Source organism: Salegentibacter haimaensis (assembly GCF_054121495.1).
Map to the genome: position 1 here is coordinate 1 of NZ_JBSYGH010000017.1, position 52,699 is coordinate 52,699.

A 52,699-nucleotide genomic window follows, 5' to 3' on the forward strand; every position below is an offset into this window, starting at 1 on the left:
TACTGCTATTTGTGGGAGAGTATGTCACCGCCTTGTTTTTGAAAAGCACTTATCGAAAGATAGGTGCTTTTTTTATTCTAGGAGGGTAAATACCCCGAGGCTTGCCTCGCGTGAAAAAAATAGTAATCTTTGAGCGTGAGCTCAAGTAAACACATCCATAAAAGTCATAATGTTTCTTTGTTGCTTTACCATCTGGTGTGTTCAACTAAATATCGTCGACATGTTTTAAGTCCTAAAGTTGATCGAATACTAAAGAAGACATGCATGGGAATAGAAGATCGATATGAAATTCATTTTTTAGAAATAGGTTCAGACAAGAATCATGTTCACTTTCTTTTGCAGAGTGTTCCCACTTATAGTCCCACAAAAATAGCCAGAACAGTAAAAAGTATAACTGCAAGAGAAATTTTTGCTCAAGCACCTGGAGTTAAAAGAGCCTTATGGGGAGGTGCATTTTGGGGAAGTGGATTCTATATCAATACAGTAGGCCGGCATAGTAATGAGAAGGTAATTGCTGCTTATGTGAAGAATCAAGGATCCGAAAAAGAATATCAGGTCATACACAAAAGTGATGATCCAGAGTTAAAATTATTCTAGCTAATGCCTCGGGGCTTGCCCCGAGGATTATTTACTTCTTATTATATGGACTAGGGCCATTTGTTGTATACCAAAAAGAGGGATCAAGAGCCTGTCCCGAGCGGTAGACGAGGGATCACCGCCTTGTTTTTGAAAAAACCTTTACAGCAATGTAAGGGTCTTTTTTTTGGAGTAAAGTGAACAGCAATCGAGCTAATCTTTGAACTAAGATCCCAACGGCAGAAAAGTCCGTACTTATTTTTCACCGCCCGAAAAGATTTGTGCTGAATCGCGTGCAGGATGAATTAGGCTCATCGCTTCAGCCAGCGTATCTTCAGGAGTATTTGTATGCGAAATAAAAATTTAGGAAATATCCTTCCGAAGAATTTAAAATCTCAGGCCCCGCTTAGTCGAAAAGGGCTTTTATTATAGTCAATATTCCTTTAAACATAAGGAATATAGCAGCTGTAAAAGCCAGGAGCCCAAAGATTAGTACAGGAATATAAAGAGGATGCTCCTTGTTGTTGAATGCTGAAAATAACACAATGGGACCCAAAGCCGAAAGAGGAAGCGCCCCTCCCAAAAACTTTAAACCTTTTCCCAGTAATTGCTTATTCGTGTGTTTCATTAGTCTACCAGATATGAAGTACTGTCTACTTCTGAAAGGCGAAAATAACCAAAAGGATAATTTTGACGATTGGTTTCGTTCACAATATTTCCCTTTACGGTGGCTGGTTGCGTTTCAAAAGGGCCCCCGCCATTATTTCCTACCTGTGACCTCAGAATAAACAAATATTCATAAAATGCCCTGGAAATACCTGCCATTTCGATGATTATCTCATCTCCCGGTTTGATGTCTTCATTTGAAAAATATCCAAAAATTTCATTGCCATCTGTAAATTCATCTTCGTAAATCTCAAGGCTTGTTTTTTCGTTGGAGAAAGTAAATAAGTAATAGTTGGCTTCTCCAGGCGGATCCTGATAAAAAGCCTTGATTTCGATTTGATCTTCCCCAAAACCTGTTCTTACCGATTGTTCGATTCTCGTAATTTCAGAAACCGGAATTAATCGTTCCTCTGCCGTATAAATTTCTCCTTCTACCTCTACAAATAGCGTATAACCTAAATTTAATTCGGGTTTAAATGCAGAATTCAAATAGATCCCGTCACCCACATCCTGAAATTCAAATATTTCACCATATTCGTTTTGAATGTTTACCCCGGCACCTTCAACCCCCATTATTTCATCTTCGTAAAATCCAGTGCTCTTGGTGATTTTGATTATCTGATGATTTCCCTCACTTCCTTTATACCACTGTATTGACGCTTCTATTACAAGTCGTGGCTCCGCGGTTTCCAGGTCTAACTGAACCACTTCTTCACAGGAAGTAAGGCTAAACCCGATTAACAGAATAAATATTTTAAAAATTTTCATATCAAAATTTGAAATTATAGGTTACCGAGGGTATAATTCCGAAGAGACTTAATTTTACCGCTTCATTATTCCCTGTATCGGTATTATTTCTGAAACTTATCGAATAGGCATTTTGCCTGTTGTATACATTATATACTCCAAAATTCCAGGACGATTGCCAGTTTTTTTCTTTTTTCTGCCGGGGGGTATAGGTGGCAGAAAGGTCCAGGCGATGATAGTCGGGTAACCTGTTGGAATTTCGCTCTCCATAAACTGGTATAGTAATATTGTTATAAACATATTGCCCGGTTGGAAAAGTTGTTGCCAAACCTGTTTGATAATTAAAGGCTGCATTTAAATCCCACCTGTCGTTTAGTGCATAATTTCCGGTTAGGCTAAGATCGTGAGGTTTGTCGAAATTACTGTTATACCAGTTACCATTATTTATTCCGGTTTCTTCAGGGGTGCGGCCCGGGGTACGTTGTTCAGATTTGGAGAGGGTATAAGCCAGCCATCCGGTGAATTTCCCTTCGGTTTTTCTCAGCAATACTTCCAGGCCATAGGCACGGGCCTGCCCGTTTAGAATTATAGTTTCAATATTATTATTGGCAATCAGGTTGGCGCCATTCACATAATCTATCCTGTTTTGAATGTCTTTATAAAAGCTTTCTAACTCGAGAGTATACTTATTATTGAAATTTCGGTAATATCCTACCGCGATTTGATCCAGCAACTGCGGCTTAATATAAGGGCCGCTGGGAGCCCAAACATCTAAAGGAGTAGGGGAGCTGGTATTTGAAATTAAATGTAGATATTGAGCCATTCGATTATAACTCGCTTTTATCGATTGGTCTTCTCTAAAGCTGTAAGAGATAGAAACTCTGGGTTCGAGATTGATGAAATTTTTCAGAATTTCACCTCTATCGTAATTTCGCGTACCAATTGGGATGGCTTCTTCGTAGATGTCTAGTCGTTCATTATATGTCAATGCCTGCCCATTTTCATATTCTCTGAAATCATTTTGCCCCAATCTCATAAAATTACTAAGTCTAAGCCCGTATTCTGCTGAAAAATTTTCAGAAAATTTATGCCTGGCAGAGAGATAAGCGGCACTTTCTAAAGCAAATTTTTGAGTTAGCTGAAAATAATTAATTCCTGAAGTCTCATCAATTGGACTTATTTGCCCGGGATTGAAATGAAAATAGGTGTTTTGCAATCCGTATTTCAACTGAAGCTTATCATTTAAGTAATGGTCAAGATCATATTTGATATTTAAATTTTTGATGCCACTATCCCAGTTAAAACCTACAAAGCCAAGGGTTAATCCGTAATAGTAATCACTATAGATCAAAGAGAGATTGCTGAAGATATCATTCGAGAAAATATGGTTCCATCTCAAATTAAAGAGGGAGTTGCCGTAAACATTGTTGAAATTTTCAGCTATATTAAATACGTCGCGTCCAAAATATCCTGAGAAAAATAACTTATTTTCATTATCGAGCTGATAGTTAAGCTTGGTATTTAAATCATAAAAATAGGCTGAATTTTCATTGTCGGTTAACTTCAGGAATAGATGCGCATAGGAGCTTCTACCTGCAATCAGGAATGAACTTTTATCTTTTACAATGGGACCTTCAGCAAGCAGTCTACTGGAGATTGCTCCAATGCCGCCCTGCATTTTAAAGTTTTTGCTGTTACCTTCCCGCTGATAAATGTCCAGAACCGAAGAAACCCTTCCTCCATATTTCGACGGAATTCCTCCTTTGTACAATTTCAAATCTTTTACCGCATCGGGGTTGAACACAGAAAAAAGACCAAACAGATGAGATCCATTAAAGATGGTGGCCTCATCGAGCAAAATAAGGTTTTGGTCTACGGCCCCGCCCCGAACATTAAAGCCCGACGAACCTTCCCCCGCATTCGAGATGCCGGGGAGCAGAAGTAGAGACTTTATGACGTCTACCTCTCCAAAAATCACCGGCAATTTCTGAATAGTTTGTATGGATAACTGACTCTGACTCATTTCAGGACTCCTAATATTGATGGCTTCTACATCGCTGGTTAGAACAACTTCGTCTAAAGCTTCAGAAGAAGGTTCCAGGCCAATATTTAAAGTTTGATGAGCCGTTAATTCTATTTGCAGCTTTTGCGAACGATAGCCCAGATAACTTATTTCGATATTATGTATTCCTTCGGGGAGTTTGATCGTAAAATGTCCGTATTCATTGGTAACCACACCGGTTTGTTGAGCGGGTACTATAATATTAACACCAATTAAGCTTTCATTGGTTTCAGCATCGGTGATTTTCCCATTTAGAGTATAAGTTTGCTGCCCGAATACATTATAGGAGCAGAACAGGATAAGCAGTAATATTGAAGTTCTGATAGTAGTAATTTTTTATAAAGATACCAGTACCTTTTTATCTGTTAAAGATCTATACTTTTTTTTATAATTCGTTTAAGCTAAAAATTAAAAAAGCCGGGGGCTACCCGGCTTTACTCACATTAAGTTATGCTATAATTTATCCCAGGATACTGTTTAATGTATTACTAGGGCGCATTGCTTTACTGGTTTTATCCTCATCGGGTTTATAATAGCCGCCAATATCTACAGGCTCACCCTGAGCTCCAATTAATTCTTCATTAATCTTTTCTTCATTTTCCTGAAGTTTTTTCGACAGGCTGCTAAAGTGCTCTTTGAGATCTTTGTCCTTTGTTTGTTCAGCCAAAGCTTCAGCCCAGTACAGGGCCAGGTAGAAATGACTTCCGCGGTTGTCTATTTCATTCACCTTTCTAGATGGTGATTTTCGGTTATCCAGGAATTTGTCGGTGGCTGTATCAAGGGTTTCAGAAAGAACCAAAGCTTTTTTGTTATCAAAGGAGTTTCCTAAATGTTCCAGGGAAGCGGCCAGAGCTAAAAATTCGCCCAGAGAATCCCATCGTAAATGTCCTTCCTTAACAAATTGCTGCACGTGCTTGGGAGCAGAACCTCCGGCACCTGTTTCAAATAACCCACCTCCATTCATCAGCGGAACTATAGAAAGCATTTTTGCGCTGGTTCCCAGTTCGAGAATAGGGAAGAGGTCGGTTAAATAGTCTCTTAAAACATTTCCGGTTACCGAAATTGTATCTTTTCCGGCTCTAACGCGCTCCAGGGTGAAACGGGTCGCTTCTACCGGAGAAAGAATTTGAATTTCCAAACCATCTGTATCGTGCTCAGGCAGATATTTGTTTACTTTTTTAATCAACTCTGCATCGTGAGCTCTGTCTTTATCCAACCAGAAAACTGCAGGGGTCTTGCTGGCGCGGGCGCGGTTTACAGCGAGCTTTACCCAGTCCTGGACTGGAGCATCCTTAACCTGGCACATTCTCCAGATGTCGCCTTCTTCAACCTCATGTGATAAAAGCACATTTCCATCCTGATCTGAAACTTCTACTCTTCCGTTACCCGAAATTTCAAAGGTTTTGTCGTGAGAACCATATTCTTCAGCTTTTTGAGCCATTAGTCCTACATTGGGAACAGTACCCATAGTAGTGGGATCAAAAGCACCGTGTTTTTTGCAATTTTCGATGGTTTCCTGGTAAACTCCCGCATAACTGCTATCGGGAATCACCGCTTTGGTATCCTGTGTTTTACCTTCAGCATTCCACATTTGACCCGAAGTACGAATCATTGCAGGCATTGAAGCATCGATAATCACATCGCTGGGCACGTGAAGGTTGGTAATTCCTTTATCAGAATCTACCATGGCCAGGTCTGGCCCCTGACTTAAACGCTGTTTAAATTCGGCTTCAACCTGAGATTTTTTATCGGCCGGTAAATTATCGACAGCAGCCAACACGTCGCCAAGTCCGCTGTTGGGATCGGCGCCGGCTTGTTTTAATTCGGCAGCATATTTATCGAATATATCCTTAAAAAATACTTTAACCGCGTGTCCAAAAATAATGGGGTCTGACACCTTCATCATCGTGGCCTTCATATGAAGCGAGAATAAAACTCCCTTATCTTTCGCATCTTTAATTTGCTCTTCAAGGAAGGAGATAAGTGCTTTTTTATTCATCACGCTGGCATCGATCACTTCAGCTTCCAGAAGTTGAATGCCTTCCTTAAGGTTTTTCTTCTGGCCATCTTCAGAAATAAAATCAATATTTACTCTGGTCTCTTTTTCCAAAGTGATAGACTTTTCATTAGACCTAAAATCTCCCTCATCCATTGTGGCCACGTGAGATTTAGAATCGCTGCTCCATTCACCCATAGAATGAGGATTCTTTTTGGCGAAATTCTTTACCGCCTTAGGGGCACGTCTATCTGAATTTCCTTCTCGTAGAACAGGGTTTACCGCACTTCCTTTAACCTTGTCGTACTTAGCTTTAATTTCTTTTTCCTTTTCTGAAGCAGGATCGTCTGGATAATCGGGCAGGTTATAGCCATTTTCCTGTAGCTCCTTAATGGCCGCTTTCATTTGCGGAATACTCGCACTAATATTAGGAAGTTTTATAATATTGGCTTCAGGCTGTTTCGCCAATTCTCCCAGGTATTCCAAATCATCATCAATACGCTGGTCGGCGGTTAAGACTTCTGGGAATTTTGCTAAAATTCTACCTGCAAGAGAAATATCCCGGGTTTCAAGGCTTACGCCCGCGGCTTTTGTATAAGCTTCTACTATTGGAAGGAAAGAATAAGTGGCTAAGGCTGGGGCTTCATCGGTTTTGGTATAAACAATTTTTTCTTTTTGTGACATGGTCTGGTATCGTATTGTAATTATAAAATTTTGACTTAAAAAATTCCCCGGGAATGGCCGGGGAACTTTGCTTTAGCGCAAGATAACATTTTTAAGGCTTTTTTCATAAGCCGGGGGCGCTAAGAGCTTGTTAATTATAGGCATAAAAAAAAGCCATTTCATCTTAATATCTAAAATGAAATGGCTCCTACTGAAATAACACTTACTCACCAAACGTTTTAAGTTCATTTTTCGGACTTTGCCGGGTGTGTGTTATTTCAATTGATTCGTTTAAAATCATATACAGATAATAAATGAATCAATAAAGACTTTTAGCTTTCAAACTATTTTTGACACTGCAAAAAATGAACGTTATATAGAAACTAAAAATCATATGTAAAGTTCAACGCTCTACACAAATTTCAGAATAATGTTGAAAATCCTTTTTTCATTTCTTAAGTCTGAAATTCAAAACTAAAGATACAATCAAGGAACTTATTTTCCCAGATATTTAACTTTTTGAAAAGTTAAAATTGGGCATAAAAAAAGCCCTGTAACACAGAGCTTTTTAATTTCTTGGAAATTGCGAAACTTACCTTTTTGCCTCTTTGATTCGGGCTTTTTTACCGGTAAGACCTCTAAAGTAGTAGATTCTTGCTCTTCTTACTTTACCTCGCTTGTTCACCTCTATTTTCTGGATAGCAGGTAGATTAAGAGGGAAGATACGCTCTACACCTACAGTACCACTCATCTTACGAATGGTGAAGGTTTGTGAAGTTCCGCTTCCTCTTTTTTGTATAACCACTCCTTTGAAAAACTGAGTACGGGTCTTTTGACCTTCCTTAATTTCATAGTAAACGGTTAGAGTATCTCCTGCAGAAAATTCAGGAAATTCTTTCTTGTCAACGAATTCGTCTTGTACGAATTTAATTAAAGATTCCATGATGATAATTTTATAAGTTCTCTAAACAACATTTACGGTTTTCGCCAGAGGTTGTCTTAGAATGGCTGCAAAATTACAAATATTAAGCTTAATTACAAGGCTTTGAAAAATTATTTTTCGGTCTCGTCAAGTAAATCGGGTCTTAATTTTTTGGTGCGCTCGTAGGCCTTATCTTCTCTCCAGCTTTCAATCTTCGGAAAGTTACCCGACGTTAAAACTTCAGGGACTTTCCAGCCCTTGTAATCGGCCGGACGGGTATAGACCGGGGGCGCCAGTAAATTATCCTGGAAAGAATCGGTTAAGGCTGAAGTTTCATTGCCCAAAACACCCGGAATTAACCTTATAACAGCATCGCATAAAACTGCTGCGCCTAATTCGCCGCCGGAAAGTACGTAATCCCCGATACTTATTTCGCGGGTGATAAAATGATCTCTTACCCGCTGGTCTACTCCTTTATAATGCCCGCAAAGAATAATGATGTTCTCCTGAAGCGAAAGATAGTTGGCCGTGCCCTGCTTCAGGGTTTCTCCATCGGGGGTCATATAGATTACTTCATCATAATCCCGTTCAGACTTAAGCTGGCTTATACATTTATCGATAGGCTCTATCATCATGACCATCCCGGCTCCCCCACCAAATTGATAATCATCTACCTGCTTGTAATTATCGGTTACATAATCCCTGAGATTATGAAGATGAATCTCTACCAGGCCTTTATCAATTGCTCGTTTTAAGATAGAAGCTTCAAACGGACTTTTTAAAAGATCAGGAACAACAGTGATAATATCAATTCGCATAATGACAAGTTGGGTTAAGCTGAAGAATACTCTTAAGTATTAGATTTATTGCGCTCGTCCTGCAGCATTCTACCTAATTTTTGTTCTTTTTCGAGGGCTTTTGTGCGATAGGCATCAAATTCTTTTTCTGTCTCGTCCAATCGCTTTCTGGCTTCCCGCGTAGTGGCATTGGAGTTTTTATACCTGTAAATGAAAAACAAAAGAGCCAGTACCAGTAGCGCCACAATTCCCCACATCAACATCATATAGCCTCCCTTGCTAAAAGGCATTCCGAGGAAATTGATCGAATCCTTTTCGGCATTTACATTATCAAGGTTTTCCTGAGTGCTTTGAAGATTGCTTTTTAATTCTTCAATTTCAGAGCCTTGCTCATCGATGGTTTTTTGCTGCGCATTAATTTCGCTTTCAAGATTAGCGATATGGCGATTTGTGCTTTCTTTTAATCTTACCAGAGCTTCATAATCTACCACTTTATATCCCTGGTAATTATTAGAGCTTTCTATAAGATTGGTAAATTCCTGGTCTACAGGATTTTGGTCAGATTCCTGAGCGAGTATTCCCTGTGTAAAAAAAATAGCCAATACGGCAGTGTAAATAAATTTGATCATTTGGTTTGGGGTTTGGTATTTTGAATTTACAGAAACAACGCCTCTAATTTCAACTTATTGTAACACATCTGCTTAATTTCAAAAAGCGGTATAATTCCCTATGTTTTAAAAATTTAAGGCTGCAAAAGTAATTCATTTAAATTAGAAAACCCACCTGATTAAGGGTGGGTTTTCAAGTCTAAATAATCAACATACTTATTTAATAATAAGTAAATCTTCGCACCTTGGCAATGTATTTGGCTAGACGTATTACCTGGTGGCTATAGCCGTATTCGTTATCGTACCATATATAAAGAATAAGGTTTTTTCCGTTTTCGGTAAGGATGGTGGCTTTGCTGTCGTAGATGGCAGGAGCCGAAGAGCCCACAATATCAGATGACACCAACTCATTATCTACCGAATATTTAATTTGCTCTACCAGATCCCCTTCCAGCGCATACTTCTTTAATACCTGATTGACCTCCTCCAAACTGGTTTTCTTTTTCAGCTGAAGGTTTAAAATGGCCAACGATCCATTAGGTACAGGAACCCGAATTGCATTAGAGGTTAATTTGCCTTCAAAAACCGGAAGCGCCTTAGCCACAGCTTTTCCTGCCCCGGTTTCGGTAATTACCATATTAAGCCCGGCCGCTCTTCCTCTGCGGTATTTGCTATGCATATTATCTACCAGGTTCTGGTCGTTGGTATATGCGTGTATGGTCTCTAAATGCCCGTGCGCCACTCCAAACGAATCTTCAACCGCTTTTAAAACCGGAGTAATGGCATTGGTTGTACAGGAGGCAGCCGAGAATATTGAAATTTCATCGGGGTTATGTTCTTTATGATTCACCCCGTGAACAATATTGGGGATGCCTTTTCCCGGAGCTGTAAGTAACACCCGTGCGGCACCTTTAGATTTTAAGTGTCGCTCCAAAGCTTCTTTGTCTCTAAAAGCACCGGTGTTATCGATAATAAGAGCATCTTCAATACCGTATTTCGTATAATCTATTTCTTCAGGATTGTTTGCCGAAATGATGTGAACGGTGGTGCCGTTAATAATTAAAGCTTTATTTTTCTCGTCTATGGTTACAGTACCCGAAAAATCTCCGTGTACCGAATCACTTTTTAATAATGAGGCCCTTTTCTCCAATACATCGGCATCTACCTTGCCACGGGTTACTATGGCCCGAAGTCGCAACTGATTTCCCTTTCCGGTTCTGGTCATCAATTCCCTGGCAACAAGACGGCCAATTCTTCCGAAGCCATATAAAACCACATCCTTGGGAGTGATATTGCCAAAATTTCTGGCATCTTTTAATTTCTGAGATACAAAAGCCATTGCGTTGCTGTGCTTTTGATCTTCCAAATGAAATTCGTAAGTGAGTTTCCCGATATCCAGTTTTGCAGGAGGTAGGTTTGAATCTTTGATCGCTTTGGCGATCTCTACCGAATCGAATATAGAAATCGGTTTTTGAACCACTTCGCCGGCATACTCGTGAAGATTTAAAATATCACTTACGTTGCGGTTAAGCAATTGATTTCTGAAAAGCACAAGTTCTATAGACCTGTCATACCATAAATCACTTACGATATTGATAAATTCAACAGTAGCTTTTCTTCTGTTTGCCTGAAAAGCCAACTCTTTTTCATAAACTTTATTAAAGTCCATTCTGGGTTGTGTGTTTGATTGAATGCCGCAAAAGTATAGATTTCAAACGTTTTCGTAAAGGAAATTTGAATAAAAAAATCCTCCCTGGAAAAAGGAGGATTTAGGGCATTTTATTTTTCGGGGCTTAGCGCCAAACCAGGCGTTGCTTTTCCCCGTTTTTGTCCATTATTGTAAGTACAATCCCTTCGGAAGTCGATTTTCTTTTAAAAATTCGTTCCACATCTTTTACGTCACCAATGCTTTTATTGTCAATTTCAGTAATAATGGTTCCTACCAATTCATCGGCCGGTAAATTAGGAGCCAAAACCCTGAAGATCTTCACCCCCTGGGTTGCATTAAGAGCCTTTAATTCTGAAGCCGAAGCGTTAGTAACTTCAATCTTAATAGGTTCTATTGTGTAGGTGTCAAATTTCGTGAGGATTACTTTTACCTCCCTGGTTTTACCATCTCTTATTAAACTTACATTCACCTGGTCGTTTGGTCGTTTTGAATTGATGTACCCGCTCAGGTCAGAAAATTTGTCGATACTTACATTGTCGATTTTTCGAATTATATCTCCTTCTTTAATTCCTGCTTTCTGGGCGCCGCTGCCCTCGGTCACTTCAGCAACCAGCACGCCCTGGGTGGTACTTAATTTAAATTGATCTACGGCCTGAGGGGTAATGCTGCCTCCGCGAATACCCAGAATTCCGCGTTGTACATCCCCATATTCTAAAATATCCTCTACAATTTTCCGGGCGTTATTTGAGGGTACAGCAAAGGCGTAGCCTACATAGCTTCCAGTTTGGGAGGTGATTGCAGTGTTAATTCCCACAAGTTCACCATTGATATTTACCAGGGCGCCCCCGCTGTTCCCGGGATTGATAGCTGCATCGGTTTGGATAAAAGATTGAGGGGTGGCATCGTAAGTATTGAGATCGCGGGCCGTAGCACTTATAATCCCTGCGGTAACCGTAGATTTTAAGTTAAACGGATTTCCAACCGCTAGAACCCATTCTCCTAACCTTACATTATTAGAATCCCCAAAAGGGATGTAGTCTAAATCCTGAGCCTCGATTTTTAGAAGGGCAATGTCCATAGTCTCATCGGCTCCTATGATCTCTGCTTTGTAAGTTTCATTATTATTTAAAGTAACCTCAACCTCGCTGGCATCTTTAATTACGTGATTATTGGTTACTATATATCCGTCGGGTGAAATGATCACTCCAGAACCGGCACCTCTAAGCGCTTTGCTGCTGCTTTGGGTACCCTGCATATATTCCCACAAATTTCGCGGACCTTTAAACACAGCCACATTTTTCACGTGAACCACCCCGTTTACGGTATTTTCGGCGGCTTCTGTGAAATCGGCATTTGTGCCATAAATATTGGTATAATTAGCCGGAATATAGTTTGGTGAATTCTGCGATTGAGAATTAGCAACCGGTGGAAGCCCCGCATTTTTTTCCTCTTCGAAGAGCAATTTATAACTTCCAAGACTTATAATTCCTCCAAGAATAGCTACGAAAAGTAATTTTACCAGATTTTTCATTTTTCAATCTAAGTTTATATAGTTTAACTTAATAAAGACCTATAATAATATACCTGTGTTGCAGGTTTAACGCTCCTTTAACACCGGGCAAAATCGTTGGTTTTGTCTTATATTTGTACCTCTTAATTCAGCTTCATGAAGATTAGCTTTTATAAATATCAGGGCACCGGCAACGATTTTGTGATAATAGATAATCGTCAGGATAAATTTCCCAAAAATGATACCAAATTGGTCAAATTTTTATGTGACCGAAAATTTGGCATTGGAGCCGATGGCCTCATTCTCCTGGAGAAGCCTGAAAGAGATGGAGATGATTTTAAAATGGTGTATTTCAATTCTGACGGAAATCAAAGCAGTATGTGTGGTAATGGAGGGCGCTGCCTGGTAGCCTTTGCCGCTTTTCTCGGGATCATCGAAAAATCTGCAGTTTTTACAGCGATTGATGGCCCTCATAAGGCTAAAATCGAAGATGGCCTGGTAAGCCTGCAAATGCAGGATGTAGAGGAAATTTTTGAGAACGAATCGGGCTTTTACCTGGATACCGGTTCTCCGCATCATATTATCTTTTCTGAAGAAATTGAGACTCTCGACGTGAAAACCCGGGGTGCCGAAATTCGCTATAATGATATCTATAAGCCGCGGGGAGGCACCAATGTAAATTTCGTAAAAAATGCCGGTGAGAACCGACTAAAAGTTAGAACTTACGAAAGGGGAGTGGAAGATGAAACCCTTTCTTGTGGTACTGGGGTTACCGCTGTGGCTCTTGCCGCACATAAAGCCGGAATGGCATCAGGCAATGAAGTAATTCTAGAAGTTCCCGGAGGAGAATTAAAAGTTTCGTTTTCCCGGAATAATTCTTCTTATTTTGATATATGGTTAACCGGGCCTGCGCTTCAGGTTTTTAAAGGTGAAATAGAATGCTAACATTAAAAGGAGATAAGGTTTTTTTACGTGCCCTCGAGCCCGAAGATCTGGATTTTGTACATACCGTAGAAAACACCGAAGATTTTTGGGAGGTAAGCGCGACCCAAACGCCTTACTCCAGGTTTACCATCAAAAAATACCTCGAAAACGCTCACCGGGATATTTACGAGGTAAAACAATACCGGCTTATGGTATGTGATCTCGATGAAACCCAGGTGGGGCTCGTCGATATTTTCGACCTGGAGCCCAAAGACCGCCGTGCAGCCCTGGGGATTGTTATTGCCAATGAAGCCGAGAGAGGTAAGGGCTATGGTGGTGAAGCCCTTTCTCTGGTATGCAATTATTGTTTCAAGCACCTGGCTTTGCATCAGGTTTATGCAAATATAACTGCCAATAATGAAGCCAGCCGAAGACTTTTCGAAAGACAGGGCTTTGTAAAGGTGGGCGTAAAAAAAGACTGGAATTTTATAAACGGAAAATTTCAGGACGAAATTCTCTATCAACTAATCAATTCGAATGTACATTAAAAAAATCCTGATTGCTGTAGCCATTATTGGTTTAATCGCCCTGGCTGCTTTTAGTTATTTTATTTACGATAGTATTTTCTCCAGCAATACAAAATTTGATGATAAAGAAGTGGCTGTTTTGGTACCTACAAATGGGAGTTATCAAAACGTGATCGATAGCCTTAGGCCTTTGGTAAAAGACATTGAGACCTTCGATGCCGTGGCCCGTAGAAAAGGCTATGCCTCGAATGTAAAACCCGGTAGGTTTATCATTAAGAAAAATATGAACAGCAATGAACTGGTGAACGCCTTGCGGGGTAAAAATCACCCCCTAATGCTTCGTTTCAACAATCAGGAAAGACTGGAGGATCTGGCCGGTAGAATTTCTAAACAAATTGAAGCCGATAGTCTAAGCCTGCTCGAAGCTTTTACCGATGATAATTTCCTGGCCGAAAATGAATTCTCCCGGCGGCAGGCGCTTTCAATGTATATCCCTAATTCATACGAGTTTTACTGGAATACTTCAGCTGAAAGTTTTCGCGACCGAATGAAGAATGAATATAATCGTTTCTGGAACGAAAACAGGCTGTCAAAAGCCGAAGCTATAGGTCTTAGTCCCATTGAAGTGAGCACTTTAGCTTCGATAGTTCAAAAGGAAACCGCCCGTGTTGACGAGCGCCCCAGGGTTGCCGGGGTATATATGAACAGGCTTAACAATGGCTGGAAGCTCGATGCCGATCCCACCGTGATATATGCGATTAAAGATGAAACCGGCAATTTTGATACGGTGATCAAAAGAGTGCTTTATAAAGATCTCGACCTGGCTTCGCCTTATAACACCTATCGCAATGCCGGCCTGCCTCCCGGACCAATTCATATGCCCGACATTTCTTCTATAGATGCAGTTCTAAATTTCGAAAAACACGATTATTTCTTTTTCGTGGCCGATGTGCAAAACCCCGGTTATCACAAATTCGCCAAAACCCTGGCCCAACATAACCGAAATAAGCAGGAGTATGTTCGCTGGATTAATAAACAGGGAATAAATCGTTAAGGAAATCCCTAAGTTTTTACTCTTCAGATTTCTCTAACCTCGAAAACCCTAATTTCATAGGGTTCTGTTAATGTTCCGGAAAGCTTTGTGAATTGATTAATAGTCTGTAAATCAGATTTTTAAAAAATAGTGTACCTTTGCCCGGCAAATTTGAAGGGGAAAGCCTGTTTTAGCTCATGTTAATTCGCTTTCAATAACTCTTCAGAAACAAAAACTTATGAGAAAGAAAATTGCAAAATTTTCAATCTTGCCTGTAATTGCAGGCTGCATGTTTTTTAGCTTCTCTACCAAAGAAGCTGCTTACTACAACGAATTATATTCTACCAGCGATCTGGACCTGGAATATACCGTTTCCCTCGAAGAAAATATTGAAGAAACTGCTGTAGAACTACCCGAGGTTTTTCCTCCCCTGGTGGGCAAATCTTATTTGGGCTTCAGGGAAGCAGTAGGCTTTAAAGAGTCGGGAGGGCGATATGATATCGTGAATGAATTCGGCTATATGGGCAAATACCAGTTTGGTAAAGGCACGTTGAAACTAATTGGAATTTACGATGCTCAGGAGTTTCTAAATTCACCCCAATTGCAGGAAGCGGCTTTTTACGCCAACGCTTCCCGAAACAAATGGATTCTAATTCGTGATATCGCCCGTTTTGAAGGAAAGGTGATCAATGGAGTAGAGGTGACCGAATCTGGCATTTTGGCCGCTGCGCATCTTGCAGGACCCGGTTCTGTGAAAAAGTATTTGCGTAGCTGGGGTGCCCACGCTTTTAGTGATGCCTTTGGTACTACTATAAAAACCTATATGAAACGCTTTGGGGGATACGATACTTCATTTGTAGAGCCAAATAAAAAGGCGAAAGCAAAGATTCCTCAGGTGGTAAAAGCCTAGAATTCTTTCTGAATAATAAATATAGCCGGTCTTTTATGAAGATCGGCTTTTATTTTTTTCCATTCTGAAGCCGTTTGGGTAAGAATAAATTCAGAAGAAAGGGTGATGTCACAGGCCACGCAAATTCTGGTGGTGGGGTGAAGCAGCTGAATAAGGTCCTGCAGCATCTGATTATTGCGATAGGGAGTTTCAATAAAAATCTGCGCCTGCTGCCGCTCTCCCGAAATTCGTTCCAGTTGTTTGAGTTCCTGCTTTCGCTCTTTTTTATCTATAGGAAGATAGCCGTGAAAGCAAAAGCTTTGCCCGTTCATTCCGCTGGCCATAAGCGCCAGCAGAATCGAAGAGGGTCCTACCAGAGGTATTACCTGTATGCCTTCCCTGTGTGCTATTTTTACGATTTCGGCGCCGGGATCGGCTACGCCCGGACAACCAGCCTCGCTGATCAAGCCCATGTTTTTCCCAGCTTTACAGGCGTCTAAAAAATTTGGAATTTCGAGCGGGTCTGTGAATTTGTTGAGGCCTTTTAGCTTCAGGCTTTTTTGATCTTTTTCAGGAACAAAAAGCTTGATATGCCTTCTGGCGGTCTTTTCATTCTCAACAATAAAATCCTCGATTTCTGATACGATTTGAAAAACCTTTTCCGGAAGTACATTCAGGGCGTTATCCCCGCCTAGTATGGTTGGAATTAAATATAGTTTCCCGGAGTATTTAAATTGGATATCGGCCATTAAATTTCCTGCTCCAGTTTTCTGGCAATATTTTCGCAGGCTTCTTCGAGCATTTGAAAAACATTTTCAAAACCGTGATCACCCCCAAAGTAGGGATCGGGAACATCTACATTTTCACCTGGGAAAATCTCGTTTAGAATTAATTTCACCTTATTCCTGTCTTCCTCATTTCGGGCAAGTGATACTACATCTTTGTAATTGGAGTTGTCCATCACATAGATATAATCGTAGCGGTCAAAGTCATTTCGGTTAAATTGCCGGCCCCGCTGGTCTGTGATGTCCAGGTCGTATTTTTGGGCTACCGCGATGCTGCGTTTGTCGGGTTTTTGATCAATATGATAATCGCCGGTTCCGGCCGAATCTACTTCAACTTTTTCAGGATCTACCTTGCTTTTAAGAAGGCCTTCGGCCAGGGGTGACCTGCAGATATTTCCCAGACACACCATAAGAACCCTGATTTTCATAATTTCTGAATTTTAAAGCGTAAGCTTCTTGTTGAGGTCTTCTACAAACTTTTTGAACTGCTTGTCGGTAGTTGCCAGGTTGTCTACGGTTTTACAGGCGTGCAAAACGGTAGCGTGGTCGCGTTTGCCAATTTGAGAACCAATACTGGCCAGGGAGGCCTTGGTGAACTTTTTGGCAAAAAACATAGCTAACTGCCGGGCCTGTACGATGTGACGTTTTCTGGTTTTGCTTTGCAGGGTTTCTACATCCATCTGGAAATAATCGCTTACTACTTTTTGAATGTAATCTATAGAAACCTCGCGCTTGGTGTTTTTTACGTAGTTATCTACGATTCGTTTGGCCAGCTCGAGCGTGATATCTTTCCTGTTGAAAGAGGAGTGGGCGATAAGAGAGATAATAGCGCCTTCCAGTTCCCTGATATTGGTTTTGATGTTATTGGCCAAAAACTCTACAATATCTTCAGGCATTTCAACTCCGTCTCTATAAAGTTTATTCTTTATGATAGAAATACGGGTTTCGAAATCGGGATGTTGTAATTCGGCAGAAAGTCCCCATTTAAATCGGGAGAGCAGGCGTTGCTCGATATCCTGCATATCTACCGGTGCCTTGTCGCTGGTTAGAATTACCTGTTTTCCGTTTTGATGCAGGTGGTTAAAGATGTGGAAAAACACATCCTGGGTTCCTGCCTTCCCCGAAAGCAATTGAATATCATCTACGATAAGCACATCTATAATTTGATAGAAATGAATAAAATCGTTTCTGTTATTCTTTTTCACCGACTCGATATACTGCTGGGTAAATTTTTCAGCAGAAATATATAAAACCGTTTTCTCGGGATATTTGTCTTTGATCTCAACGCCTATAGCGTGGGCCAGGTGGGTTTTTCCCAATCCTACTCCTCCAAAAACCAAAAGCGGATTAAACGAAGTGCCTCCTGGTTTGTTGGCTACTGCCAATCCTGCCGACCGCGCCAGGCGGTTTGAATCCCCTTCCAGGAAATTCTCAAAATTATAGCTCGGATTTAGTTGCGACTCGATTTTCACATTACGAATCCCGGGAATCACAAAAGGATTTTTCAACTCGGGGTTGCGTTCCTTTACAGGTACGTCTACTTCCTGGGAAGCCATATGACTTCGCTGTGTACTTGGGATTTTTTCGGTAAAAGGCAATTTGTTCCCGTAGGTGTTTTCCATCTTGATCACATAGACCAATTTGGCTTTTTCACCAAGTTCCCGCGTAAGCGACACCTTAAGCAATTTCACATAATGCTCTTCCAGCCATTCGTAAAAGAATTTAGAAGGCACTTGAATGCTTAACGCATTATCGGTAAGTTTTACTGCTTGGATAGGTTCAAACCAGGTTTTGTATGCCTGTGGAGTGATGTTATCTTTAATAAAAGCCAGACAGTTATTCCAAACTGATTGCGCAGTTCCCGACATGCGTTTTTTAGGTTATTAATAGGTTAGTAGTAAGACGAAAAATTGATTCTCAGGGAAGTACCCTTTCGAACATCAGTGGAACAAATATGTGAACAAAAAATGTAAAAAAAAAACACTTTTAGGGTTGAATTTTAAGAAAATTTTATGCATACTTAATTCCGCGAATGAAGGTACAAATCCTTCATCGTTAATCCTATTTTTATTCTATGAAATCCCATACCAGTTTTGTTAAAGTACGTTATGCAGAAACCGATCAAATGGGCGTGGTGCATCACGGGAATTACGCGCAATACCTTGAAATAGCGCGTATTGAGTGGCTTTCTGAACTAGGTGTCTCCTATAAGTCTATGGAGGCCAGCGGGTTGATGCTTCCTGTTTACGAGATGCAATTTAAGTTCCTGAAACCCGCTGTTTTCGGGGATGAACTGGAGATAATTACCAGACTTAAACAGCTCCCAAATGTTAAAATTGAGTTCACCTACGAGGTGCGGAATAAAAAGGCCGAATTGCTCACTACAGCGAGTACGATTTTGGTCTTTATGGATGCAAATTCCCGACGGCCTGTAAGGTGCCCCGACTATATTTTAGAGAAACTAAAAAACTAATCTTCCAGCTTCTTTATTTCAACTTTATAGACACTGTTGAATTTTTCAAAAATTTGACCTGCCTCTTTTTTGCGAACCGAAATATAAATCCTGCAGTCCAATTCCAGTTTTTGCTCAATTACATTTAAATCGTTTTCCTTAATAATACGCATCACCGTATTCATTTCGGGATAATCGAATTTTATTTCAAATTGCTCATCTATAGTGCGGGTGATGATTTTGCTTTCTTCAAGGCTCATTTGAGCCGCGGTTTTATAAGCATTGATAAGCCCGCCCACTCCCAGTTTCGTTCCGCCAAAATACCGCACCACCACAATTAGAATATTTGTCACCTCGAACGACTGAATTTGCCCGTAAATAGGCATCCCGGCCGAATTTGAGGGCTCCCCGTCATCATTTGCTCTATACTGAAATTCAGCCTTACCCAACTGCCAGGCATAACACCAATGTCTTGCTTTGTGATGCCTGCTTTTTAGTTCGTCCAGATGCATATTGATCTCTTCCTCTGTTTTCACAGGAAAGGCATAACCAAAGAATTTCGAGTTCCGGTCTTTAAATAGCACTTCGGGGGAAGCCCTGGTAATGGTTTTGTAGGTGTCTTTCATTATTGTGAATTTGCCACCAGTAAAATACTAATTATGGCCAAAACCAGCCCAATCCAGTTCTTGCGGATAAGTTGTTCCTTAAAAAGCAGGATGCCCACAAGGGTAGAAGCTAACACGATGCCTACGTGATTCAGTGTAAATAAGACCGAATTTTCAAAGCCGGGGCTTCTTAAAGCCATTACCAGGAAATAAATCGAAAAATAATTGGGAATGCCCAGGGCAATTCCGCCGGCCAGGTTTTTCCAGCTAAGTTTCAGTTTTCCTAAAATGGCCTGTCCGATAATTATTGCCGTACCTATGAGGCCCGCAATAGCAAAAATGCTGGTAGAGAAGAGGCCAACGTCGGTTTCAGAAACATAGAAATTTTCGAGGAAATTGATCGTGGTATCTATAATCCCGCTTCCGAAGAAAACCAGCAAGGGAAAAATGAGGTTCTTTTTTTTGATCTTCAGGCCTTCCTCGCTTTTAATCGAACTAAGATAAACCGCCACCAAAGCCAGGGCGATACCCAGTAATTTCAGAAATCCGGTGCTTTCGTTGTAGATAAAAATTCCGAAGAAAACCGGAAGCGCCACGCTCATCTTTGTTGCCACCGAAACCACCGACATCCCGCTGCGCTGAGTCGTGATGGCCGCAAGATTGAAAACCGTAATGAACAAAGCGCCCAGGAACAAACTGCCTGGGAACCATTTTTCAGAAGGGATTCGCAAAAGATCGTCGGTGCTGTCTATATAGCCAAAAAAGCCCACGGCGCAAGCGATAAAATAATTTACGATAATAGCCTGCAGGGTGTTTACTCCAAATTTTTTGTAGAGTTTAAAAACCACGAAAATGATTGTGGAGGAGAGGATGCTCAGCAATAAGTAGATCAAAACAGTTCTTTTTTAGCAGTGAAAAGATCGATCACATCCTCACGTGTAGGCTCCAGGTTCCAGGTATGAATGCCCAGAGCTTCGGCGGCCTCGGTATTTTCAGTAGTGTCATCTATAAACAGGCATTCTTCGGGATTTAGTTGATGTTCCCTCAAAACAAACTCATAGATGTTTGCATCGGGTTTTCTAAAATTGATCTCGTGAGACAGGTAAAAAGCGTCAAAACAGGCCTTGAAATCTTCGAAAAAGCTCACGTTTTCCTTGATCCAGTCGATATGAATTTCGTTGGTATTGCTAAGCAAAATAAGCCGGTAATTTTTTTCTTCGGAAAGCTTTTTCAAAAATCTGTAGCGGTATTCGGGAAAATCGATTAAAATGGCATTCCAGGAATTTTTAAAATCGGCCTCCTGCAACTGCGGAAATTTCTGTCGATAAAACCCAATGAATTCATCTGAAGTAATCAACCCCTTTTCATAGGCTTTGTTGTGAAGATCGATCTCTTCTGAAATTTCCTCAACCCGGTGTTTTTTTAACTCCCGCAGTGTGGCCGCCTTGTCGAGGTTTACAAATACATCTCCGAAATCGAAAATTAGTGTGCTTATCATTGGTTTTTCCTTAAATCTATGCTTTCTCTTCCTTGCTGAAAATCTTTAATTGATCGCCGGCAATTTCTTTTTCTTCTATAAGTTCCCCCGAAATTCGAGGCGCAGAAACTCCTCTCTTAAACTGAACTTTCCCCGTAAAAATCCTGGCTTCGTCCCAAAGCCCTGCATCTATAAAAGACTGAAGCGTTTTCGCTCCTCCTTCTACAATGAGCGATTGCAAGCCACGCTTATAAGCGATTTCACAAATTTGTTGAGCTACATCCCTGTTGAATTCTAAAACTTCAAATTTCAGATTCTTTAAATTTTGCTTTTGAGCGGATGAAAAAACAATTGTGGGAACAGATTGATCAAACAAAGCCGAATCTTTCGGAATTCTTCCCTGTCTGTCCAGCACCAGCCTTACGGGATGATTTCCGGCCCACAAACGGGTGTTCAATTGCGGGTTGTCGGCAATGGCGGTATTGGTCCCTACCAGGATCGCCTTTTCCTCGCTGCGCCATTTATGCACCAGTTGCTTTGAATACGAATTGGTGATCCATACGGGCTCCCTTTTTCCCTGAAATTCAGGCGCAAGAAAGCCATCGCTGCTTTGGGCCCATTTCAATATAATATAAGGTCGTTTTTTTTGATGAAAGCAGAAGAAGCGTTTGTTCAAATCCTGGCACTGCTTTTCCAAAATTCCCACCTGTACCTCGCAGCCGGCATCGAGCAGCTTTTTTATCCCCCGACCCTGAACTTCAGCAAAGGGATCTACAGTACCTATCACCACTTTTTTGATGCCCTTTGCGATAATAAGGTCGCTGCAAGGCGGAGTTTTGCCGTAATGGCTGCAGGGTTCCAGGCTTACATAGATCGTGGCCTGTGTAAGTAAGGCCTTGTTTTTTACCGAATTTATCGCATTTACCTCGGCGTGAGGCAGGCCGGCCTGTTGATGCCAGCCCTCACCAATAATTTGGTTATTGTGAACAATAACGCTGCCTACCATCGGGTTTGGGTAGGTGTGACCAAGCCCGTTTTGGGCCAGCTCAATACATCTCTTTATATATTTTTCGTGTATCTTCACGCCGTAAAAATAGGATTTAAAACAGGAATGAGTAGTCTAAAAATAAGGGAAATTCAACCGGAAGATAACCCACAGGTAGCCGAAGTGATTCGCGCCGTACTGGTAGAAATGGGCGTGCCCAAAGTAGGAACCGCTTACGAAGACAAGGCCCTGGACGATATGTATGCTACCTATCAAAATGAACGGATGGAATATTTTGTGGTAGAAGATGAAGGCCGAATTCTTGGTGGAGCCGGGATTGCACCCCTCACCGGACTCGAGGAAACCATCTGTGAACTGCAAAAAATGTATTTTTTACCCGAAGTTAGAGGAAAAGGGATAGGCGCTCAAATGATGAAAACCTGCCTGGATTATGCCAGGTCCCAGGCCTTCGAAAAATGTTATATCGAAACCCTGCCTTATATGGAGAACGCCCGAAAGTTATATGGTCGTAGCGGGTTTACCTCTTTAGATGCCCCGATGGGTAACACCGGCCACTATAATTGCACCATGTGGATGATTCGGGATTTATAAACCTAAGCCAATTTCTTTCTTGAAACTCTTTGAACTAAAAGCACATTTTCTACAACAAATCTCGGGGGAGTATCCCTGTGAAGAGGCTAACTCCTTTTTTAGTTTATTCGCAGAGGCTTATCTAAAAATGAATCGCCTGGAAGTGAGTTTGGAAAGAGAGATGGAGGTTAGTGAAGAAATTCAAAATCAATTTGAAGCCGCCAGTTACCGGTTGTTACAGCACGAACCCATTCAGCATATTATTGGTTTTACTGAATTTTTCGGGCTTGATTTTAAGGTGAATCCTTCGGTTTTGATTCCACGGCCAGAAACAGAGGAGCTGGTGCAGTGGGTGCTCGATGAAGTAGCCGAAAAGCAAAACCTGAAAATCCTCGATATTGGTACCGGTAGCGGATGCATCGCTGTAAGCCTGGCCAAAAATCTACAAGAAGCACAGGTTTCAGCCATCGATATTTCTGAAAAAGCGCTGGAGACTGCAAAGTTGAATGCTCTGGCCAATGGGGTTGAAATTAATTTTCTTCAGACGGATATTTTGGCAGCTGAAAGCCTTCCGCAGCAATATGATATCATAATTTCAAATCCGCCTTACGTGCGGAATCTCGAAAAAGCAGAGATGCAGGCCAATGTGCTTAATTACGATCCCGCTACGGCGCTTTTTGTGGAAGATGAAGCGCCCCTGGTTTTCTATGATAAAATCACTCAAATCGCTAAAGAGCATTTGCTCCCCGGTGGAAAATTATTTTTCGAGATCAACCAGTATTTAGGCCCTCAAACTGAAAAATTGTTGCAGGATTTTGGGTATAAAACCGAACTTAGAAAGGATATTTTCGGGAATTTTAGAATGCTGAAGGGAGAACTTTAAAAATTTATAAGCTTGATGAAAACCTACAAAATGAAAAGCATTGCTGTTTTTTGCGCAAGCAGCGATGGGAATGACCCCGTTATTTACGAGCAAGCTTACAGTTTGGGAAAATTCCTGGCGCAAAAACACATCGACCTTGTTTTTGGGGGCAGTAAGTTAGGCCTTATGGGGCAGGTTGCCGCAGGTGCCCTGGACCACAAGGGGAAAGTAATTGGGGTAATTCCCGATTTTTTAAAAACCAAAGAAGTGGTACATACCGGCTTAAGTGAGCTTATCACTACTGAAGATATGCACGGGCGCAAGTTGAAAATGCACGAATTAAGCGATGGGTTTATTGCGCTTCCGGGCGGGTTTGGCACTTTTGAAGAGCTCTTCGAGATCGTAACCTGGGGGCAGTTAGGTTTACATAGAAATCCCATAGGCCTTTTAAATGTAAACGGATTCTACGACGATCTTATCGCTATGCTGCAAAAGATGGTGGATAAAGAGCTGTTGAAAAAAGATAATTTTGAAATGCTGTTAATCGACGAAGAGATTGAGGTGCTTTTGGAGAAAATGCATAATTTTAAACCAAAACCCGTCCCTAAGTGGATGAATAAGCATCAAAGTTAATGCAGATCAATCGACTTCAGATTTTTACTTCACGACCCAAAGAGCAGCTCGAATTTTATTCAAAAACTCTGGGGCTTCCGGTAGAGGTGATTTCCGAAGAAAATTTTGAAGTCATCCTGGGCTTTAGCAGACTGGAATTTGTGGCAAAAAATGAGACCACGCCCTATCACCTGGCTTTTCATATTCCAGATAAGCAGGAAGACCTGGCCCTGGAATGGCTTGAAGGCAAAACAGAAATTTTGCGGAATAATACCGAAGAAATTATCGATTTTCCTGCCTGGAATGCCAAATCGGTTTATTTCTATGATAAAGATTCAAATATTCTGGAATTTATTTCCAGACGGGATTTGAATGCAGCTTCCTCAGGGATATTTTCAGAAGAAAGCATTTTGGGGATTAGCGAAGTGGGAATTGGCACTATAGACGTAAGGGAAAAATTTAACTACCTGAATTCCCGCTGCGGATTGGAAAAATATGACGGGGATTTTGAGCGATTCTGTGCCATTGGGAATGATCGTGGGTTGCTAATTACCATAAACAGGGAAGAGAAAGACTGGTTTCCTTCGATGGATAAAGCCTACGCTTCAGAATTCAGCCTTCAGTTTAGTTACAACGACAAAGATTTTTCATTAGAATATAAAGATGACCGGCTTAAGCTGGTTTCAAAATAACGCCTCTCAAAACTTATGGAGATCAAACAAAAGATCACAAAATTAAGAGAAGAACTCGAACATCATAACTACCTGTATTATGTGCTGGATAAGCCCGAAATAAGCGATTATGAATTCGATATGATGTTAAAAGAGCTGCAGGAGCTGGAAGAAAAACATCCTGAATTTGATGATCCCAATTCACCTACCCGAAGGGTTGGAGGGGCTGTTACCAAAAATTTTGAAACTGTAGTACACGATTACCGAATGTATTCGCTGTCTAATTCCTACTCCAAAGAAGAACTGGAAGATTGGGAAAAACGGGTTAAAAAACTGGTAGACGGCAAGCTGCAATATGTTTGTGAATTAAAGTATGACGGGGCCTCCATTAGTTTGACTTATGAAAATGGAGAACTAAAGAGGGCAGTGACCCGGGGCGACGGATTTCAGGGAGATGATGTGACCAATAATGTTAAAACCATTCGTTCGGTGCCATTGAAATTGAAAGGTGATTTTCCTGAAAAATTTGATATTCGCGGAGAAATTATCCTGCCTTATGAGGGTTTTGCCAAAATGAATGCCGAAAGAGTTGAAAATGGAGAGGAACCTTATGCGAATCCGCGGAATACGGCGTCGGGAAGTTTGAAACTGCAGGATAGCGCTGAGGTGGCAAGGCGACCTTTGGATTGTTTGCTGTATTCGATCATCACCAATCCTATGCCGGTAAAATCACATTTTGATAGTTTGGAAAAAGCCAGGGAATGGGGTTTTAAAGTGCCGGCAGAAGCCGAATTAAGGAATTCGATTGAAGAGGTGCTGGATTATATCAATTACTGGGATTTGCATAGGCACGACCTGCCTTATGAGACCGATGGGGTGGTGGTGAAAGTCAATGATTTGCACCAGCAGGATGAGTTGGGCTATACGGCAAAATCTCCCCGCTGGGCCATTGCCTATAAATTCAAGGCCGAGCAGGAAAGCACAAAATTGAAGAAAATTACCTACCAGGTAGGCCGAACCGGGGCGATTACTCCGGTAGCCAACCTGGAGCCCGTGCAACTGGCGGGTACGGTGGTGAAAAGAGCTTCTTTGCATAATGCCGACCAGATCGAAAAACTGGATATCAGGGAAGGGGATACGGTTTATGTGGAAAAAGGAGGAGAAATTATTCCAAAAATCGTAGGGGTAGATTTTACAAAAAGAGATCCTGAAACTCCCGAAACCCAGTACGCCACTCACTGCCCCGAATGTGACACCCAACTGGTTCGCAAGGAGGGGGAGGCCCAGCATTACTGCCCGAACTATAATGGTTGCCCGCCGCAAATCGTGGGGAGAATTCAGCATTATATTTCAAGAAAGGCGATGGATATTGAAGGTCTTGGCGCCGAAACCGTGACTTTGCTGGTTAATGCCGGGCTAATTTCAAATTATGCCGATTTATATGATTTGAAGAAGGAAGATATACTTCCGCTAGAAAGAATGGCAGAGAAATCGGCTGAGAATCTGATCTCGGGGATCGAAAAATCCAAAAAAATTCCATTTGAGAGGGTGTTGTTTGCTTTGGGAATTCGTTATGTGGGAGAGACTGTGGCGAAAAAGCTGGCCAAACATTATAAAAGTATAAATGCTTTGATGGCAGCTTCAGAAGAAGATTTGATCGCGATAGATGAAATAGGGGAGAGCATCGCCCGCAGCGTAGGAGAATTTTTTGCTTCCGAAGAAAACAGGGAAATCGTAAACAGGCTGAAGAATTATGGCGTGCAACTGGAAATAACTGCGGAAGAGCTGCAAAATCAAACCGATAAATTGGGGGGTAACAGCTTTGTGATTTCGGGGGTTTTTGAGAAAGTTTCCAGAAATGAACTGAAAAAGCTTATCGAAGTTAACGGCGGTAAGGTGGCAGGCTCGATTTCAGGAAAAACCGATTACCTGCTTGCCGGTGAAAATATGGGGCCCAGTAAACTGGCCAAAGCCGAAAAGCTGGGAACGAAAATCATTTCGGAAGATGAATTTTTGAAGATGCTGGAGTGACCCCTCGACTGCGCTCGGGGTGACATTCCCTTCGACTGGGCTCGGGGTGACGGTTTAGTTGAAATAAAAAAAATCCCGCCAAATTCGTTTAGCGGGATTTTTGTTTGGGTTAAAAACCAGAATTACTCTGCTTTATCAACTACCAGTCGGGTATCGCGATTTACGATTTCCCAGGCGGTAAGGAAAATAAGTTGAGCGCGTTTTTTCAGGGCTTCATACTCAATTTTCTCGGCAGTATCGGTGGGTTTGTGATAATCGGCGTGAACCCCATTAAAGTAGAAAATCACCGGGATATTATTCTTGGCGAACATATAGTGGTCGCTTCGGTAATAAAAACGGTTGGGATCATTTTCGTCGTTATAGGTATAATCAAGATCCATATTCAGGGTTTCTGCATTTACTCTTTCGCTCAATTCGTGAAGCTCGGTACTTAATTTGTCGCTACCAATAAGGTAGATGTAGTTGTCGTTTCCGGCGTGAGCATCATCTATACGGCCAATCATATCGGCATTGAGGTTAGCTACAGTATTGGCAAGTGGGAATACAGGATTTTCAGTATAATATTTAGCGCCTAAAAGACCTTTTTCTTCCCCGGTTAGCAACATAAAAAGCACAGAGCGCTTTGGAGTATAACCGTCTTTTTTGGCTTCAGCAAAAGCCTCGGCGATTTCCAGGATTCCCATAGGACCTGAACCTCCGTCGTCGGCTCCATTGTAGATATTTCCTTCATCATCTACCCCTACGTGGTCGTAGTGTGAGGTGATGATCAACACCTCGTCTGGAAACTCGCTTCCTTCGATATAACCCAGTACATTTTCTGAAGCTTTTAGCTTATTGTTGAAATACTCGGTAGGGATAATCTGGTAGTAATTGTTAACGCCCTGTGGCGAAGGGATATTTAGCTGAATAAATTCGTTGCGTATGTATTCGGCTGCCTTTTTCTGGCCCGGCTCGCCGGTGTTTCGACCTTCAAATTCATCGTCGGCAAAAGTGTATAGGTGATCTTTAAGTTCCTGAGAAGTGATGGTGTTGGCATACTTCATAGGATCGGCATTCTCTGGATTCTTTTGATGAACCCCACAACTAACCAATGTGGCGGTTAGGGCAAGCAATACTATTTTTTTCATAATTATAAATAAAGTTTAAAGCAGCAAGATAGGGGTTTCCCCTAAAATTAGAAACCTCTTTTTTAAAATTGAATTATTTCTGAAGCGCATTTTTAATCGCGGCCAGGGCCAGAGGTTCCATTACCGTGTAAGCTTTTTTATTGGGATGCACTCCATCGTGAGAATATTCATCTTTAAGCCCGCGTTTTTCATCGGCCAGGGCGGGGAAATAATCCAGGTAGATATGATTATTTTCTTCAGCATACTTCTTTAAGGCGGAATTTATGGCGGCAATTTTCTCAACCGGTTTTCGCCCAGGGGCCCAGGGATATTCGTAAGCCGGAAGAATGGAACTCAAAACCACCTTAATATCATTAGCCGAAGCCAATTGGGCCATAGCTTTAATATTGTCGAGAATCATTTTTTCTGAAGTCGGGCCGGTATTGCCGGCGATATCGTTGGTCCCGGCAAGGATTACGACCACTTTGGGCATGAGGTCTAACACATCCTGGGTAAAGCGCAGCAGCATTTGCGGTGTTGTTTGCCCGGAAATACCCCGACCCGCGAAATTATTTTCTTTAAAAAATTCAGGCCTTTGTTGCGCCCAGCCTTCGGTAATGGAATTTCCCATAAACACCACCCCCGGAAAATTCGCTTCGGAAAGCAGTTTTATGTTTTCCTGCTGATATTTTTGAAGATTAGGCCAGTCCTGTTCCATAGATTGTGCGTTGATGAGGCTTATACCGAAGAGCAAGATAAAAAAGCTAAGTTGGTTTTTCATAAAAATAAGTTTTGAGTTCAAGGTACATTTTTAATCCTGTTCTTTATGCTCTGAGTTTGAAAGCAGTACAAAAAACTTGAAAAATCACTCAAAAATAATTGTGGGGAATTGAAAAAGCTTATTATATTTGCACCCGCTAAAGCAAACAGCGCTTTAGAGACATATTGGAGGAATGGCAGAGTGGTCGATTGCGGCAGTCTTGAAAACTGTTGACTGTAACAGGTCCGGGGGTTCGAATCCCTCTTCCTCCGCTGGAACGCTTCTAAAGCAAACCAAAAAGCCCGAAAACCTAGTGTTTTCGGGCTTTTTCATTTTTAACAATTTCATTTAATACCATCTAAAACCAGGATTTATGACGCAAATTTGGCTACACTAAAATTTCTGAATTTAGTGTAACCAAATGAAAGTAAATTCCTACAAAAAATAACTTAACGTGTTTGTTCAGAGTATTTTAAGTTGTTTTAATTTCTATCTTTAACACAATTCAAAAACTCAAAAATTGGCGTTATGGATAATTCTTTTGGTTACACTTTCTTCATTAGACCTATTAAAACAAAACCTGGCTATGGAACAATTTATCTCCGGGTTAACTCGAATGGGAAACGGGCAGCTTGTAGTTTGCATAAGAAAATTCTCATAGAAGACTGGGATGTCCATTTAAGTCAATTAAATAAAGAAGATTCAGAATCTCAAATTATCAATAACAGTCTTACAAAAACCAAATCTGACATCCTTAAAATCCATCAAAAATTTATTTTTAGCGAAAAGCCATTTTCAGCTCAGGATATTATTGATGCTTATTTAGGAAAGGATAAATTAAGGAAAGCGGAAAACCATAAGATGATTTTGGAGATATTTCAAGAGCACAATGATAAAGTAGATAGGTTGGTGGGAAGAGATTTTGCCGCAGGTACCGCCGAAAGATATAGGACCGCCAAAAAGCATTTGTCTGCTTACATTCAAAAGGAATATAAATCCAAAGATTTTCCGGTAAAAGATATTGATTTTAAGTTTATTTCAGGGTTTGAGTATTACTTGAAAACAGAGAGGAAATGCGCCCATAATTCGGCCATCAAATATGTAGTGAATTTTAAAAAGATAGTTCGCATTGCATATAACAATCGATGGATCAAACGCGATCCGTTTCTGAATTGGAAAGGCAATTTAAAAATAGTAGATAGGGAATTTTTAAATCAAGAGGAGATTCAAACTATTTTAAGTAAAAAAATAAAGAACGAGCGACTTATTCTGGTACGGGATATTTTCATTTTTGCCTGCTATACCGGCCTGGCCTATGCTGATGTAAAAAAATTAACTGATGAGCATTTAGTTGTAGGAGAGGATGGAGGTAAGTGGATTAAATCTAATCGTACTAAAACAAAAAGTAGAACCAATATTCCTCTGCTACCCACAGCTGAGTTAATCCTGGAGAAATATAAAGATGATGAAGCCCATTATCTATTGCCAATACTATCCAATCAAAAAATGAATGCATATTTAAAAGAAATCGCAGATTTGTGTTCAATAAATAAGAACTTAACCTTTCACCTGGCCAGACATACCTTTGCTACCACTATTACGCTATCCAATGGTGTCCCAATTGAAAGTGTAAGTAAGATGTTAGGACATAAAAATTTGAGAGCTACTCAGCATTATGCTAAAATTTTAGATAGGAAGGTTAGTGAGGATATGGCAGTCTTAAAAGAGAAATTGTTTGGGAAAAACTAATTTGGACGATACCTATAATTTGCTAGCGGTTATATAATCCAATTATGAAAGAACAAACCAAATTAAACGAAAGCTCCCGGGTAGATCTGCAAGATGAGGAAGCTAAAGTTGATGAACTTTCAGGTTTTCAATTTGGTTATTTTTTCTCCGGAAGAAGGGTGAAGCCCGGCTCGAAGGTGGTAGAGTTGGCTGTGGTGACCTGGATAAGAGATGTGATGGAGAATCAGTTTCTGCGCAAATGTAATTACTATATGGGCCCGGGAAAGCTTTGGAAGATTACAGTTGAGCGCCAGCTACGCCGGCATATGAAAGATGTGGAGATAAGTGACGGATTTATCCAGTCGGAATTGCGCTTTTTCGAAGCTGAAAAAGATTGGTACCTGGAACCTGAAGCTTTTGAAAAGAAGTTTTTGGAGTTGAAACGCAGGATGAAGAATCGGAAATTGTAATCCATGCTGCTATTAGGGAGGGGAAGGTAAACCCAAATCGACTGTATTAAACACTCCCTGGTTTTACCTGGCATCTTTTTGTTTTAATATCTGACGGCCCACAGCTACGTATCACGCTGGCTGGCGCATTTTTTGTCCCTCTCTACTCCGCTCGAGATGACAGGGCCTGACATTAAAACTCAATTTTCTGTGATTAGTAAAATTTAGGCGTGTGAGGGAAAGCGGAGGCACGGAGCTCTGCCGCACAGGCCGGTGTGGGACAAATAAGGGCTTTGGGTTGATAGCCTTTTAATCATTGGGATTGATCATTTAGATCAAGGGTTGTTGGGGGGTGCTACTCAAAGCGCTTATGCCCCGAAACCTTTGCTGTTTTTTCCAGGAAAATTGTTTTTGAAAATCACCTACAAAAAATGTGACAGGCAATTAGCCGTTGTGACCTCGCAGGCACACACATTATATGTTGCGATATAGCCAATAAGCTTTGATGTTTCAAGGGTGGGTCGAAATAATTTTGTTTGTAACCTCAATACTCCGGTTTAAGGTACCGGAGCAGACCTTTTAAAATCAATGAGCCATTTCGGCTATGGTATCAAAGATTTTTCGATCCAGCTTTTTTTGTTGAGAAAAGCTCTTTTTTAGGTGTCGGTGTAATACATTATTAAATGCATTGTATCCCAGCCACAGGTTGGAACTTTCTGAAAGCGTATTCGATTCATTTTCCAGAATTTCCAGTACCAACCTTGCTTTTTTAGAAGGTTCAGGATTTTTGTCGCTACATTCAAACTTAAATATGCCGGTTTTTTCAGTGATTTCCTGAACAAACTTTTTGTTATCCAGAATTCTGAAATTCCTAAGACTTTCAAATTTGGTTTTGATGGAATAATATTCATTATCCAGAAATTTTAGAAACAAATCCTGTAGTTTAGGCATACAAAGCTTTGCTCCATTGGTAGTATGTCTAATGGAGAAATGAATGTTAGCATTAGTTATATGAAGGCCGTTGGAACAAACTTCTCTATAGAACCCGAAATGTCCGGATGTTTTCTCACTACCATCATATGAATTTGTAAATCGTAGCATAGGGAGAATTTTGTCTGTGGAATCCTTTATATGAAATTGATTTTCATCTTCTATAATGATATCCATTATAAAACTTCGGTCATCTCTATTTATGGTTTGTAGACGATACTTAAGATTAGCTTCATTAATCATAGAGAGTGCCTTATTGAAAAACACCTCATTTGGGATGTGTCCATATCTGGAGGACACTACATTAACGATCTTACCATTGCTGATGATGGCATTCTCCAAACCTTTTCGGGTTGGAAGTTCACATAAGCTGCTAAGTGGTTTCAATTCTGAAGTCACAAAGATCTGATCCTGCTGTAAATTAGATAAATACATAGCATTTGAATTTAGATTAAACAATATTTTAATCGGCCTTCAAACGCAAGAGTAAAATTCATCTCAAAAGGAAACGGAATAAAAAGTAGGCTGCAAGACACGGTTTATGCCGTAGTCTTTTGAAGGGAATTTTACCGGGTTTATCTTGATTGGAATATTGAGTATTAAATTAATGATGAGTGGTGCAGAATGAATATGATAGACAATTAGCCTAAAAATCAATTCAGAAAATCATTTTTGATCTGATTCAATAGGATAAACCGACTAGCGTGAATTTCTTCGTTTATAAAAGTATAGGGGCCTGCAGAGAGGTGCAACAGAATTTAATTGAACCAAATAGTTCTTAACTTTTCAATGCCATCTAATCTGATAAGGATAAATCTCATAAATCACATTATCTTCATTTATAGTAAATCCGTTATCAGCATTTTCTTTGGCGCTTTTAAAGAGTTTGGAAGCTTCCTCAATCTTGCCCAATTTAAAAAGCGTCCTGGCCTGATAATATTGTGCATCTGAAAATTGTGGGTACAGGTTTAGAGCTTTTTCTAAAAGTATAAAAGCTTCCTGATATTTCTTAAGTTCATATTTACTTATTCCATAGTAAAACAAGTCGAGATGATGCAACCAAGCTTCCCCGTCTTCTTCAATGGTTCTCTCATAATCCCTGGCAAAAATCAATTCAGCCGTTTCAAATTCATTGAGCTGTAAATAACTTAATGCTATATAAAATTCATAGGAATGGTCCATTACATAGCCATTTCCGAATTCTTTTTGGTAATCTTTAAAATCTACAATCGCAGATCTATATTCTTTAGAAAAAATACATTTAATAAAGGCTCTGTAATTCTGATATCGCTTTCTGTCAAATTTCACCGCTTTATCAATGTATTCCATACCCAGTTCATATTTCCTCTGCTTAAAAAGCGGCATAGCTTTTTGTTGCCAGAAATAAGCGATAGTGGAATCTACAGATAGACCCTCATCTAAGGTAGCCTGCCGCTCCTGAGAATAGAGGTGGAACTGATTAGCCTTTCGCATATATACAACAATTAATGAGTCCTGCTCTTCCTTGCTGAATTCGGAAACAATTTCCCGGGACCTTTTTGGGACCTCTTCTTTATTTGGCTGGCAACTAAATATAAAACCAAGGCCAAACACCATAATAAGTAGCTTTAAAAGCTCTTTCTTACCCAGGGAGAACAATAAATTTTTAATGATTTTTTTCGGGCTATGGTTCTGCTGAAGTTTCAAGTGCTATGGTTGTTTTAGGAAGTTTGTTTAAGTTCTTTCGCGCTAAGCCTAATAATTCCCGCGCGATTGCATCGCGCTCCATTCTGTAAGATTTATTTTAAAATTACTTCCACCGCTTTTTCTAAAAATTCGTCTTTTCCTGCAGTAATTCCTTCAATAGTCTTGCTCACATAAATATCCGGAGTAATTCCTATGGCGTGAAGCTGGGAACCATCGTGCTTTACTACTTTCATTCCGGTCCAGTTAATGATGTAATCTCCCAGAAGGCCGAAGGGGTTTATATTACCATTAGTACCTGCAGTAGGTTGTCCCACTATAGTTGCCAATTCATAGCCTTCTATAAAACTCATAAAGCTCTCGGCATAACTAATAGCTCTTCCATCGGTAATAAAAACAACCTTTTTGTCTCCCAGGTAGGGTTTGTTGGGTTTTAATTCCCATCCGTGATTTTCATATCCGATAATTTTTTCCTGGTCAGGGTATATTATTTTTGGAACCCGCATCCAGGCTTTCGAAGTGTCCTTTTCTTTTAAAAGGTGAGAGATAAAACCATGATTTCCGTTAGGGTAACCCCTTAAATCACAAATAATACCTTTTGCCTGCTCTAACTTAGGCATTAAAGCATTTATCGTATCCATTTCAATTTTGTCCAGGTTGAGGTAGTATATATTGCCATCCAATACTTTATAATCATTTTCCTGAACGGCAATACCTCTATCATTATAATCAAATTGCCTATCCCTGGTTAGCACTATCTCTCTGGAGTCGATCTCCAATATCAACTCTTCATTCTGCTCCCCAAGACGACTTAGTCTTTGCGCTCTATATTTTAACCAACCCTCAGTGCCTGCCGAAATTCTGGAGTTGATTTCTTCAAAATAATCCTTTGGCGATTGATTATTTATACGGGTAACTATATCCCCAAGTTTAATGTCTGCAGTTTGGTCTTCAACCTGGGTAATGACTAGCTGCCCCTCAATCCATTCCCAGTTAATACCGGGAATATATTTATCATCATTAGGACCGCGCACCGAAATATGTCCATCCTTTAGAGGAGCGGTAAATTTCTGAAGACTTACCAAGTGTTCTTCTTCGGTTTGGTCTTGCAGGCTTCTTTCCAGCGCGGTAGTTAATTCATTATCCCAGTCTACCTCTACTTCATCAAAGTAGGGGTAAAAATGCTGAAAAACATTATAGGTGTTGATTACATTTCCAATAAATAAAGAAGTACTATTTGAGCTTAGGTCCAATACATCAAGTTGTTTTTGTAAAATTTGTAAGGATGAACTTTCAGGAAAAGTATGTTCGGTACTGGTATAAAGGTTTAGTGGTATTTGACAATAAATACCCTCTCCAATTTCTTTTTCAATAAGCTCCCCAAATTCTGGATGGGAATCAAAAAAAGCCCTTCCTTTAATTCGTTTAACTTTACCTTCATACCCAATAATTGCAGCTTGTTTACCCTCTTTGCTATCGGTAGATGAAATCGTGTAGTAATAGCCCTGGCTATTTCCTGCCCAGTCTGAATCCTTATTCTTTTTTCCAATAGTTTCAGCTTCAAAATCATTATTTTTTATAGGGATTTCTATCCATTCTTCGTTTTCCTTATAATAAAGGTGCACATCATCTATAAGCAAAGTCCCTTTTCCTTTTAAAAAACTTCCCAGAACAATCCCTGATGCTAACTCATCTACTTCTCCAACTATTTCATACTGTTCCCAGTTGTTACTTTCAATGGGATTTGCATCCATATTTTCAAAAAAGCCGGGTGTGTTATCAGACTTATCTACCCTCAACCATAAGTGGCCAGTGCCCTCAGATCTTTCCTTCAGTTTTACCCAGGCGGTATATTTAATCTCCTTTCCTTTGTATTTTTCTGAATCCAGAGATAACACCAGATTACCAAACCCACTGGCCTCGTCGATTTCTGTATATCGATTTGGTCTAACACTTCTATAAATCCCGCTTTGATAATTCATATCCCTGGAAACCCCATTATGTTGCCAGTAAGTCGATTTATATTTTTTAGTGTTCCCGGGAGTGATCAGGGACAAATCGTAGGGTTGCTGCTCACCGGAAAAGACAATCCCGGGTGCGATGGGTTTAAAAAGTTCATTTAATTTCGCGATTGCTTCATCGGTATTCTTACAATTCACAATCTCCTTTGCGCCAAAGGCCGAAAACCTCTTCCAGTCTATAGCCGAGGCTTCATCGCTGGGATGAAAATACTTTACATATCCATAAGCTTTAGCGAAGGCCTTTAAATGGATTATTTGTTGTTGAGGTGAGATTTGTACTTGCTGAAATTCTTTTTCACATTTAAATCCCGTGAATAGGAGTGCTAATATCAATACGGCGAAAATTTGCTTCATTATTGTTTTGTTAGATAGTTAAAGTCTCATTTATTGCTATAGTAATTACTTTAGCATTAATATTAATAAGACTTAAGATTTGATTCTTTATTTTCAATGACCCCCTCAATAATCTCTTCAACGGCTGCTTTTAATTTTCCTGCCGTATCTTTTCCGCTTTGGTTAGTAATTATGAATATTCCCAGCTGGTGCTCGGGAAGAACGAAAAGGTAAGACTGTGCCCTGGGTACCCCGCCGTGATGTAAATAATGGGTGCCCCATTTCTCATCATCTGAAAATACTTGCCAAAAGTAAGCCACGCCTACCTCTTCGCTATAGTTTTTCAATATTCTGCGAGAATCCCTGGCCAGCTTATTATTCTCCAGCTGAAATTTCAAAAACTTAATCATATCGGGAACTGTAGTTTTTATGCCCCCGCCTGCACCCCAGGGTAATTCCCCCATCGGGGAAGTTATTGCAGGATGCTCGGCGTGATAACCCACGGCCAGGTTTTCTTTCTCTTTCTCGTGCAAACTAATTAGGGTTTTCTGCATCCCTGTCTTATCAGATAAAACATTTTTTAGCAGAGTTTCGAAGTTGGTCTCATAAACTTGTTCCAGGATATGGGCGCTAAGTTCGGTGCCGGCGGTAGAATAGGAATAAGTGCTGCCGGGAAGGGTATCGATATTCACCTCCTGTAAATCCTTGAGAAACGATTTCTTATTGTAGGCCTTAAGGATGCTATCGATCTTAGCCGGACTTTCCTCTTTCAGAAATTCGGTCGTCATCAGGGGATTAAGACTAAGGGGAAGCACATTTGGCAAGCCGCTTGAATGCGTGAGCAAATGTTTTATCCTTACAGGTTCACCATTGTATGAAAGGCCGGGATAATCTCCCTCCAGGTATTTAGTTACTTCCTCCTCCAGACTTAACTTTTTCTCCAATACCGCATTGGCCAAAAGTGTCCCCGTTAATACTTTACTCAGAGAACCTATCTCATAAATGGTTTTGTTGGATGGCGAATTGCCTTTGCTCTTTTCCAATTCCCCGTAATGCCCTGTAAATTTCTGATCCCCATACACCACTCCTATGGAAGTAGAATTGATCAGCGGTTTGTCAATCAATTGAACTGCCGCGCTGTCGATTATTTGTTGAAGAGCTTCATTTTCCTTCTCTGCGAGCTTTTCTTTTTCTGAAGTTTGATTACAGGCGGTGAGTAGGAAGAGAAGGAGGTAGAGGAGAGGTTTGTTCATAGTTTGGGTTTGGGGGAAAGCTGAAATTTTATTTTCTGGTTTCTGAACTTGAATTTTTTTAAAAATATCCTTTGTTTGTGATCTGCCAATCTTAGGAACAGTTATCTCTTCCTCCAATGATTTACTCTTAAGCCCATAATTGTATTGGAAAAGCTAGAAATGTATTTTTGCTTTACTAAAGTTTGAAGTAAAAGCTCATTGTAGCTATTTTTTTGAATTTTAGCTCTCTTATCTCTTAATGTAATGTTTTCATACTCCTTTCCTAAACTTATCAAGAATTTATCAATAAACTCCTTACTCTGCTTTTCTAAACGAGCGTTGTAAATTTTTATCCTGTTTGAAATGGAAACAGTTTTGCTTAATAAAATTATTATAATAAGAGGCTTATTTACTTCAAAATTACCATGTTGCACCAGAAGTGAACTTATTATTTCTAAATTATCTAAATTTGATGTAATAACTTCATTACTACAACTATTCAACAAAGTGTTTTTTTCAAGATGATTAAATTCATTCGATTTTAATATATCCTCTACATCATTTCCATCAAAATCTAATTCATCTAATTTTTTGAAATACCTATTTTTAAATTTTTCTAGTAACCTTATATTTAAAGGCCTATGTTCTTTTTTTAAGGATTTAAAGTTCTCTGGTTCAGGCTGAAGAACAGAGTTATTAACCAAATGAGCAACTTTTTCATTATCTAAATCATCCATTTCTAAATCTTTATACCACCACGGAACTGATTTTGTCAAGTATTCATATGAATCATTTTCAATTCTATTGTCCTTTAATAATGCTCTAGTAAATGGGCCGAAATCTTTTTTTTTGTCTCCTTCATTTGGAATTTTTGTTTCAGATAATAATTGGGCATTTTTCGAATGATTAATGAACTCCAACATAGAATTTGATATTTTATCCTCAGAAAATTTATATGCTATCAGCAGATTGTACCAGGTTGGATTTAATTTATCATTAATTAATAATTCTTCTTTTACCTCCTTGTCAATAATCGAATCTAAATCCTCAATTTTAGTAGTAATTTGTTTTATTAATTTTTGCTTATTAGATAAGATTACCTCATTATTATTTAACAAATCGATTAAAAATTTTTGATCTTCATTAATATTACTGCCGATTTGGAAATAGATATTTTCCAAATAGAAATTAATGTCATTTTCAATTTTACTTATTAGTTTATCCGCTTTCGATTCTTTAATTGATTTGTAATTAGAGTTGTCAAAAGTAATTTGATCAAAGTGGCCATACCTTTTCAATAGGGAAATAATATTTCTAATATTTAATTCATACCAATCATTTTCATAAACATAATTGAGTAATTCGTCTGGAGAATCTTTAAAATTTATATTTTGAAATTTTAATCCTAAAGCCTGTATAACATTTATTGTTTTTTGGGTATCTTCTGCAAGAAGTAAAAAATTTTGATCCGATAATATATTCTTTTTTAAAGTTGAGTTTTTAGCTTGAATTTTTAAATCATCTAATTCAGAATAGAGAATTAAATATTTAAGAATCAACCTTATTTGATCGTCAGCGTATTTTATGTCATTTACGTAATAATTCCATAGACCAATCCAATATTTAGATAAATATTTGGTGAATAAACTTATATGTTCATTTCTTTCAAAAAAGCCGTCTATGAATTCTAGAGATCTTTGGGATTCATCTTTTAGCTTTGTGAAAATAAAATCGATTTGATTTGAATATCTAGTTGTATTTTCTAAAATAAAATTAATTAAATCGAAATTTAATATGTAATCACTGTTAAAATCTACTACATTAAGTTTCGATACAATTTTTTCAATTCTAGTTAATTTATAATCGAACTCTAAAATTTGCTTGTTTCTTATACTTATGAGAAATTGGTGATCAGATCTAGTTATACTCTCTCCGTGGAAAAGAGATATGTAATCTAGGTAATCTTCTGCTATATATCCATTTCTTACAAGTATCGTTACGAAATCTGTATCTATCTTAGGATCTATTTGAAAATTTAAGTCAAAATTTAGGCTTATCAAGTCCGCAATCTTTAGATTTCGTTTCCTAATCTTTTCTTTTTCTAATTCTTGAATTTTCTTTCTTAATGAAATCATCTTATCAGAAATAAATCCGCTTATTTCCTTTTCTCTTTCATGGTATACTTTAGTTGAGTCAACTTTATTTTCTACATCGCTAAATTGAATTGGCAAGGTTTTTATTGGATAGGTTATTCTACCATAAACATCTTTATCCTGGCGTTTATATTTTATCTCGTTATTTTTTATATATTCAAAATTTTCATCTTTTAATAAATCATTTATCGAAACTTCTTTATCATTAATCACGTAAGATTGAAAACCTTGAACACCTTGCATTTCTTCTAATATTCTTGCTATATAAATAAGTCTAAGCTCTTTGATATTTTTAATTGAAAGTCGTTCCAAAGTATTAAGCTCTTCTTTTATCTGATCAATATTCAAGTATATTTTTCTCAATTCTTCATTGATAAAAGAATTTTTAGAGTTCAAAATTTTATATAATGATCCTTTATTTTTACTTAATTTCACAAAATCATTTGGATAAATATTCTTATAAGCAATTATTGCAAAAAGCTTTTCTTGATTCAAAGGAGTTTCGCCATGTTTTTGTTTATACAAATAAAATTCGTTCGTTACATTATGTAATAAGCGCATATCGTCTATAAAAAATGAGAGATTTTCTATGAAGCCTTCTGAGAGATTATAATCGTACTTTTTCTTTTTTCTTAGTAAAATCTCGCTCGAATTTGATGAATTTATTACCGGTATAACTGGAATGATAAAATCAAAGAATTTAATTCTTTCATTATCCGAGAACATATCATCCCTAACGGCATAAATAAAAACAATACCTTTTTCTTGAGTTTTTTTTGAGTTATTGAGCAGTAGATTGATTTCTCTAAGTTTCGTGAATATTTCTGTTTCCTGGAAGCGATCTAAATCCTCAATTATGACAATGTTATAGGGTGTAACACTGAAGAAATATAATATTTCATCTAAATGATGGTTAAGTATTGATTTATTTGGACTTTCTACAATTTCGATTTCAGCATTCTGAAATTTTAGTTTGTTAATTGTTATTGAGCTAATAATTCTAACAGACTTAAAAATTATAAACAGTATTCCACTTAAGATTATGGCTATACTGGTGTAGTGTAAGATTTTTACTATAATTTCAGGCAACGTTATATCTTCTAAATTGCCGAGGAGCAAATTTGGATATGTGAAATTCAGGATTGATAAAATAAATATTAAAGTGCCAAAAGAGATTAAAAGCAAACCCCTTTTTGAATAACTTTTTATTTTTTTAAATCTGGAATCAGGAATATCTTCATCTTCTTCATGATAGAAAATCTGCTGTAAGATGCTTGTTTCAATGAGTCTTAATCTATCTTCTTTTTCTTTTGGAATGATATTACCGTTTTGATCTCTCTTAATTTTTTCTTCCTTAAAGGTGGCTAGAGATATATTTAAAAACTTTAAGTCATTTCCAGAGTAGTTTTTTTGAAACGTTTTAAGTATTGTACTTTTACCTGAACCATAAGGTCCGGTCAAAGCAATATTTTTTATATCCTTTTTCTTTCTATTTATTAGAGCCCAATTTAAGGCATTAGAGTAATGTCCTTTTTCATCTCCGTCATCGATGGGTGATAAAGAGGAGTAGTCAAAATTTAAAGGCACTTTATCAGATAACTGATTATGTAGTTGTAAAGCTTTATTGGAAATTTTTAAAAGTAGGTTAAGGAATTTTTGTTTCATTTTAAAATTTTCTGATAGTTGCGGCTTACCATTTTATAACCCTTTCTTTATTTATTTATATCCCGACCGAAATAGATGCTATTTCCATCCTCCATATCCCTAGTTTCTTATGTTTTCCACTATAGCGATCTCCTCCTCAGTCAACCCATATAACTCATAAACAAGCCGATCAATTTCAGCTTCCAAAGCAGCGGTGTCGGCGGCGGGATTGTCGTTTTAATTGAACATGATTTCCTGTACAACTTCTGATATTTTCATTTGTTCTGATTGGGAAGCCTTTTTGATATATGTATTTAAAAGGTTTGGCGCAGAATATAAAAGGTATCCACCAGCCATTTTTAAACCATCGAAAAAACATTCAAACATGTATTGAAATAATTTAGAGTTCACCCAACCAGTAATATATTTTGGTTCAAAACCTTCTGAAAATGAATGAATACAATTTGTATTAATTGATGCATACATTCCATCCTTATCATAAAAGGCTTCTGGTGTAATTGCAATCTTGGCAAAAATTATTTTGGGATTAGAATAAAGATTGAATCGGTTTTTTCCTAGTTTTTCTGGTGATTTTGGAAGGTGTGGTTTAAGGTATTTTACTTTTTGATCAGTCATAGTGGATTCACCCCACGTGGTACTATATTTATCGATTGTACCTGTGTTTACTAATTTGAATCCCTTTTCTTCATTTATAAGATCGTGAAACTCATCTGCTTCACGTGCAGTAGAAGTAGCGTTAATAATACCGCATTCATCTAGCTTTACGGATGAACTTATAATTTTTTTAACGATATCATATTTTTCACTTAGAATGAAACCAAGAATATGATCACTTAAAGAGAACAAGTCTTCTGTTCTATAATTTCTAAATACCAATTCTTTATGTTCGCTAGAAAAGGTATATGATTTTAAAGAATGTTTGTTCTTAATCTTCTGAATTAAAGTAGTAATTGGATATGTAGAGGCCTCTTCAAAAACAGAAACATTTGAATAATCACCTACTAGTAAGAGGCTAGTTTCATTTAATAGTAAGTCTCTTAAAGCAGTACCATAACTTGATGACAAAAATCTATTAGGAGTTATAAAATTTAAGAAATAGTTTTTCCGAAGTATGTTAAAGCCTAATTCAAAGAAATATATGTATAAATCTACAGATCCTTTGGCCGTTATGTATAAACTTCTAAGGTGTTTATATGCCGTATCATCTAACACTTTCTTTAACTCCATTGCGTTAACATACGGCGGATTCCCAATCACCACGTCAAAGCCCAAATAATCACCTTTTTCGTCCAGCACCTCGGGAAACTCAAAGCGCCATTCAAAAGCATTCTCGTAGATCTTGTTGTCTTTGATCTCCTGTATTTCGGTTTCCAGCTTCTTGCTTTCCTTAGAAAATTTCTCCAACTTCTTGTTCCAGGCCGCCTTTTCGCGTTTAGACATTTCAAACATCTGGGTTTGTTTGGTGAGCAAAAACAATTCGCCTTTTACTTTTTGCAGGCGTTTTACTTTCGGATCATTGGCAGAGATCTCGCTTCTAAAGTCGTTTTTGATGTCGTGGATAATCTTCTCCATCTCCCGCTTTTGCTCCTTGCTATGGGCATTCCGATAGGTGTCTACCGCATTGCGGTAACTTTCAATGTTCCATTTGCTTTCTTTCAGCGCCTTGCTTAAGTCGGCATCCAGGTCAAAACGGCTAATTAAGGAATTCCCGCATTTGATGTTAATATCGATATTCGGCAGGGTCTCGAGTTCCGTCTCGTTTTTGTAGTAAGCATTTTTTAAAAGTTCTATCCAGAGTCGCAGTCGGCAGATCTTTACTGAGTTGGGGTTGATGTCTACTCCAAATAGACAGTTTTCAATGATCTGTTGTTTTTCATAAAACAGCGCCTCCTGCACCCGCTGGCTTTCTTTTGAGCGGGGATTGTATTCAAAAAGTTCGCCCTCATCATCAGTAACGACTAACTCGTCGTTTACCACTTCAACATTATATTCCTTAAGCCTACGGCCATTGCGATCCTGAAGGATATTCAGGTCGTTTTTTATGGCGATCATCTCATTAAGAGCCGAAACCAAAAAGTGCCCTGAACCCACCGCAGGATCACAGATTTTTAAACTATTGATCAATTCATTAGCCTCCTGCCGGTCTTCTATTTTATCATAAAGTTCATCCAGGTCTTTACAATTCCAGGCTTTGGTCTCATTGAATTTCTGTACTACGGCCTTGCGTATGGTCTCGCGGCACATATACATTGTGATAAAACCTGGAGTAAAGAAAGAGCCGTCTTTGTACCCGTTTATCTTTTCAAAAATAAGCCCAAGCACCGAGGCGTTGATCAGGGTCTTATTATCTTCCTGAATGCTTTCCCCACCCTCACTGCTAAAATCGTAGGCGTTAAGGAATTCAAAGAGATATTCCAGGGCGTTTAGTTCACCGCTGCGTTTTTTGCCTTTTTTGTCTTTAAGCACGGTGGCACTGTAAATAGGCAAGGTTTTATCATCGCGAAGGTTGCTGATGAAAAGTGTGCTGTGCTCAATATCGGTAGGCTCAAAGAGCGAAGAGTTGAGGTAAGGCACCTTTTCAAAAAGCGCCTTTACATCTTCATTTCTTTCGGAATACTGCCTTGCCAATACCTGAAAAAACAGCGAATTGAGATCATCGTAGTTATGGATCCTGTCCAGGTTCAGAAATTCATAAGATTTATCGCCTTTGTGATAGGTGAGGAGCTGGGCTTCCAGAAGTTTCAGAAAAAGTATACGGTTAAGCCAGGTGATGCTGAGTTCCAGACCAACATTAAAAAGTCTTTCCTGATGATTCTCTCCAAACTGCGAAGGATTTTCCAGTCGGCCCACCTTATCCATACTGTCGAGTTGAATAATGGCGTTTTCCAAAAAAGAACCGGTATTGCGATGACCTTCCTTTTGTCGTTCAATGAGCTTTTTCCCGCCTTGCTTAGTTTCGGTTAGGCCTATAATATGAAGCACCTCCCCGTAAAACCGCTTGTCGAGACTATTACTGTCGTTGGTAAACGGCAGCTTCAGCAAATGTTCGGGGGAAAGTAGCTTAAAGAGAGCAATTAATTTATTATCATCTTTCGGATTGTTATTCCGAAGAGGTTTCTCATAATTCCTGATATCAAAATGTGTGAACTCTAAATTTTGCTGAATTTCAGCAATAAAGGGCTCGGCGATCTCTTTGTAGAAGAATTCAGTAGTTTTCCCTGCCAGGCGTCCGGCTTCGAAATCGGTGAAACGGGCTACCAGCTTTTTGTTTTGCGCAAAGGTTTTTTCGAAGGTATTGGCATCAAAAATAAACCACTCATAAATGTTAGTAGCGATCACATACTTCACCTCCAGGTTTTTGTGAGTAATGCGTTCGCGTAAATAATACAGCACCAATTCCTGAAAAGCCTTGGTGTTGATCTTTTCTTTGCTTAGCATCTCGGCCCGATTGGTGGGTTTTTTCGCTTCTATAATCACGCCCACATTGCTTTTGGCCTTGCTTCCGTTGTGAATCACCAAGTCATTACGCCCTTTGGTATTGATAAAATGATTGGGATCGTAATAGGTTTTTTTGAGAAAGTCAATAACCAGATTCTTATGAAACTCTTCGCTCTCTGTATCATTGGTGCGATTAAGTAACTGAATAAGATTGGCTTTAAACTCCTCAATTTGGGAGCGAATGGGTTTAACCTTTAAAAATGCCTTATTAAGCGTTTTGCGAGGCTTTAGTATAGATGGATTGCCAGAATTGATTTCTTGTTCCGTCTGCATGCAGAATATGAGATTGCGATTAAAAAGCGACAATGTAGGGAAAGTCGCCGGTGTAGAATTCATTCATTGAACTCTACTTGTTAAATTTTTAACAAGATAGGAATTAGATTTAAAATTTATAGGAATTCCTGAAAAAACTATCAACAGGATTTTAACCGATATGCAAGGTTGCTCTCCCTGGGATAATGGGATTAATGAGTAGCTCACATTTTAATTAGAAGTACAGGTTTTCCTGTATTGCAGAAAGTTTTAATTAAAGCGTTATTTCAATTTCTGAAATCATTTGAACAAACCCATCGTTGCTCCTAACAGGAAACTTTGGGTTTTTTACTTTGCTGTAAAAAGACATAGGTTACGAAGTATGACAGGGATTGCAACAATAAAAGCAACCGTTACTCTGTGAGTAAGTTCTTTTAGCTTCCCTTACCGCACTATGACAATCAGAATGATATCCGAGGTCTTTCCGATTTTGTGGTGTTGGAGCATTGGAGCAATAAGAGTCTTCGTGTACTTCGTGATCTCCATTAGATTGTGAATTGGTGTTAACATAGTATCTAGGCATAATTCAAATATTTAAAAGTTCATATTGAATATTCTGTGAATATTAATCTCCGGGCTTATGTTTGTGAGGCTTTAATTTTGGATGTTTTGGTTTGGTTTCTGGAGTCACCCGCCTTCTTCTATCGGGTGTTCCATCTGGTTTTTTTGGTTTTGGTCCAGGCTTAATGGCATAAATTGAAGAGGTAGTCATATACGATCGAATTTTATATGCACCAAGATAGATTATTTGGAAAACCCATAATAGGGGAAATTCCCCCTTTTTTCAGAATAAATTATTTGGATAAATTTTTTATTATGACTGTAAGCCATATTGTTACACACTGAAAAAACCAAAAATTAAACCGAAATACCTGGCACAATTTGAACCGAAATCACGATTTAAAATTGCTCAAGGGGGTCAGGATGCTCCGGAATAATTTTACCGGACATTCATTTTTTAATTTTTAAGGGGGTCAGCATCCGCCGGAATGACAGATGCTAAAAGATGGGATTTAGAGGGGTCAGCTTAGTCCGGAATATCCAATAAAGACGCTGTCTTTAAATGCAGCCCATTCTTCCTGGCTTAATTGTTTGTATTCACCTTGAGGAATGTAAGCGGCTATTTGATCAATTTCGGCAATTCTTCTAAGCTCATTTGCTAATTCCTGATTGAAACTAGTCTTCTTAGAAACCGATTCCTTTTCTCGATTATCTTCTTTACAACCAATTATTAAGATTACTAAAATTAGTATTCCGTAAATTTTGTTCATTGTTATAATTTCTACTGGCTTCCGGGAAAATGAATTTGTCACACTGTCGGGATATCGGCTTAGACCTGATTTGTTGGTTAAGTTAATTATTTTCTACACTAACGCTGCTGGCTGCTGGCGATAAAAGGTGATTGAAAAGACGGGTTATGAACCGCCGTATACTAGATCCTTACGTTCGGTGGTATGAGAGGCCTACTCTCTCAATTAGTGGTGGAGTCGTCTACTCCAATGGCAACTGGCCTTGATTAGTCAGTCTGCCAATGGCTCTATTTCTAGTTTGAGTTCCGGTATGTGACGAAATCTGGTGTGTCTGTTATAAATTCCTCTATCAAGTCAATAGCCATTAGTATGTCAGAGAGATACTTCTTGCCTTTTTCCGTCATAGATTAAAATTTTTGTAGCCTCAATATTCTTTCTAAGAATAGGATTTTTTAGGGAAGACTCGGTTAATAAATCAACTTTTCTCTGAAAGAACTCTTCTAATTTATCCCAGATGGCTAAAAGTTTTTCACCTCTTTCTAAAGGATCATTTTCTTCAATTTCGATCAGTAAATCTATGTCGCTTGAAGTCTCGTCAAATCTGTCTGTGGTAGCAGATCCGAAAGCATAAAGATTCTTCACATTATATAATTTGCATAATGTGGTAAAGTCAATCATTTTAGCCTTTATACTTTCCTTTATTTTCATAAAGCTAATATAGTCAATTTCTTCTTGACCTGGATTTATCTCTTTATGAGTTGAAGTCGGTTTGTTACCAATGTTCCCGGTTGTCGCCAGTTAGCGGAGTAAGGGACGCGTCCCCATAGCTATCGGGATGTCGGCTTGGTATTGGTTTGTTGGTCAAGTTAATTATTTTCTTACTAACGCTGCCGGCTGCTGGCGATAAAAGGTGATTGAAAAGATGGATTGTGAGCCACTACGCACAACTATTCCGATTTCAAAAAGACCAGTATTTCGAAAGTTTGCAGGAGTGTAATGAGAGGCGTACTTCGTAGGTTTTTTGCGGAGCCATTCACTCAATTACATACAGTTTTTGATATCCATTCCTCAAATGGAGCTAATCGAGTCCAACGCATTATTTGGCCATAATGTAGAGTTTTTTGAAATTGTCTGTGGTCAAATTGAGTTCCTTTGTTAATAGCTATTAGTTCCATTGTATTGTTTTGGTTTTCTCTAAATAAACCACCTCCACTATCTCCTGCGGCACTTAAATATTCAAGATCTCTAGGCGTGGGGCTGCCAAGTTTGTTTGACTTCGGATCATCAGGAGAATCAAAGTCGGAAAATAAATAAATTTTTAATCCATTTTCCGATAATCCGCCAATCGAATCAACAACATTCTGTCCTGCTAATTTCTCCATTTTCATTTCCATATCTTCTTTGTCTGCCACACCTGACGCTCCGTATCCTACACCAGTGACATTAGAATTTATCTCATCTGTTGAAAAACTTAGGTTGGCAGGTTCAATCTTTTTTACAGGCTTCTTTAATTTTAAAAGAACTAAGTCGTATTCTCCCCTGTCAATATCAGAAAGGTACTTAGGATGCACTATCACTTCATCTACAGAAAGACGTTTATTATCTAATTTTACAAATAAACTATCAGACTTTACCACTCGATGATTAATTGGAACATTAGCGTAAAATATTTGGCCATTATTATTTATTGTATCTATTCGCGTGTCGCTCTCAATAACATTATGCGCTGCCGTTAAGACATATTTATCGGAAATTAACACGGCAGAACCTGAAAAATAGGTGTTAATCCAAATTTCACCAACACTTTGAAATTCCGCGCGTTTAGCAAGCTCGATATATTTTTCTTTATTCACATCGTGTCGGATTATTCCAGAAATTAAAAATGGAAATATTCCTAATATTAATAGTTTTAGAATGTTGTTTTTTGTCATTTTTGTTGTTTTAAAACTGAATGTAACGGCCAGAAAAAATGTTCGTGCCGACGAGTTTAATTGTTCGTCTTACATTCACCGATGCTTGGGGCAAAGGTGAAAGGACAATCCGCTGAGCTAGCGAGCGCAGAGTTTCGATTTGAGACAGGTCCAAGCATTGTATTTATATATTAGTGCCCATAGTTATTTGTCTAAACTTATATCATTATCCAAAGATTCTCCCAAATCTGAATCCCAGAAATCATTGATGTTTTTTAAAATTTCTTCTTCAATCTTTTGCTGCTGAACTTCGTTCGCTTTTGGCATTTTTTCTACTCCGCGGAGTCTATTGCTTACAAAAGAATTGAATGGATAAAATTCCACTTGTTGAGGAACTTCCATTATTCCTCCATTCGGATTTATTTCCACTTCATATAATTCATCGGTATATGGTTCACTCAAAATTGTACTCCAAAAAATAAATCTATTGAATTTACCGTAAATTAAAAGTGATGTCTTTGTTTCATTACTAACAATTGTTGCATCTAATGCTCTTGTAAAATAAAAATCTACGCCTTTAATTCCACTATTATTGTTTAATAATCTGCTTGTCAATAGCATATTTACATTGTGGTGATTTTTGGGAACTGTTTTGTTCTTTAAAAATTCTCTCCATTCCTTTTCCGCCTCCATCATTTTGTCATAATACCACTTTTTAGTAAAGTCTGTTCTACTAGTTTTAAGCTCTAATTGAATAACTCTCCATAAAAAAGATAGTGCGAAATAGTACAAATTTTCATCATATTTTATTGTATACTTCTCATTTAGATAAGGTTTAAAAATGTTTTCCGCAAACCATTTTTCACTCTTAGAAAATTTTTGTTCTGCTTTATACCCTAATAAATAAGGTTTTGGGCCATCTTGGTCTCTTTTATTCGGCGTTTCAAAATTTCTTAAAAATCGAGAACCAGTTTCCTTGGAATGTTTGATTACGAATTTGGGATAAATGTGACTTTGCATTAAGTCAGTTTCTTCCTCATATAAAGCACAGATTCCTTTCATAATTGTGGGCAATGGTCTCCTTTACTTCGCTTAGTGGAGTAGAGGACACGGATTTGTCAGCTTAGTATTGGTTTGTTGGTTAAGATAATTTACTTCCTAACGGTGCTGTTTATTGGCGATGGACTGTCGTTGTGCGTTTGTCCTGATTTCAACTATTCGTTTTGAAATCCCATTTGATCAAATCAAGACGGTCTTTTAATATTATTAATGTCTTAAATAATTCATTTTCTTTAGGAAACTCTCCATATACTAAGTTTTTAAAATCGTTTTCATAAACACTTTTTAATTGTTCCCATAATTGATCTGACTTATCAAATATCATAGCTTTTGAAGGATGGAGTTTCAACCAATCATTATTGTTTTTGTAACTAACAACATCATCATTTGCTACCTTCAATAACATTTCTTCAAATAAAGGTGAATTAAAAAAGTCTAAAAACTCTTTTTTCAATAATAGTTGATGTATATCATAAAGATGTCTGATTTTCTTTTTCAAATCTTCAATAGGTTCGTCTGTATAGGAAAATCGGACTAAACTCATTATTTTTTCACAAATCGTTCTCGTTGGTTCTAATACTAAAACTTCAAATGGTAATAAGCCATTTTCTTCAGCTATTTCCGTTTGGTTATTTTTCACCATCATTTCACCTACAAATGATGAAATTTCTTTTCTAGTATATGGTTCAAAATATCCAAGCCAAGTAGCTTCCACGACAATTGCGTCCCTTACTTGACCATAGTCTCCTTGGAACTCTTTTGTATAGGAATGGGCTGTTTTACGATTCATTCCCATTTTTTTAGTTAGACCTTCAACATTAATTTCGGGTAAAACATTCTTAACTACGCAGCTTATTTTTTTGATTTTATTTGTTAGCCGGTTATTTGATTCTCCTTTATTTTTTAAGACAACTAAATCGATATCTTCTGAAAACCTTTCAATAATGTTGTAACATTTAGATAAAGCCGTCCCTCCCTTAAATACAGTATCTTTTCCTATTTCATCATTATATATTGTAAATAGGGCATAAGTAACCCAATAATCTTTCTCTACATATATTGATGAAATTTGCATTTGGTCAGAAGTAAACCGGATAGCTTGTTTAAATAGTTTTTTATTTTCGTGAAGCTTCATAAAACATTCCAATTATTAGCGCTGGATAATACTTTAGAGGTTCCCGGGAATTTATATTTTGTAATTGGATTTAAAGAATCTTTCAAAGGCCTAGTAATTTGTTCGTCCTTAGTTTCAGTTAATATCGAACCCAAAAGTGCTCTGGTTGATGGAGGGTATTTTAATGATAATCTAACTAAATCTTTTTTGTCATCATTAGAAAGGTTTCCTATTATTTTTAATAGTCGTAAAGATGATTCTTTTATGGTGCTGTCAGGTATTTTTTTTATATATCTAATGCTATCCAATATTTGTAGCAATGGAATATTTTTTTTGGTGATATTATTTTTCTGTTTTATAAAGGATATAGTGTATCGCTCCCTTTTGAACATGGGACGAGTTTGATTTCGGCCTATCTGTATGGTATTGCTTACTTGACTTGTCAAACCTAATTTATTATATATACTATATCCAGTTAGATAGCCTATTAATTTACCATCATCCTCTAGCAAATCTTTCACTATTTGTTCTTGATCAGGTTGTAGTTCACCAAACGGTGTTTTTTCTGGTTTATAAAACTTTCCTTTTGATAATTTGGAAATATTTCCTGATTTAGCCATTCGATTTAACGCTTTTATTACGGCTTCTTTTTTTTTCACCTCTACGTTAAAGTCCTCATAGGTGAAAACATATCCTTTAGGGAATCTGTTTATGGTATTCGTTATGTAATCAGTGACTTTCAAGTGTTTTTTGTTTTTTCAAATATAATATATTGTCCAGTTTATTTAGTAAAAAACTGGACATTTTCAATTAAATTTGGTTTGTTAATGGTCAGTAGCTTAACTTAGCCAACTAATGTTGGCTAAGTTAAGCTACTGACCATCACCTCATTATAATTCTTTTTTAAACGATTTTCTTATCAGGAAGAGGCACCGTCCCGTATTAAAACATTGCGAGCTGGCGCGCGTGATTGTCCGCAGGACAATCCGCTGAGCAAACGAGCAAGGAGTTTTGATTTGACACAGGTTTAAGCATGGTTTTTATATAATGTGCCTGTTGCACAAATTACTGAAATTAGGTAATTTCATGGAATGCAAGGCAAAAAAGACTATCAGGAAAAACTCTTCACCTCGTTCAAGTTGAGTGACCGAATTCCAAAAGAAAATTTTTATCGTCGTTTAAAAGAAGCCCTTAACCTGGATTTCCTATATCCACTTACCCGGAAATTTTATGGCGAGAGCGGGCAAAAAAGTATTGATCCCGTGGTCTTCTTCAAGATCTGCCTGGTGGGTTATCTGGAAAATATCACGACCGATCGCGGGCTGATGGACCACTGTTCAATGCGGTTGGACATTCTCTACTTTTTAGGTTATGATGTGGACGAAGAACTGCCCTGGCACAGTACGATAAGCCGCACCCGACAACTGTTTCCCGAAGATGTTTTTGAAGATGTATTCACTAAAGTCTTAAAGCTGTGCATAGATGCCGGACTGGTAAGCGGCCACACCCAGGCAATTGATTCTGCACCTGTAAAAGCTAATGCTTCTATGGACAGTCTTGAGATTAAAGTTCCGGAAGAAGACCTGGAAGAGCATCTTTCAAAATTGCGGGTGCAAAGTAGCAGAGATCGTAAGGCTAAAGAGAATAAAGCCCCTGAAAAACAGCAGAAGATCACGGCCAGTAAAAAGGAACTTCAGGAAATAAAAAACAGAAACAAGAAGTGGAGCGAGGAACAGGATATGCGTCCGGGTGCTAAGAACAAAGGCAGCAGATATACCAGCAACAAAACCCATTACAGCCCAACGGATCCGGATGCGAGGATTAGTGTGAAACCCGGTAAGGCAAGGAAATTAAATTATTTGTGCAACCTGGCCGTTGATACCGAAGCTCATGTAATTACAGATGTAAAAGCATATCATGCAGATAAAAAAGACACTAAGTATCTTCAGGATACCACTACAAGGCTGAACAGGCGCCTTCGCCGGGAAGGTCTTATCTGGGAGAATATTTTGGCAGATGCAGGTTATAGTAGTGGGGAGAATTATGCCTACCTCGAAAAGAAAGGCCTCACCACTTACATTCCCCCACATGGAACCTACAAAGGTGGGCCTGATGGATTTGAATATATCAAAGAAGGTAATTTCTGGCTGTGCCCACAGGGAAAGAAAGTTACCTTCCGGAAGCAGAAAATGGAGAATGGTAATTTAAAGGACAATTATTTTACCACGCGGGCCGATTGTAAAGATTGCCCCATAAAGCAGACCTGCATTGGCAAGAGCCATGAGAAACGGATTAACATTACCGCTTATCGGGAAGAGTACGACAGGAATATTGAACGGGTAAAGAGCAGGCGTGGCCGCTATATGAAAGGCAAGCGCCAAAGCACTGTAGAACCTGTTTTTGGTACGCTAAAGGAATTTATGGGTCTGCGGAAGGTAAATACCATTGGGATAAGGCAAGCTAACAAGTGCATGCACCTGGCAGCCATTGCTTATAACCTCAAAAAGTACCTGAAATTTCAAACAAAGAAGGTGAAATCCGGAGCGGAGCATCTTGCTCAGTGTCTTTCTCCGCAAAAGCTGTTACAGGAGCTAAAACCCCCACTTTTAAGCAACCCAATATTCACCTTTTCCTAATCGACATTAAAAAATAAAACCGCTTAAAGCGGCTTATTTAGATCCCGATTCTGGAAAATTAGGGGCTTGTGCAACGGTTACTAATGTTGTGTGTAGTTTTAATTAAGAAATTTTAAACCTCAAACCTACTCCTCAACCCG

The 52,699-nt window shown here is 38.8% G+C and carries 46 protein-coding genes and 1 tRNA gene; 15 read left to right on the plus strand and 32 right to left on the minus strand.

Features of this window, described 5'->3' with window-relative positions; translation table 11 throughout:
* Positions 1 to 135: 135 nt before the first annotated feature.
* Positions 136 to 597 (plus strand): IS200/IS605 family transposase, encoded by a 462-nt coding sequence (gene tnpA, locus ACW6QP_RS13700; RefSeq protein ID WP_457911479.1) that lies wholly within the window; start codon positions 136 to 138, stop codon positions 595 to 597.
* 385 nt (positions 598 to 982) lie between these two features.
* Here the strand turns inward: tnpA and ACW6QP_RS13705 are convergent, their stop codons facing one another.
* From ACW6QP_RS13705 to ACW6QP_RS13745, 9 genes are all read right to left on the minus strand, one after another.
* Positions 983 to 1,204 carry a DUF6095 family protein gene (locus ACW6QP_RS13705; RefSeq protein WP_457911435.1) on the minus strand — a complete coding sequence of 74 codons (222 nt, stop codon included), beginning with the start codon at positions 1,202 to 1,204 and terminating at the stop codon, positions 983 to 985.
* Entirely contained in the window at positions 1,204 to 2,010 is an 807-nt protein-coding gene (locus ACW6QP_RS13710; protein WP_457911436.1) for a DUF4249 domain-containing protein, read from the minus strand. The genes ACW6QP_RS13705 and ACW6QP_RS13710 overlap by 1 nt, the downstream gene beginning before the upstream one ends.
* A 1-nt stretch (position 2,011) precedes the next feature.
* Entirely contained in the window at positions 2,012 to 4,384 is a 2,373-nt protein-coding gene (locus ACW6QP_RS13715) for a TonB-dependent receptor (RefSeq protein ID WP_457911480.1), read from the minus strand.
* 127 nt (positions 4,385 to 4,511) lie between these two features.
* On the minus strand, positions 4,512 to 6,731 hold the full coding sequence (locus ACW6QP_RS13720; protein WP_457911437.1) for an NADP-dependent isocitrate dehydrogenase: 2,220 nt from the start codon (positions 6,729 to 6,731) through the stop codon (positions 4,512 to 4,514).
* Between the two features lie 571 nt (positions 6,732 to 7,302).
* Positions 7,303 to 7,653 carry a 50S ribosomal protein L19 gene (gene rplS, locus ACW6QP_RS13725; protein ID WP_457911438.1) on the minus strand — a complete coding sequence of 117 codons (351 nt, stop codon included), beginning with the start codon at positions 7,651 to 7,653 and terminating at the stop codon, positions 7,303 to 7,305.
* 110 nt (positions 7,654 to 7,763) lie between these two features.
* The gene (trmD, locus tag ACW6QP_RS13730; RefSeq protein ID WP_457911439.1) at positions 7,764 to 8,450 is read right to left on the minus strand and encodes a tRNA (guanosine(37)-N1)-methyltransferase TrmD; all 687 of its coding nucleotides are present in this window, start codon (positions 8,448 to 8,450) and stop codon (positions 7,764 to 7,766) included.
* 32 nt (positions 8,451 to 8,482) lie between these two features.
* Positions 8,483 to 9,058, minus strand: coding sequence for a hypothetical protein (locus ACW6QP_RS13735; RefSeq protein WP_457911440.1), 576 nt, complete (start codon positions 9,056 to 9,058; stop codon positions 8,483 to 8,485).
* A gap of 199 nt (positions 9,059 to 9,257) precedes the next feature.
* The gene (locus tag ACW6QP_RS13740) at positions 9,258 to 10,706 is read right to left on the minus strand and encodes a glyceraldehyde-3-phosphate dehydrogenase (protein WP_457911441.1); all 1,449 of its coding nucleotides are present in this window, start codon (positions 10,704 to 10,706) and stop codon (positions 9,258 to 9,260) included.
* Positions 10,707 to 10,830: 124 nt separating this feature from the next.
* Positions 10,831 to 12,237, minus strand: coding sequence for a S1C family serine protease (locus tag ACW6QP_RS13745; RefSeq protein ID WP_457911442.1), 1,407 nt, complete (start codon positions 12,235 to 12,237; stop codon positions 10,831 to 10,833).
* A gap of 135 nt (positions 12,238 to 12,372) precedes the next feature.
* Between ACW6QP_RS13745 and dapF the strand changes: the two genes are divergently transcribed.
* The 4 genes from dapF to ACW6QP_RS13765 all read left to right on the plus strand — a co-directional run bounded on the left by dapF (position 12,373) and on the right by ACW6QP_RS13765 (position 15,610).
* Complete coding sequence (gene dapF / locus ACW6QP_RS13750) at positions 12,373 to 13,161, plus strand: diaminopimelate epimerase (RefSeq protein WP_457911443.1); 789 nt, start codon at positions 12,373 to 12,375, stop codon at positions 13,159 to 13,161.
* Entirely contained in the window at positions 13,155 to 13,688 is a 534-nt protein-coding gene (locus ACW6QP_RS13755) for a GNAT family N-acetyltransferase (RefSeq protein ID WP_457911444.1), read from the plus strand. Before dapF ends, ACW6QP_RS13755 begins: the two co-directional genes overlap by 7 nt.
* Positions 13,678 to 14,721 (plus strand): endolytic transglycosylase MltG, encoded by a 1,044-nt coding sequence (mltG, locus tag ACW6QP_RS13760; RefSeq protein ID WP_457911445.1) that lies wholly within the window; start codon positions 13,678 to 13,680, stop codon positions 14,719 to 14,721. Before ACW6QP_RS13755 ends, mltG begins: the two co-directional genes overlap by 11 nt.
* Before the next feature lie 217 nt (positions 14,722 to 14,938).
* The gene (locus ACW6QP_RS13765; RefSeq protein ID WP_457911446.1) at positions 14,939 to 15,610 is read left to right on the plus strand and encodes a peptidoglycan-binding protein LysM; all 672 of its coding nucleotides are present in this window, start codon (positions 14,939 to 14,941) and stop codon (positions 15,608 to 15,610) included.
* On the opposite strand, the gene ACW6QP_RS13770 is transcribed toward ACW6QP_RS13765, so the two are convergent.
* From ACW6QP_RS13770 to dnaA, 3 genes are read right to left on the minus strand one after another with little or no spacing between them, the layout of a single operon-like run.
* Positions 15,607 to 16,338: an SAM-dependent methyltransferase gene (locus tag ACW6QP_RS13770; protein ID WP_457911447.1), complete on the minus strand. Its 732-nt coding sequence runs from the start codon at positions 16,336 to 16,338 to the stop codon at positions 15,607 to 15,609. The genes ACW6QP_RS13765 and ACW6QP_RS13770 overlap by 4 nt on opposite strands.
* Positions 16,338 to 16,802 (minus strand): low molecular weight protein-tyrosine-phosphatase, encoded by a 465-nt coding sequence (locus ACW6QP_RS13775; RefSeq protein ID WP_457911448.1) that lies wholly within the window; start codon positions 16,800 to 16,802, stop codon positions 16,338 to 16,340. Before ACW6QP_RS13775 ends, ACW6QP_RS13770 begins: the two co-directional genes overlap by 1 nt.
* A gap of 12 nt (positions 16,803 to 16,814) precedes the next feature.
* Complete coding sequence (gene dnaA, locus ACW6QP_RS13780; protein ID WP_457911449.1) at positions 16,815 to 18,242, minus strand: chromosomal replication initiator protein DnaA; 1,428 nt, start codon at positions 18,240 to 18,242, stop codon at positions 16,815 to 16,817.
* Positions 18,243 to 18,448: 206 nt separating this feature from the next.
* Here dnaA and ACW6QP_RS13785 point away from each other — a divergent pair, with 206 nt between their 5' ends.
* Entirely contained in the window at positions 18,449 to 18,847 is a 399-nt protein-coding gene (locus tag ACW6QP_RS13785; protein ID WP_457911450.1) for an acyl-CoA thioesterase, read from the plus strand.
* Here the strand turns inward: ACW6QP_RS13785 and ACW6QP_RS13790 are convergent.
* From ACW6QP_RS13790 to ribD, 4 genes are read right to left on the minus strand one after another with little or no spacing between them, the layout of a single operon-like run.
* The gene (locus ACW6QP_RS13790; protein WP_457911451.1) at positions 18,844 to 19,452 is read right to left on the minus strand and encodes an IMPACT family protein; all 609 of its coding nucleotides are present in this window, start codon (positions 19,450 to 19,452) and stop codon (positions 18,844 to 18,846) included. The two genes, ACW6QP_RS13785 and ACW6QP_RS13790, sit on opposite strands and share 4 nt — an antisense overlap.
* The gene (locus tag ACW6QP_RS13795) at positions 19,452 to 20,324 is read right to left on the minus strand and encodes an EamA family transporter (protein ID WP_457911452.1); all 873 of its coding nucleotides are present in this window, start codon (positions 20,322 to 20,324) and stop codon (positions 19,452 to 19,454) included. The genes ACW6QP_RS13790 and ACW6QP_RS13795 overlap by 1 nt, the downstream gene beginning before the upstream one ends.
* Positions 20,321 to 20,929, minus strand: a complete 609-nt coding sequence (locus ACW6QP_RS13800; RefSeq protein WP_457911453.1) for an HAD family hydrolase — start codon at positions 20,927 to 20,929, stop codon at positions 20,321 to 20,323. Before ACW6QP_RS13800 ends, ACW6QP_RS13795 begins: the two co-directional genes overlap by 4 nt.
* A 16-nt stretch (positions 20,930 to 20,945) precedes the next feature.
* Positions 20,946 to 21,992, minus strand: coding sequence for a bifunctional diaminohydroxyphosphoribosylaminopyrimidine deaminase/5-amino-6-(5-phosphoribosylamino)uracil reductase RibD (ribD, locus tag ACW6QP_RS13805; RefSeq protein WP_457911454.1), 1,047 nt, complete (start codon positions 21,990 to 21,992; stop codon positions 20,946 to 20,948).
* Positions 21,993 to 22,019: 27 nt separating this feature from the next.
* On the opposite strand from ribD, the gene ACW6QP_RS13810 reads away from it, so the two are divergent.
* From ACW6QP_RS13810 to ligA, 5 genes are read left to right on the plus strand one after another with little or no spacing between them, the layout of a single operon-like run.
* The gene (locus ACW6QP_RS13810; protein ID WP_457911455.1) at positions 22,020 to 22,505 is read left to right on the plus strand and encodes a GNAT family N-acetyltransferase; all 486 of its coding nucleotides are present in this window, start codon (positions 22,020 to 22,022) and stop codon (positions 22,503 to 22,505) included.
* A gap of 19 nt (positions 22,506 to 22,524) precedes the next feature.
* Positions 22,525 to 23,367 (plus strand): peptide chain release factor N(5)-glutamine methyltransferase, encoded by an 843-nt coding sequence (prmC, locus tag ACW6QP_RS13815; protein WP_457911456.1) that lies wholly within the window; start codon positions 22,525 to 22,527, stop codon positions 23,365 to 23,367.
* A gap of 30 nt (positions 23,368 to 23,397) precedes the next feature.
* Positions 23,398 to 23,979 (plus strand): LOG family protein, encoded by a 582-nt coding sequence (locus ACW6QP_RS13820; RefSeq protein WP_457911457.1) that lies wholly within the window; start codon positions 23,398 to 23,400, stop codon positions 23,977 to 23,979.
* Complete coding sequence (locus ACW6QP_RS13825) at positions 23,979 to 24,650, plus strand: VOC family protein (RefSeq protein WP_457911458.1); 672 nt, start codon at positions 23,979 to 23,981, stop codon at positions 24,648 to 24,650. The genes ACW6QP_RS13820 and ACW6QP_RS13825 overlap by 1 nt, the downstream gene beginning before the upstream one ends.
* Positions 24,651 to 24,665: 15 nt before the next feature.
* Positions 24,666 to 26,660, plus strand: a complete 1,995-nt coding sequence (ligA, locus tag ACW6QP_RS13830) for an NAD-dependent DNA ligase LigA (protein WP_457911459.1) — start codon at positions 24,666 to 24,668, stop codon at positions 26,658 to 26,660.
* A 122-nt stretch (positions 26,661 to 26,782) separates the two neighbouring features.
* On the opposite strand, the gene ACW6QP_RS13835 is transcribed toward ligA, so the two are convergent.
* Entirely contained in the window at positions 26,783 to 27,787 is a 1,005-nt protein-coding gene (locus ACW6QP_RS13835; protein ID WP_457911460.1) for a M28 family metallopeptidase, read from the minus strand.
* A gap of 73 nt (positions 27,788 to 27,860) precedes the next feature.
* Positions 27,861 to 28,547 carry an SGNH/GDSL hydrolase family protein gene (locus ACW6QP_RS13840; RefSeq protein WP_457911461.1) on the minus strand — a complete coding sequence of 229 codons (687 nt, stop codon included), beginning with the start codon at positions 28,545 to 28,547 and terminating at the stop codon, positions 27,861 to 27,863.
* A gap of 166 nt (positions 28,548 to 28,713) precedes the next feature.
* Here ACW6QP_RS13840 and ACW6QP_RS13845 point away from each other — a divergent pair.
* From ACW6QP_RS13845 to ACW6QP_RS13855, 3 genes are all read left to right on the plus strand, one after another.
* Positions 28,714 to 28,798 (plus strand) — tRNA-Ser (locus ACW6QP_RS13845).
* Between the two features lie 256 nt (positions 28,799 to 29,054).
* Positions 29,055 to 30,275 carry a site-specific integrase gene (locus tag ACW6QP_RS13850; protein ID WP_457911462.1) on the plus strand — a complete coding sequence of 407 codons (1,221 nt, stop codon included), beginning with the start codon at positions 29,055 to 29,057 and terminating at the stop codon, positions 30,273 to 30,275.
* Positions 30,276 to 30,319: 44 nt separating this feature from the next.
* Positions 30,320 to 30,724 carry a hypothetical protein gene (locus ACW6QP_RS13855; protein WP_457911463.1) on the plus strand — a complete coding sequence of 135 codons (405 nt, stop codon included), beginning with the start codon at positions 30,320 to 30,322 and terminating at the stop codon, positions 30,722 to 30,724.
* A gap of 564 nt (positions 30,725 to 31,288) precedes the next feature.
* On the opposite strand, the gene ACW6QP_RS13860 is transcribed toward ACW6QP_RS13855, so the two are convergent.
* The 14 genes from ACW6QP_RS13860 to ACW6QP_RS13925 all read right to left on the minus strand — a co-directional run bounded on the left by ACW6QP_RS13860 (position 31,289) and on the right by ACW6QP_RS13925 (position 50,666).
* The gene (locus ACW6QP_RS13860) at positions 31,289 to 32,128 is read right to left on the minus strand and encodes a DUF932 domain-containing protein (protein WP_457911464.1); all 840 of its coding nucleotides are present in this window, start codon (positions 32,126 to 32,128) and stop codon (positions 31,289 to 31,291) included.
* Between the two features lie 351 nt (positions 32,129 to 32,479).
* Positions 32,480 to 33,379, minus strand: coding sequence for a tetratricopeptide repeat protein (locus tag ACW6QP_RS13865; RefSeq protein ID WP_457911465.1), 900 nt, complete (start codon positions 33,377 to 33,379; stop codon positions 32,480 to 32,482).
* Between the two features lie 92 nt (positions 33,380 to 33,471).
* Positions 33,472 to 35,751, minus strand: coding sequence for a S41 family peptidase (locus ACW6QP_RS13870; RefSeq protein ID WP_457911466.1), 2,280 nt, complete (start codon positions 35,749 to 35,751; stop codon positions 33,472 to 33,474).
* Positions 35,752 to 35,813: 62 nt separating this feature from the next.
* Positions 35,814 to 36,983 carry a serine hydrolase domain-containing protein gene (locus tag ACW6QP_RS13875; RefSeq protein WP_457911467.1) on the minus strand — a complete coding sequence of 390 codons (1,170 nt, stop codon included), beginning with the start codon at positions 36,981 to 36,983 and terminating at the stop codon, positions 35,814 to 35,816.
* A 101-nt stretch (positions 36,984 to 37,084) separates the two neighbouring features.
* Positions 37,085 to 40,780 (minus strand): YobI family P-loop NTPase, encoded by a 3,696-nt coding sequence (locus ACW6QP_RS13880; protein WP_457911468.1) that lies wholly within the window; start codon positions 40,778 to 40,780, stop codon positions 37,085 to 37,087.
* 216 nt (positions 40,781 to 40,996) lie between these two features.
* On the minus strand, positions 40,997 to 44,551 hold the full coding sequence (locus ACW6QP_RS13885; RefSeq protein WP_457911469.1) for a DUF7149 domain-containing protein: 3,555 nt from the start codon (positions 44,549 to 44,551) through the stop codon (positions 40,997 to 40,999).
* A 352-nt stretch (positions 44,552 to 44,903) separates the two neighbouring features.
* Positions 44,904 to 45,113, minus strand: a complete 210-nt coding sequence (locus ACW6QP_RS13890; protein WP_457911470.1) for a hypothetical protein — start codon at positions 45,111 to 45,113, stop codon at positions 44,904 to 44,906.
* 42 nt (positions 45,114 to 45,155) lie between these two features.
* Positions 45,156 to 45,302, minus strand: coding sequence for a hypothetical protein (locus tag ACW6QP_RS13895; protein WP_457911471.1), 147 nt, complete (start codon positions 45,300 to 45,302; stop codon positions 45,156 to 45,158).
* 310 nt (positions 45,303 to 45,612) lie between these two features.
* Complete coding sequence (locus ACW6QP_RS13900) at positions 45,613 to 45,861, minus strand: hypothetical protein (protein WP_457911472.1); 249 nt, start codon at positions 45,859 to 45,861, stop codon at positions 45,613 to 45,615.
* A gap of 351 nt (positions 45,862 to 46,212) precedes the next feature.
* Positions 46,213 to 46,548, minus strand: coding sequence for a nucleotidyltransferase family protein (locus ACW6QP_RS13905; protein WP_457911473.1), 336 nt, complete (start codon positions 46,546 to 46,548; stop codon positions 46,213 to 46,215).
* Positions 46,549 to 46,877: 329 nt separating this feature from the next.
* Positions 46,878 to 47,771, minus strand: coding sequence for a trypsin-like serine protease (locus ACW6QP_RS13910; protein WP_457911474.1), 894 nt, complete (start codon positions 47,769 to 47,771; stop codon positions 46,878 to 46,880).
* Positions 47,772 to 47,954: 183 nt separating this feature from the next.
* The gene (locus ACW6QP_RS13915; protein WP_457911475.1) at positions 47,955 to 48,812 is read right to left on the minus strand and encodes a hypothetical protein; all 858 of its coding nucleotides are present in this window, start codon (positions 48,810 to 48,812) and stop codon (positions 47,955 to 47,957) included.
* Between the two features lie 148 nt (positions 48,813 to 48,960).
* Positions 48,961 to 49,944, minus strand: a complete 984-nt coding sequence (locus ACW6QP_RS13920; protein ID WP_457911476.1) for a nucleotidyl transferase AbiEii/AbiGii toxin family protein — start codon at positions 49,942 to 49,944, stop codon at positions 48,961 to 48,963.
* Positions 49,941 to 50,666 carry a DUF6088 family protein gene (locus ACW6QP_RS13925; RefSeq protein ID WP_457911477.1) on the minus strand — a complete coding sequence of 242 codons (726 nt, stop codon included), beginning with the start codon at positions 50,664 to 50,666 and terminating at the stop codon, positions 49,941 to 49,943. Before ACW6QP_RS13925 ends, ACW6QP_RS13920 begins: the two co-directional genes overlap by 4 nt.
* A gap of 348 nt (positions 50,667 to 51,014) precedes the next feature.
* Between ACW6QP_RS13925 and ACW6QP_RS13930 the strand changes: the two genes are divergently transcribed.
* The gene (locus ACW6QP_RS13930) at positions 51,015 to 52,559 is read left to right on the plus strand and encodes an IS1182 family transposase (protein ID WP_457911478.1); all 1,545 of its coding nucleotides are present in this window, start codon (positions 51,015 to 51,017) and stop codon (positions 52,557 to 52,559) included.
* Positions 52,560 to 52,699 lie beyond the last annotated feature (140 nt).

Excerpts from the sequence above, each read along its gene's own strand:
- ACW6QP_RS13705 (WP_457911435.1), bottom strand. The coding sequence starts at position 1,204 with ATGAAACACACGAATAAGCAATTACTGGGAAAAGGTTTAAAGTTTTTG.
- ACW6QP_RS13710 (WP_457911436.1), bottom strand. The coding sequence starts at position 2,010 with ATGAAAATTTTTAAAATATTTATTCTGTTAATCGGGTTTAGCCTTACT.
- ACW6QP_RS13720 (WP_457911437.1), bottom strand. The coding sequence starts at position 6,731 with ATGTCACAAAAAGAAAAAATTGTTTATACCAAAACCGATGAAGCCCCA.
- rplS (WP_457911438.1), bottom strand. The coding sequence starts at position 7,653 with ATGGAATCTTTAATTAAATTCGTACAAGACGAATTCGTTGACAAGAAA.
- trmD (WP_457911439.1), bottom strand. The coding sequence starts at position 8,450 with ATGCGAATTGATATTATCACTGTTGTTCCTGATCTTTTAAAAAGTCCG.
- ACW6QP_RS13735 (WP_457911440.1), bottom strand. The coding sequence starts at position 9,058 with ATGATCAAATTTATTTACACTGCCGTATTGGCTATTTTTTTTACACAG.
- ACW6QP_RS13740 (WP_457911441.1), bottom strand. The coding sequence starts at position 10,706 with ATGGACTTTAATAAAGTTTATGAAAAAGAGTTGGCTTTTCAGGCAAAC.
- ACW6QP_RS13745 (WP_457911442.1), bottom strand. The coding sequence starts at position 12,237 with ATGAAAAATCTGGTAAAATTACTTTTCGTAGCTATTCTTGGAGGAATT.
- dapF (WP_457911443.1), top strand. The coding sequence starts at position 12,373 with ATGAAGATTAGCTTTTATAAATATCAGGGCACCGGCAACGATTTTGTG.
- ACW6QP_RS13755 (WP_457911444.1), top strand. The coding sequence starts at position 13,155 with ATGCTAACATTAAAAGGAGATAAGGTTTTTTTACGTGCCCTCGAGCCC.
- mltG (WP_457911445.1), top strand. The coding sequence starts at position 13,678 with ATGTACATTAAAAAAATCCTGATTGCTGTAGCCATTATTGGTTTAATC.
- ACW6QP_RS13765 (WP_457911446.1), top strand. The coding sequence starts at position 14,939 with ATGAGAAAGAAAATTGCAAAATTTTCAATCTTGCCTGTAATTGCAGGC.
- ACW6QP_RS13770 (WP_457911447.1), bottom strand. The coding sequence starts at position 16,338 with ATGGCCGATATCCAATTTAAATACTCCGGGAAACTATATTTAATTCCA.
- ACW6QP_RS13775 (WP_457911448.1), bottom strand. The coding sequence starts at position 16,802 with ATGAAAATCAGGGTTCTTATGGTGTGTCTGGGAAATATCTGCAGGTCA.
- dnaA (WP_457911449.1), bottom strand. The coding sequence starts at position 18,242 with ATGTCGGGAACTGCGCAATCAGTTTGGAATAACTGTCTGGCTTTTATT.
- ACW6QP_RS13785 (WP_457911450.1), top strand. The coding sequence starts at position 18,449 with ATGAAATCCCATACCAGTTTTGTTAAAGTACGTTATGCAGAAACCGAT.
- ACW6QP_RS13790 (WP_457911451.1), bottom strand. The coding sequence starts at position 19,452 with ATGAAAGACACCTACAAAACCATTACCAGGGCTTCCCCCGAAGTGCTA.
- ACW6QP_RS13800 (WP_457911453.1), bottom strand. The coding sequence starts at position 20,929 with ATGATAAGCACACTAATTTTCGATTTCGGAGATGTATTTGTAAACCTC.
- ACW6QP_RS13810 (WP_457911455.1), top strand. The coding sequence starts at position 22,020 with ATGAGTAGTCTAAAAATAAGGGAAATTCAACCGGAAGATAACCCACAG.
- ACW6QP_RS13820 (WP_457911457.1), top strand. The coding sequence starts at position 23,398 with ATGAAAAGCATTGCTGTTTTTTGCGCAAGCAGCGATGGGAATGACCCC.
- ACW6QP_RS13825 (WP_457911458.1), top strand. The coding sequence starts at position 23,979 with ATGCAGATCAATCGACTTCAGATTTTTACTTCACGACCCAAAGAGCAG.
- ligA (WP_457911459.1), top strand. The coding sequence starts at position 24,666 with ATGGAGATCAAACAAAAGATCACAAAATTAAGAGAAGAACTCGAACAT.
- ACW6QP_RS13835 (WP_457911460.1), bottom strand. The coding sequence starts at position 27,787 with ATGAAAAAAATAGTATTGCTTGCCCTAACCGCCACATTGGTTAGTTGT.
- ACW6QP_RS13840 (WP_457911461.1), bottom strand. The coding sequence starts at position 28,547 with ATGAAAAACCAACTTAGCTTTTTTATCTTGCTCTTCGGTATAAGCCTC.
- ACW6QP_RS13850 (WP_457911462.1), top strand. The coding sequence starts at position 29,055 with ATGGATAATTCTTTTGGTTACACTTTCTTCATTAGACCTATTAAAACA.
- ACW6QP_RS13855 (WP_457911463.1), top strand. The coding sequence starts at position 30,320 with ATGAAAGAACAAACCAAATTAAACGAAAGCTCCCGGGTAGATCTGCAA.
- ACW6QP_RS13860 (WP_457911464.1), bottom strand. The coding sequence starts at position 32,128 with ATGTATTTATCTAATTTACAGCAGGATCAGATCTTTGTGACTTCAGAA.
- ACW6QP_RS13870 (WP_457911466.1), bottom strand. The coding sequence starts at position 35,751 with ATGAAGCAAATTTTCGCCGTATTGATATTAGCACTCCTATTCACGGGA.
- ACW6QP_RS13875 (WP_457911467.1), bottom strand. The coding sequence starts at position 36,983 with ATGAACAAACCTCTCCTCTACCTCCTTCTCTTCCTACTCACCGCCTGT.
- ACW6QP_RS13880 (WP_457911468.1), bottom strand. The coding sequence starts at position 40,780 with ATGAAACAAAAATTCCTTAACCTACTTTTAAAAATTTCCAATAAAGCT.
- ACW6QP_RS13885 (WP_457911469.1), bottom strand. The coding sequence starts at position 44,551 with ATGCAGACGGAACAAGAAATCAATTCTGGCAATCCATCTATACTAAAG.
- ACW6QP_RS13890 (WP_457911470.1), bottom strand. The coding sequence starts at position 45,113 with ATGCCTAGATACTATGTTAACACCAATTCACAATCTAATGGAGATCAC.
- ACW6QP_RS13895 (WP_457911471.1), bottom strand. The coding sequence starts at position 45,302 with ATGACTACCTCTTCAATTTATGCCATTAAGCCTGGACCAAAACCAAAA.
- ACW6QP_RS13900 (WP_457911472.1), bottom strand. The coding sequence starts at position 45,861 with ATGAACAAAATTTACGGAATACTAATTTTAGTAATCTTAATAATTGGT.
- ACW6QP_RS13905 (WP_457911473.1), bottom strand. The coding sequence starts at position 46,548 with ATGAAAATAAAGGAAAGTATAAAGGCTAAAATGATTGACTTTACCACA.
- ACW6QP_RS13910 (WP_457911474.1), bottom strand. The coding sequence starts at position 47,771 with ATGACAAAAAACAACATTCTAAAACTATTAATATTAGGAATATTTCCA.
- ACW6QP_RS13915 (WP_457911475.1), bottom strand. The coding sequence starts at position 48,812 with ATGAAAGGAATCTGTGCTTTATATGAGGAAGAAACTGACTTAATGCAA.
- ACW6QP_RS13920 (WP_457911476.1), bottom strand. The coding sequence starts at position 49,944 with ATGAAGCTTCACGAAAATAAAAAACTATTTAAACAAGCTATCCGGTTT.
- ACW6QP_RS13930 (WP_457911478.1), top strand. The coding sequence starts at position 51,015 with ATGCAAGGCAAAAAAGACTATCAGGAAAAACTCTTCACCTCGTTCAAG.